General features: G+C 72.1%; 20 protein-coding genes. 12 read left to right on the forward strand and 8 right to left on the reverse strand.

Going from position 1 to position 48579, the window contains the following annotated elements:
* Positions 1 to 143: 143 nt before the first annotated feature.
* From ACIRF8_RS09450 to ACIRF8_RS09460, 3 genes are read right to left on the reverse strand one after another with little or no spacing between them, the layout of a single operon-like run.
* Entirely contained in the window at positions 144 to 2444 is a 2301-nt protein-coding gene (locus tag ACIRF8_RS09450; RefSeq protein ID WP_404212680.1) for a M20/M25/M40 family metallo-hydrolase, read from the reverse strand.
* Between the two features lie 43 nt (positions 2445 to 2487).
* Positions 2488 to 4839 (reverse strand): lantibiotic dehydratase, encoded by a 2352-nt coding sequence (locus ACIRF8_RS09455; protein WP_404212682.1) that lies wholly within the window; start codon positions 4837 to 4839, stop codon positions 2488 to 2490.
* A gap of 32 nt (positions 4840 to 4871) precedes the next feature.
* Positions 4872 to 6248, reverse strand: coding sequence for an MFS transporter (locus ACIRF8_RS09460; protein ID WP_404212683.1), 1377 nt, complete (start codon positions 6246 to 6248; stop codon positions 4872 to 4874).
* A 405-nt stretch (positions 6249 to 6653) separates the two neighbouring features.
* On the opposite strand from ACIRF8_RS09460, the gene ACIRF8_RS09465 reads away from it, so the two are divergent.
* The gene (locus tag ACIRF8_RS09465) at positions 6654 to 8573 is read left to right on the forward strand and encodes an AMP-binding protein (RefSeq protein WP_404212685.1); all 1920 of its coding nucleotides are present in this window, start codon (positions 6654 to 6656) and stop codon (positions 8571 to 8573) included.
* Positions 8573 to 17608, forward strand: coding sequence for an amino acid adenylation domain-containing protein (locus ACIRF8_RS09470; RefSeq protein WP_404212687.1), 9036 nt, complete (start codon positions 8573 to 8575; stop codon positions 17606 to 17608). The genes ACIRF8_RS09465 and ACIRF8_RS09470 overlap by 1 nt, the downstream gene beginning before the upstream one ends.
* Here ACIRF8_RS09470 and ACIRF8_RS09475 read toward each other — a convergent pair.
* Together ACIRF8_RS09475 and ACIRF8_RS09480 are read right to left on the reverse strand one after the other, a co-directional pair.
* Positions 17592 to 18578: a fatty acid desaturase family protein gene (locus ACIRF8_RS09475; RefSeq protein WP_404212689.1), complete on the reverse strand. Its 987-nt coding sequence runs from the start codon at positions 18576 to 18578 to the stop codon at positions 17592 to 17594. The genes ACIRF8_RS09470 and ACIRF8_RS09475 overlap by 17 nt on opposite strands.
* Before the next feature lie 245 nt (positions 18579 to 18823).
* Entirely contained in the window at positions 18824 to 19501 is a 678-nt protein-coding gene (locus tag ACIRF8_RS09480) for a VOC family protein (protein ID WP_404212691.1), read from the reverse strand.
* Positions 19502 to 19699: 198 nt separating this feature from the next.
* On the opposite strand from ACIRF8_RS09480, the gene ACIRF8_RS09485 reads away from it, so the two are divergent.
* The 9 genes from ACIRF8_RS09485 to ACIRF8_RS09525 all read left to right on the forward strand — a co-directional run bounded on the left by ACIRF8_RS09485 (position 19700) and on the right by ACIRF8_RS09525 (position 40698).
* Positions 19700 to 20404, forward strand: a complete 705-nt coding sequence (locus ACIRF8_RS09485; RefSeq protein WP_404212693.1) for a B3/4 domain-containing protein — start codon at positions 19700 to 19702, stop codon at positions 20402 to 20404.
* Positions 20405 to 20518: 114 nt separating this feature from the next.
* Positions 20519 to 21097, forward strand: a complete 579-nt coding sequence (locus ACIRF8_RS09490; RefSeq protein ID WP_404212695.1) for a dienelactone hydrolase family protein — start codon at positions 20519 to 20521, stop codon at positions 21095 to 21097.
* Positions 21098 to 21492: 395 nt separating this feature from the next.
* Positions 21493 to 32769 (forward strand): amino acid adenylation domain-containing protein, encoded by an 11277-nt coding sequence (locus ACIRF8_RS09495; RefSeq protein ID WP_404212697.1) that lies wholly within the window; start codon positions 21493 to 21495, stop codon positions 32767 to 32769.
* Positions 32766 to 34097, forward strand: coding sequence for a hypothetical protein (locus ACIRF8_RS09500; protein ID WP_404212699.1), 1332 nt, complete (start codon positions 32766 to 32768; stop codon positions 34095 to 34097). Before ACIRF8_RS09495 ends, ACIRF8_RS09500 begins: the two co-directional genes overlap by 4 nt.
* A 48-nt stretch (positions 34098 to 34145) precedes the next feature.
* Positions 34146 to 35339, forward strand: a complete 1194-nt coding sequence (locus ACIRF8_RS09505) for a serine hydroxymethyltransferase (RefSeq protein ID WP_404212701.1) — start codon at positions 34146 to 34148, stop codon at positions 35337 to 35339.
* A 24-nt stretch (positions 35340 to 35363) separates the two neighbouring features.
* Positions 35364 to 36626 (forward strand): ATP-grasp domain-containing protein, encoded by a 1263-nt coding sequence (locus ACIRF8_RS09510; RefSeq protein ID WP_404212703.1) that lies wholly within the window; start codon positions 35364 to 35366, stop codon positions 36624 to 36626.
* Positions 36623 to 37876 carry an MFS transporter gene (locus ACIRF8_RS09515; protein WP_404212705.1) on the forward strand — a complete coding sequence of 418 codons (1254 nt, stop codon included), beginning with the start codon at positions 36623 to 36625 and terminating at the stop codon, positions 37874 to 37876. The genes ACIRF8_RS09510 and ACIRF8_RS09515 overlap by 4 nt, the downstream gene beginning before the upstream one ends.
* 72 nt (positions 37877 to 37948) lie before the next feature.
* A complete protein-coding gene (locus tag ACIRF8_RS09520) occupies positions 37949 to 39250 on the forward strand; it encodes an MFS transporter (protein WP_404212707.1) in 1302 nt (433 codons plus the stop codon).
* A gap of 101 nt (positions 39251 to 39351) precedes the next feature.
* Positions 39352 to 40698, forward strand: coding sequence for a cation:proton antiporter (locus ACIRF8_RS09525; RefSeq protein WP_404212709.1), 1347 nt, complete (start codon positions 39352 to 39354; stop codon positions 40696 to 40698).
* Positions 40699 to 40735: 37 nt separating this feature from the next.
* Here the strand turns inward: ACIRF8_RS09525 and ACIRF8_RS09530 are convergent, their stop codons facing one another.
* The 3 genes from ACIRF8_RS09530 to ACIRF8_RS09540 all read right to left on the reverse strand — a co-directional run bounded on the left by ACIRF8_RS09530 (position 40736) and on the right by ACIRF8_RS09540 (position 43808).
* Positions 40736 to 41194: a TetR-like C-terminal domain-containing protein gene (locus ACIRF8_RS09530; protein WP_404212711.1), complete on the reverse strand. Its 459-nt coding sequence runs from the start codon at positions 41192 to 41194 to the stop codon at positions 40736 to 40738.
* Between the two features lie 6 nt (positions 41195 to 41200).
* On the reverse strand, positions 41201 to 41446 hold the full coding sequence (locus tag ACIRF8_RS09535; protein ID WP_404212713.1) for a CPCC family cysteine-rich protein: 246 nt from the start codon (positions 41444 to 41446) through the stop codon (positions 41201 to 41203).
* Positions 41447 to 41525: 79 nt separating this feature from the next.
* Complete coding sequence (locus ACIRF8_RS09540; protein WP_404212715.1) at positions 41526 to 43808, reverse strand: M4 family metallopeptidase; 2283 nt, start codon at positions 43806 to 43808, stop codon at positions 41526 to 41528.
* Between the two features lie 789 nt (positions 43809 to 44597).
* Here ACIRF8_RS09540 and ACIRF8_RS09545 point away from each other — a divergent pair.
* Positions 44598 to 48365, forward strand: a complete 3768-nt coding sequence (locus tag ACIRF8_RS09545) for a S8 family serine peptidase (RefSeq protein ID WP_404212717.1) — start codon at positions 44598 to 44600, stop codon at positions 48363 to 48365.
* The last annotated feature ends 214 nt before the right edge of the window (positions 48366 to 48579 follow it).

Below are 48579 nucleotides of genomic sequence, written 5' to 3' on the forward strand. Positions count from 1 at the left end.
CCCGGGCGCCCGCCGCCCCCCCCCCCCCGCCCCGCGCCGCGCCCCCCCCCCCGCCGGGGGGGGGGGCCCCTTACGGGCCCCCCCGCCCCCGGGCGGGGGGGGGGGGGGGCCGGCCGCCCCCCCCCCCCCTCTCGTACGGGCCCTCAGTGCTTGAAGGTCCGTACGACGAACGTCTGGCCCGCGACCGACGGCCAGCCCGCCCAGCTCCGGTCGGCGCCCGGCACGGGTGCGCCGACGCCGTCGGGGAGGCCGACCTCGCTGGTCACGACGCGCAGTGGCAGGGGGCCCTCGCCGCGCGCGCGGACGACGATGTCGAGGCCGTCCGCCGGCGGCGCCGCGTAGGTGACGCCCCACCCCCAGGTGCCCTGCGTGTGGTTGCGGCCCCCGGGGATCTGCTTGCCCTCGACGGTGGCGCCGAGGATCTCGTGGTCGCTGGTGTCGGCGTACACGGCGAGGCTGTAGCTGTCCGCGGGCGCCTTGATACGCATCCGTACCGTGCGCACGCCGCCGTCCTCGGTCACCGAGGCGTCCTCCGCGCGCGGGAGGTCCAGCCGGGCCTTTTTCGCCACGCCGTTCGGCAGCGCGACGCCGGACAGCGGCGGAACCCTGTCGTCGTACCGGACGGGGTCCCCGTCGAGGTAGGTGCCGACCGTGGGCTCCGCGGTGTCGCCGAGGCCGACCCACGTCGCCTTGCCCGTGTCGGACTCCAGCACGTAGCCGAGGCTGACCGCCTTGGGTTCGTCGGCGCTGTAGCCGTCCAGGGCGGCGCCCACGCCGAGCGTGGCCGTGCCCGCCACCGCCGCCGCCGCCAGCATGACCGCGGTGGCCACCCGGCGTCGCGGCAGCGGTTCCACCACGCACAGGAGCGCGCCCCCCACGAACGCCGCCAGGACCAGCGGGGCCGCCACGGCCGACAGGCCCAGTGTGGGCAGCAGCATGAGGACCACCGGCAGTACGAGGACCACGGCCGGTACCGCGACCGTCGCCCCGGCCACGGTCCGCCAGGGAGAGCTCTCGTCCGCGTACCGCAGGATCGCGGCGACGGCGGCGAGGCCGATCAGGGCCGGCCAGGTGAAGAGGTAGGCGGCCCCGGGCAGCAGGACGGCGCAGACCACCGCGAGGAGCGTGAACCAGCAGAGCACGGCCACCGTGACATCGAGCGGTGACGCCTTGCGGCGGGCCCACCGGTACCAGACGGCGAGCAGCACCAGGAGCAGCAGCGTCTCCCCCACGGCGTAGCGGCTCAGGTGGTAGACGCTGCCGGCGGTGAGCACGAAGTCCGGGCGGAACTGTGCCAGTACCCACCAGGCGGCCGTGCCGAGCACCGCCGCGCCGATCAGCGTCAGCGGGAACGCCGCGGCGGCCCGTCCGACGCGGCGCGGGGCCAGGCCCGCGCGGCGGCCGAGGCGCAGGAGCAGCAGTACAGCCGCCAGCGCCACCAGGGCCAGCGGCAGGACGAGCCATGCCGGGTAGGACACGACCGTGCCGAACAGCGAGAAGTACGTGGCGGCCGTACTGCTCCCGGCGAGGTCGTCGTCGCCCAGTCGGCGGACCGCGCCGAGCGCGCTGTCCCCCATGTCCTGCACGGACGCGGGGTCGAGCCGGGCGATGTCGTCGTGGTCGGTGTGGTAGTGCGGGGAGCCTCCCATGAAGGCGAAGTTGAGACCTCGCATGCCGGCCTCGTCGAAGACCGTCAGGTCCGTGTCGTGCGGCAGCAGCCGGTAGACCTCGTCGGCGAGCGATGTGGTGAACGCCCCCGAGGCCCGCACGGCGGAGGTGAGTCCCGCGCCCGCCATCTGGAACATCACGGCGGGTCCGGAGACGCCCCGCGCCTCCATGTTGACCACGACGGTCCGCTGGGGGGCGGCGGCCTGCCGCGTCCCGGCCTCCGCGTCGACGAACGCCTGCGCGCCGAGCAGTCCGTTCTCCTCGCCCTCCGTGAAGAGGACGTCGACGTCGTTGCGGAGCCGCGGTCCGGCCTTGAGCGCGCCGGCGATCTCCAGGATCGCGGCGACGTTGGCGCCGTCGTCGGCGGCGCCGGGGCCCGTCGGCACCGAGTCGTAGTGGGCGACGAGGAGGATACGGCCGGTGGACCGCTCGCCGGGGATCGTGGCGTGGATGTCGGTGACCGTGCCGGCGTTGGCAGGAGCGTCGTCGACGTCCCGGGCCGCGACCCGGGTCAGCGCCTCGGGGGTGAGCCCCAGCGCCCGCAACTCGTCCTGGAGATAGGTGCGTACGTCGTCCTGCGCGGCCGAGCCGGTAGGGTGCGGCACCTTCGCGATGTGGTCGAGCCTGCCGACGGCGCGGGTCGCCGAGAAGTCCTGCTCGGCGGTGGAGACCGGCCGGGGGTCGGGGGTGAGAAGCGGCAGCGTGGCCGCGACGGAGGTGAGGATCAGGAGCAGGAACGCGGCAAGGGCCGGTGTCCGTCTCCGAAGAACGATCATGGCCTGCACGGTTGTACCTCGTGACGGGGTGGGAGGGGCCGGGTCACCGGCGGGCGGCATCGACGGCGACGACGCGCAGTTCGGCGGTGTACCGCTGTCCGGCGTGGTCCGTCAGCCAGAGCCGGTCGGCGTCGGGGAGCATCTCGGAGAGCGTGAATCCGCCGGCGCCGGCCTCGGCGGTCCTGCGGACGGACTTGGCGAGCAGGTTGACCAGCGCGAGGCTGCGGAAGTCGACGGCCATCGGCTTGCGTTCGACCGGCACCCGGTAGAAGCCGCGCTCGGGCAGGTGGTGCCGGGCCCGCCAGGCGCGGGCGGCCGCGTACCGCCGTCGCTCGTCCTTGAGGAACGCCCAGTCGCAGTCGGCCGCCTGGAAGGTCCATGCCTCGCGTTCGACGACGAGCCGGTCGATGCTGATTCGGGGGCGGTGGCTCGCCCCGCCGAAGGGGCTGAACGCGTTGGCGACGAGGAGCGACAGCGGTTCGCCGATGAGTTCCAGGAACGGGAACTCCCGGCCGTCGCTCCGGTGCCGCACGAGCAGTCCCTCGTCGCCCTTACGTTCCACCATCAGGCCCGCGACGGAGAGCGTGACCGCTCCCCGGGGCGCGTCGAAGGAGTCGGAGCCGATCGACAGATAGGTGTACGCCGGCAGCCTCAGCTCGGTCGCCCGTGCCATCCGCGACGTGGTCAGGGCGGCGTCCATCCGCGGGATGATGACCACCCGGCTGTCCATGCCCGAGGCGGCGGCACTGTCCCGCAGGCGCCCGGGATCGGGGTGTTGGGAGACGAAGAGCTGGCTCTCCAGGGTGTTGATGGAGCAGTGCATCTCGCCGAGGACGAAGTCCACGTCCCCGCGTTCGGCGGCTTCCTGGCTCTCCGTCAGGAACATGATGTCGGGCGAGTTCCAGCGGGCGCAGCTCCACATCGGCGCCCCGGTCGCGAACTCCCGGGCCACCCGGTCGGCGATCTCGGCGGCGCCGACCGTGTGCCGACGGGTGTCGGCGTAGGACTCCGGGGGCAGGCCGACGACTCGGCTCCAGCGCTCGCGGAACTCCGCGACCACGTCGTCGACCAGTTCCGAGCGGAGGTTGTCCGTGGAGAGCCGGGCGACCTCCGGAAGGAGCGCCGTCAGCATCTGGAGCAGCGGCATCGCGTCGGCGCCGCTGCGCTCCAGCTCGCGGTCGAGCACCCGGCGGGCCCGCGTGAGATAGCGCTCCGCGATGCTGTTGGCCAGCCAGAGCGCGCTGTCGAGCAGCAGTCCGAGGGGCGCGGCCAGTCGGTCGGTCACGTCGCGGCCGATCCGCAGGTCCAGGTCGCGGACGGTGTCCTCATAGACCAGGGTCCGGCCGGCGTAGGTGCCGCCGGCGCGGCGGGTGGAGGAGGCCGCGGTGAGGCGTTCGAACTCGGCGGCGAGGTGCCCGGTGGCCCGCAGCAGCCGGTCCGGGTCCCCGGCGGAGGCGGCCACCTCGGCGCGGGCGGCGCGGAGTTCGTCGAGCGGCTGTTCGGCGCGGCGGCGCACGGCCGGGTCGCCGAGCAGGGCGATACGGTCCGCGAGGTCCCGCTCGGGTTCGGGGACGAGTCCGCCCGCGAGATCGATGCGTATGACCTCGAGATCGCGCAGCCGCAGCAGAGCGGTCACGGTGTCCAGGTCGAACGGGGTGCCCGCGATGTCGCCGACGGTGTGCCGGCCGTCGCACCGGCCGAGCACCCGCGCTTCCTGCGCGGTCAGGGTGACGGGCTTGCGGAAGGGCAGGTGGACCGTCCAGCCGGTGAGCGAGGCGGAAGGGACGACCCGCGGGGTCAGCCACGGCAGCACCTCGCGGCGGGCGCCGACCGTGCGGGCCACGGCCTCGACGGCCCAGCCCTCGAAGTAGGTGGTGCGGCGGCTCAGGAGCGCGGGTCCCGGCGTGGCCGACAGGCCGGTCGCCTCCGGGCTGATCCCGGCCCAGCCGACCGGGCCGAAGAAGCCGACCGTGTCGTTCTTCAGGCAGTAGCGCTGGAGGTAGGTGACGATCGTCTGCTCGTGGTAGCGGCCGCGCACGTTGCGGGGTTCACCGGCGGCCGCCTTGTCGAGGCAGTTGTGGATGAGCGCCGGGTTCTGCCAGGTGACGGCCTCGCGGAAGGCCGGGTCCGCGGCGGTCCTGCGGACGACCGCGCTGAGCCGTTCGGCGGCGGCCTCGAACACCTTCGCGTAGCGCTCGCGGGACCCCTCCTCCCGCTCGTCGAACTGGTCGGCGGCGGCGGCGAGTTCGGTGTCGCACAACTCGGTGATCCGCTCGGCGGGGAACCCGGCGCTGCGCAGCGCGGCGTCCCCCCACAGGTCCCAGCCCGTCGCGCCGAGCGGTGTCCGCAGCGGGGGTCCGTCGGCGGTGGCGCCCGTGGGGTTCGTGGTCTGCATGTGCGGTGCCCCTTGTTCCTTCCGGCCGTCGGTCATCGGTCGGAGACCGGCTGGGGTACCGGGTCGCCCGCCGCTTCCCGGCCCTGGGCGGCGTCGGGGCTCAGCTCCGTCTCCTCGGCGGAGTCCTCGGCGGCGGGCTTCGTCGCCTTGTCCGACAGTCCCCGCAGGCCCGGGGTCAGATAGCCCGCGGCGGCCGTGGCCAGGACCAGAAGGCCGAGCAGCCCGAACAGGAAGGCCATGCCGCGTCCCTGCCCGGTGCCCAGGAGGTCGCCGACGCTGCCCGCGAGCGTGCCGTCCTTGGCGAGCAGGGGTTCGAAGATGTGGTCGGCGATCGGCCCCGCGAGGAGGTAGCTGCTGCACAGGACGGTGTTGGTCACCATGTTGAACGTGGCGAAGGCCCGGCCTTGCAGGTCGGGTTCGACCTCGGTGCCGATGATGCTCCGGGACGTGCCGTCGATGATCATGGAGCAGAACATGAAGCCGAACGCGGCGACCGCCACGAGGGTGACGCTGGGGCGCAGCGAACCGAGGCACAGGAAGAGGCCGAGCGGGATCGCGAAGCCCGCGGTGCCGTGGATGCGGCGCCGGGGCCCGCCCCAGGACGCCATGGTGACGCTGCCGAGGACCAGGCCGATACCGCCGACCGTGAGGACCACGCCGAGAGCGGAGACCGACGCGAAGCCGATCACCATCGGTGTGATGAGGATGTCGACGAAGCCGACGCTGAGGTCGAGCGCCGCGTAGAACAGGGCGAGGGTGATCAGCGCGCGGTTGCTCGTCAGGACCCGCCAGCCCTGACCGATCTCGCTGCGCAGCGACCCCTGGCCCTCCGTACCGGCCTTCGACGGCGGCGGGGTGGGGATGCGCGTGAGGAAGAGGACGACGACGTTGAGGAAGAACGTCGCGCAGTCGATGAACAGCACACCGTTCAGCCCGATGCCCAGCATGAGCGCGCCGCCCACCGCGGGTGCCACGGTCTGGCTGACGGCGTTGGCGACCCCCATCAGGCCGTTGGCCCGGCCGATCTGCTCCTTGGGCGCAAGGAGCACGACGATCGAGTTGAGCGCCGGGACCTGCATCGCCCGCAGCGACGACCGGATCACGGTGGTGACGAAGATGTGCCACGGCTCCAGATGACCGGCCGTGTAGAGCAGGCCCAGGGTCAGGGTGGTGCCGATGCCGACCGCGTCGGAGACGAGCAGGATCAGTCGGCGGTCCCAGCGGTCCACGAGTGCGCCGGCCAGTGGTGAGAAAAGGATGCCGGGCAGGAAGGCCAGTACGAAGGTGAGGGCGAGCTGGGTCGTCGAATCGGTTTCGAGGTAGACCCACACCCCGAGAGCGAATCCGGTCAGTGCTGTACCGACCATCGTCACCAGGCTGCTCGCCCAAATTACGGTGAACTTGCGCATGCGCGACTGCCCCATCCACGGTTTGTGTTGAGTCGGGAATGGAATCGCGCCGCTCAGGGCGCAATGCCTTTCCATTTCGAAGGCGTACGGCGCCCGATGGACCGTGCTGACAGCCATGTTCACGGATCGAGCCGCACGGAGTGCATCCCCCCTTTATGGGACGCCCGCCCCCTCTCAGCGGCGATTACCTTCCTGGGCATGGTGTGGGCTGCCGCCCATGTCGAACCTCGTCGGACCACGGGCGGGGCAGCGCACCGGCCCCGGCGCGGGCCACGAACCACTCGATCCCAGGCCCCCGGCGAAGACCGCTGTGCAAGGCGTGTGCCCGCTGTACGGGGGCCGTGTCAGGTCTGCCCGAATTCCCCGGTCAGGCCGTCGGAATCACATGCTCGGGAGGGCCACCTGATGATCGACCGCTCGAACCTTCTGGTCGACATACTCCACTCCCGGGCCGACCGGGAGCCGGACGCCATCGCCTATGAACTCGTCGGCCGGGACGGGCGGACCACGGTGCTGAGCCATGGCGCGCTCGCCGGCCGGGCCGCCGCCCTGGCCGGGCGACTGGCCCGCTGCGGTGACGGCCCGGTGTTGCTCCTCTACCCCGCCGGCCTGGACTACGTCGTCGCTGTCTTCGCCGCGATGCTGGCCGGCCGGCCGGTGATCCCCGCCTACCCGCCGAACCAGTCGTCCCTCCCGGACCGCAAGCGCCTGTCGGGCATCGTCGAGGACGCCCGCCCCTCGGTCGTCCTCGCCCCCGAACACCACCCCGAGATCCCGGGGGCGACCTTCCTGACCGTCCCCGGCCAGGAGGCCGACGGCACGCCCTGGTTCCGTCCGGCGGGCGCCGAGCACCAGCAGGTGGCCATCGTCCAGTACACCTCGGGCAGCACCGGGCGCCCGCGCGGTGTGCTGGTCCGCCACGACAGCGTCGCGGCGAACACGGCGGCCATCGCGGAGGCGTTCGGCCTCGACTCCTCCTCGCGCGGCATGACATGGCTGCCGCCGTACCACGACATGGGTCTCATCGGCGGGCTGCTCGCGCCGATGTCCGCGGGCATCCCGGTGCGGGTCATGCCCCCGGAGGACTTCCTCAAGTCGCCGTTGTCCTGGCTGCGGCAGATCACCGATCACGGCGTCACGGTCAGCGGCGGGCCGGACTTCGCGTACCAGTTGTGTGTGCGCCGCGCGCACAACGACGCCGCCCTGGAAGGGCTCGACCTGTCCGGCTGGAGCGTGGCCTTCAGCGGCGGGGAGACCGTCAAGCAGCAGACCATGGACGCGTTCGCCAAGCGGTTCGCGCCGGTCGGCTTCGACCCGGCGGCGTTCGTGCCCTGCTACGGGCTGGCGGAGGCGACGCTGATCGTCAGCGCGGGCCACTGGTCGGGGCCGACGGAGGACTCCACCGTCAGTTGCGGCTCCCCCGTCACCGGCCAGCGCGTCGCCGTCGTCGACCCGGACACGGCCGCGCCGCGCCAGGAGGGTCAGGAGGGCGAAATCTGGATCGCCGGGCCGCATGTCACCCCCGGCTACCTCGGCGCCGACTCCTCGGCCCTCTTCGGGGAGTTGGACGGCGAGACGTTCCTGCGCACCGGTGACCTCGGCCGGCTGCGTGCGGGGGAACTGACCGTCACCGGACGGGCCAAGGACGTGATCGTGTTCCGGGGCGCCAACCACCACGCGTCGGACGTCGAGGCGCCCGCCCTGGAACTGCTCGGCCGCAGGGCCGGCACAGCGGCGGCGTTCCTGGTCGACGGGGCCTCCCCCTGCCCGGTCCTGGTCGTGGAGGTGCGCGGTGAGCGGACCGCGGAGCTCGCCTCGCGGGTGCGCGCGGCCGTACTCGCGGGCACCGGGCTGCCCCTCGGGATGGTGGTCCTCGTGCCGCCGCGTGCCGTGCCCCGCACGTCGAGCGGGAAGGTCAGGCGGTCGCAGTGCCGGGTGGAGTTCCTGTCGGGGGCGTTCGGCGACGTGGTCGTCGACGATCCGGGCGTGCTCGCCGCCCTCTCCGCCGACCGGCCGACGTCGGCCGCGGTGACCGAGCTGACCACGCTGATCTGCGGGATCGTCGCCGCGGTGCGCGGTCTTGCGCAGTGCCGGCCGACGGACGGCCTGCTCGATCTCGGCCTCGACTCGGTGCTGGCCGCCGAGTCCGCGGCGATTCTGGAGGACGCGCTGCGACTGCCGGTGCCCCTGGGGACGGTGCTCTCGGCGGCGACGCCGCAGGACGTGGCGAACGAGCTGGTGAAGGAATGGCTCGCCGAGGGGCGGGCGGAGGACGCGGTACTCGACCGCGTCCTTTCGGTGATCAAGGGCGAGGCGGCGGCGTGATGGACCTGACGACTGGACGAAACCTGGTGGCCCGCTGGCGCGAGGCCCGGACCATGAGCGGACCCGCCTCGCTCAGCCGCGCCCAGCAGGGCATCTGGCTGTTCGAGGAACTGCATCCGCGGACCCCCGTCTTCAACCTCGTCCTCGCGGCCCGGCACAGAGGGCCGCTCGACCACGACCGTCTGGACGAGGCGGTCGCGGCGCTGACCGCCCGTCACCCGGCGCTGCGCAGCTCCTTCCACGCGGGGCCGCAGGGCCCTGTCCGTACCGTGCACGCGGAGCCGCCCGTGCCGGTCACCGTCTGGACCGACCTGCGCGACGACCCCGGTGCCGCGGAGCAGCTCGCCGCCGAGACCGCCGCCGCCCCCTTCGACCTCGGCCGGGCCCCTCTCGTACGCGTGCACGGCATCCGGCTCACCGACGACGAGCACCTTCTCGTCTTCGTCACGCATCACCTGGTGTGCGACGGCGGCTCGCTCGGCGTCCTCTTCAAAGAGCTCGAACACCTCTACGACGGTGGCGCGCTGCCGCTCCCGCCGGCCGACGTCCCCGCCACCGTGGCCGACCCCGCCCACCTCGCGTACTGGAAGGAGCAGTTGGCCGGACTGCCCGTCCTGGACCTGCCCACCGACCGGCCGCGCACGGCGAACACCGGCCTGCGGGCCGGTTCGGCGCCGGTGGACCTGCCGGCCGAACTGGTGGCCGCGGCCGAACGGCTCGCGAAGGAGGAGGGCACCACCCTCTTCACGGTGCTCCTCGCCGCCTACCAACTGCTCCTCGGCCGCCACACCGGGCAGAGCGACTTCGGCGTGGGCACGGCCGAGGGTGGGCGCGCCCGCCCCGGTACGCACGGCGTCGTCGGCCTGCTCGCCAACCCGCTGGTGCTGCGCGCCGACCTGTCGGGCCGCCCCACCTTCCGCGAGCTGGTGCGCCGCGCCAAGGAGACCGGCCTCGCCGCCCTCGCGCACCGCGACGCCCCGTTCGAGGACGTCGTCACCGCGCTCGCGACCGGACGCAGCACGGACCGCTCGCCGCTGTTCCGCACCCACTTCGTCTTCCACGGCGAGCTCGGCACCGCCCGGCTCGGCGACTTGCCGCTGCGCCCGGTGAGGCTGCCGCGCCAGGCCACCCAGCACGACATCGAGCTGCACCTGTGGCGCGACGGCGAGCGGCTGTGGGGCACATGGGACTACAACGCCGACCTCTTCGACGCGCCCGGCGCGGCCCGGATGGCCGAGCGGCTGCCCGTGCTGCTCGCCGAGGCGCTCGCTGCCCCGGACCGGCCGGCCGCGCACCTGGACCCGCACACCGCGGACGACCGCGCGTTCCTCGCCCGGTGGGGCGCCGGACCCCGGCCCGAGACCGCACCGGCCCGCCTCACCGACCTCTTCGCCGAGCAGGTCGCCCGCGTACCCGACGAGCCCGCGATCACCGACGCCAGTCGGCGGCTCACCTACCGGCAGTTGGACGAGCGCTCCAACCAGCTCGCCCATCTCCTGCGGGCCGGCGGCACGAAGGTCGGGGACATCGTCGGCATCCAGTTGCCGCGCACCGTCGACCTCGCCGTGGCGATGCTCGGCATCCTCAAGGCCGGGGCCGCCTATCTGCCGCTCGACCCGGCCTACCCGGCCGAGCGCATCGCGTTCATGCGCGAGGACAGCGGCGCCCGCACGATCCTCACCTCGCTGGACGCCGAGGCCCTGGACCGCCGGCCGGTGACACCGGTCGCCGACCCCGGCACACGACCTGACGCGCTCGCCTATGTCCTGTACACCTCGGGTTCGAGCGGCAGCCCGAAGGCCGTCATGCTCACCCACGCGAGCACCGTCGAGATGGTGCGCTGGGGGGTGCGCGAGTACAGCGCCCACCAGTTGTCGCGGGTGCTCGCGTCCACGTCGATCTGTTTCGACGTGTCGGTCTTCGAGTTCTTCGGCCCGCTCAGCGCGGGCGGCACGGTCGTCGTCGTGGACGACCCGCTCGCCCTCCTCGCCCCGGACGCCCCCGACGCGACGCTGATCTGCACGGTGCCGTCCGCCGCGCGGGAACTGGTCGCCGGCGGCGGTCTGCGCGGCACCCCCAAGGTGATCGGCCTCGGCGGCGAGGCCGTGCCCGGCACCCTCGTGGAGGACCTGTACGCCACCGGTCACGTCGAGGCGGTGTACAACCTCTACGGGCCGAGCGAGGACAGCACCTATTCGACGTTCTCCCGTATCGCCCGCGGCGAGCGGCACCCGGCGATCGGGCTGCCGCTCCCCCACGAACAGGTCCACGTGCTGGACGCCGAGCTGCGCCCGGTGCCGGTGGGTGCCGTCGGCGAGCTGTACCTCAGCGGGTCGGGTCTGGCCCGCGGCTATCTCGACCGTCCGGCCCTGACCGCCGCACGGTTCGTCGCCGACCCGTTCGTCCCGGGTCGGCGCATGTACCGCACCGGTGACCTGGTCCGGTACCGCCCGGACGGCGAACTGGCCTATCTGGGGCGCCAGGACTTCCAGGTCAAGGTGCGCGGGCAGCGCGTGGAGTTGGGCGAGATCGAGGCGGCCCTGCGCCGCCGCCCCGAGGTGGACGACGCCGTGGCCGCGATGCACGGTGACCGGCTGGTCGGCTACGTGACGGCCGCCGCGCCCGACGCCGTCGACCACGGCGAGCTGCGCGAGCACCTGCGCCGGACCCTGACCGACGCGATGGTGCCGTCCGTCTTCGTGGTGCTCGACGCCATTCCGCTCACCCCCAACGGCAAGGTCGACCGGCGTGCCCTGCCCGCCCCGGTGCGGGCGGGCGGCCGGGGCGAGCCGCCCCGCACCGCGGCCGAGGAACTCGTCGCCGACGTGTGGCGCGAGGTGCTCGGCGTGGAGACCGTCGCCCGTGACGACGACTTCTTCGATCTGGGCGGCCACTCCCTGCTCGCCGGGCAGGTGCTCAGCCGCCTGCGCGAGCGTGCCGGGGTGGACGCGTCCGTACGCCTGATCTTCGAGCGGTCGGTCCTGTCCGAGCAGGCCGCCGCGCTGCGGGAGTCCGGCACGCGGCCGGTGCCGGTGGCCGTACCCCGTCGCCCCGGTCCCGACGGCACCCGGTCGGCCCCCGTGACCGACGGACAGCGGCGGCTGTGGTTCCTGTGCGGGATGGACCCCGCCGCCCACCGGGCCTGGTTGATGCAGGGGTCCTTGCGCATCGACGGCGCGATCCGCCCGGACCTCCTGGACGAGGCGCTGCGCACCGTCGTCCGACGCCACGAGGCGCTGCGTACGACGTTCCGCGAGACGGACGGAGAGCTGGAGCAGGTCATCCACCCGGAACCCCTCGCGGGGCTCGAACGGGCGCAGCCGAACGATGCGTCGGAGCTGGCCGGCCTCGCCGAGGAGGCGGCGGCCGGGCTCGACCTGGGCGCGGGCCCGTTGCTCCGTGTCCACCTGGCCGAGCTGGGCGCGGACCAGCACGTCCTGCTGCTCACCGTCCACCACCTCGTCGCCGACGGCTGGTCCCTCGCCGTCCTGGGCGAGGAGCTCGGCCGGGCGTACACGGCGCTGGCGGAGGGCCGCGCGCCCGAACTGCCTGAGCTGGCACTCCAGTTCGCGGACTACGCGGCCTGGCAGGGGGAAGCGGGGGACAGCGGCGCGTTCGCCCCCCACGTCGACTACTGGGGCCGGCAGTTGGCCGACGTGTCCCCGCTGGAACTGCGCACCGACCGGTTGCGGCCGGCCCGTCCCAGCTACCGCGGCGCCCTCGCCCGCCACCGCGTCCCCGCCGACGTCGCGCGGCGGTTGCACGCGCACGGGACGGAGCACTCGGCCAGTCCGTACATGGTGCTGCTCGCGGCCTTCGTGGTGCTTCTTCGCCGGCACAGCGAGCAGACGGACATCGCGGTCGGTTCGCCCGTCGCGGGCCGCGGCCACAGCGACTTCGAACGGCTCGTCGGGTTCTTCCTGCACACCGTCGTCCTGCGGGCCGAGGTCGACGACGACGCCTCCTTCACCGGGCTGCTCCAGCAGGTCCGCAGGACCGTGCTCGACGCCCTCGACCACCAGGACGCGCCGTTCGAGGCGATCCTGGCGGAGCTCGACCTGCCCGCACGGGGCCCGAGCCGCACTCCGCTGTTCGACGTGATGTTCAACTACCTCAACCAGCCCGCCTCCGGATTCGCGGCGCCGGACCTGACCGCCCGACAGCTCCCGCCCGAGCGGCTGCCCGCCAAGTACGACCTGGAGCTGTACGTCGAGGACCTGCCCGACGGCACCGTCGATCTGCTGCTCACCTACAGCCAGGACCTGTTCGAGGCCGACACCGCCGAGGCCATGCTCGGCCAGTACGTCACCCTGCTCACCCAGGTCGCGGCCGACCCTCGCTCCCCCGTCAAGGAGCTGCGTCTCACCCAGGGCTCCGGCATCCCCCTCACGCCGTCCGTCGCACCGGAGGGCGGCACGGTGGCCGCGGGATTCCTGCGACGGGTGGCCCTCCACCCCGACCGGGCCGCGCTGTGGACCCCGGACGCCACGCTCAGCTACGCCGAACTCGACCGTCGCGCGCGCGTGCTGGGCGGCGCCCTGCGCGCACGGGTGGCGGCCGACCGCGGACGGGTCGGCATCCTCTGCGGGCAGGGGCTCGAAGTGCCCGTGGCGATGCTCGGCATCATGGCGGGCGGCCACGCCTACATGCCGCTCGACACCAATGCGCCCGAGGGGCGTCTGACGCAGCTCGTCGAACTCACCGACGCGGACGCCATCGTCACCGACCGCGCCAACCGGGCCCTCGCCGAGCAGATCGCGGCCGGGCGGCCCGTGCTCGACGTGAACGACACCTCCGCGCCCGCCCTGGACGCCTGGACCCCGCTCGACCCGGACGCGGTCGCGTACGTCCTGTTCACCTCCGGCTCCACCGGGCAGCCCAAGGCGGTCGTGCAGAGCCATCACAACGTGGCCCGGCACGTGTACGCCTACGCCGACGTGCTCGGCGTGCGGGAGAGCGACCGGCTCACCATGGTCTGCTCCTACACCGCCGACGGCGCCGGCCAGGACCTCTACTCGGCGCTCGTCCACGGGGCCACCGCCTGCCCGATGGACCTGCGCCGGGACGGAGCGGAAGCGGTCCGTGAGACGCTGGCCCGTTCCGGGGCGACCATCTACCACTCCACCCCGACCGCGTTCCGCGAACTCGCCACCGCCCCCGGCGCCGCCGACTGGCCCGACACCCTGCACACGGCCGCGTACGGCGGGGAGAAGCTCACCCGCGACGACGTCACCTTCGTGCAGCGCAAGCTCCCCGCCTGCAAGATCGTCAACGTCTACGGGCTCACCGAGTGCAGCGTCGCCCTGATGCACGTCATCCGGCCCGGCGAGGCACTCCCCCGCGCGTCGGTCTCCATCGGCCGCCCGATCCCCGGCGTCGACGTCCACCTGCGGGGCGCGGACGGCCGCCCCGCCGAACTCTTCGGTGAGATCATCTGCTCGGGTCCCTCCCTGGCCCTCGGCTACCTCGACCCGGCGCAGACGGCGGCCGTCTTCCACGACGGCCCCGAGGGGCGCAGCTACCACACCGGTGACCTCGCCTGGCTGCTGCCCGACGGCACCCTGGAGCTCGTCGGCCGCCGCGACGGCCAGGTCAAACTCTGGGGCCACCGCGTCGAGACGGGCGAGGTCGAGGCCCGGCTGCGGGCGCTGCCCGGCGTCACCGGCGCCGCCGTCGTCCCGGTCACCGACCCGGCCGGCCGGCTCCAGCTCGCCGGATACTTCACCGGCACGGCCGAACAGGCGGACCTGCGCGCCCAGTTGTACGCCATCCTGCCGCACTACATGGTGCCCAGGGTCCTCGTCCCGATGGCGAGCCTGCCGTACACCAGGACCGCGAAGATCAGCCGCACCGAGCTGCCCGCGCCCGACTGGTACGCGCCCGCTCCGTCCGCCCCGCCCCGCACCCCCACCGAGCAGGCCATCGCCGACGTCATGGGCGAGGTCCTCGAGGTCTCCACCGTCGGCCGGCAGGACAACTTCTTCGACCTGGGCGGCCAGTCGCTCCAGGCCTCGAAGGTCGTCGGCCGACTGCGCGAGACCCTCGGCGTCGAGGTGTCCGTCCGGCAGGTCTTCGAACTCGGCACCGTCGAGCGCATCGCCGCCGCCCTCGTGCCCAGCCGCCCCGGGATCCAGCCGCGCGAGGCGGGCACCGAGGCCGTGCTCTCCTACGACCAGCGGCGGCTGTGGCTGGAGGACCAGCTTCGCTCCTCCGTCGCGTACAACGTGCACGGACGGCAGCGGCTGCTCGGCAGCCTCGACGTGCCGGCCCTCGAACGCAGCATCCGGGCCATCATCGCCCGGCACGAGACGCTGCGCACCACCTTCCCCGTGGTGGACGGGCGCACCGTCCAGTCGGTGGCGGACCCCGACGACGGCTGGAGCCTGACCACCGAGGACCTGAGCGGCTTCGCCGGCGACCGCGAGAGCGCGGCGCTCAAGCTCGCGGACGAACAGGCCTCCACCGCCTTCGACCTGGCGAACGGCCCCCTCTTCCGCTGCCTGCTCGTCAAGCTCGCCGAGGACGAGCACCTGCTGAGCATCACCATCCACCACATCGTCTCGGACGCCTGGTCGATCCGGCTCTTCCTCGCGGAACTGTCGCGCCTGTACGAGGCGGGCGGCGATGTCGAGGCGGCCGGGCTCACCCCGCTCACCGTCCAGTACCGGGACTACGCGGCATGGCAGCGGGAGTGGCTGACCCCGGAGAAACTGGAGGCCCAGGTCGGCTACTGGCGCCGCCACCTCGAAGGAGCCCCCGCCGCTCTCGACCTGCCGGTCGCACGGCGGCGCTCGCCCGCCCAGGGCGCCGAGGGCGGCCGGGTGTGGGCGGAGCTGGGCGCCGAGGAGACGGCCGCGCTGCACGAGCTGTGCCGGTCCCAGGGCGTCACCCCGTTCATGCTGCTCCTGACCCTGCTGACCACGGTATTGCGCCGCTGGTCCGGCCAGGAGGACCTGGTCATCGGGGCGCCGGTCACCACCCGCAGCGACGCGGCGACGACGGACCTCATCGGCTTCTTCGTCAACACGCTGCCCCTGCGCGTCGACCTCTCCGGCGACCCGGCCTTCGACACGCTCCTGGGCCGGGTCCGCAAGGTCGCCCTCGACGGGTACGCGCACAACGAGGACACCCCGTTCGACGTGCTCGTGAACGAACTCCAGGTCCCGCGCGACCCCAACCACACCCCGCTGTTCCAGGTCGTCCTGAACATGGTGGAGAGCACGTCGCAGGACTGGGAGCTGGCCGGTGTCTCCGTGCGGAACGTGGAGCCGCCCGCCCTGCCCAGCAAGTTCGACCTCACCCTGACCGCCCACATGTCCGACAGCGCGGTCAAGCTCGAACTCGTCCACCACCGGGACCGGTACGACGCCGCGCTGATGCGCGCCCTGCTCGAACAGGTGCGGACCCTCCTGGCCGGCGCCGCGGCCGACCCGGCACGCGGCATCCTCGACTACCCGCTCCGGACGCCCGAGGCGGACACCCCGGTCGTCCCGGCCCCGGCACCTGGCCCGCGGCTCCCCGAACCGGACGCGATCGCGCTGACGGACAGCGCCGGTTCGTGGACGTACGCGCAGTTGTACGCGGCGTCCGGGCGGGTCGCCGAGCGCCTTGCGGCGCGCGAGGACGGGGACGTGGCCGTGATCAGGCGGCGTACGGCGGGTTTCGCCGTGGCCGCGCTCGGCTGTGCCTTGGCGGGCGTCCCCTTCTCGGCCGTGACCGCCGACCCGGGTCTGGCCGGCCACCCGTTCATCACCACGGTCCTCGACCCGGCTCCGGGCGAGGACACCCCCGAGGGGGCGATCGACGTACGCGCCCTGCTCGAAGCAGCCGGGGAGGGGGTGGTGCCGGTCGAGGAGGACTGGACGATCGGGCGGTACGACCTCGGCCGCCAGGACCGGTTCGCCGTGCTCTCCGGCAGTTCCGGCGCCATGATGTCCGCGTTCAACGCGTCCCGGGCGGCCGGTGCCACCCTGGTCGTGCCGGACGAGGCGATCGCCGGGGACCCGGCGGCCCTGTCCGCGTGGCTGCGGGAGAACCGGGTCAACGTCCTGCACCTGACACCGCCGCAGTTGCGTGAGCTGGCGGCGTACGAGGCGCGGTTGCCCGCACTGCGCTACGTGTTCGTCGGCAACGACGCCAGGCTGACCTCCCACGACGTGGAGCTCGCACGGCGTGTGTCGGCGTCCTGCAAGGTCGTCGCTCTGTACCGGGTGGCGGCCACGGGCCGTCCACTGGCCGTCTTCGACGTGCCGGACACGTGGTCGCCGCAGACCGCGCCCCTGCGTGTTCCCCTCGGCGCGCACGTCGACGGCTCCCGTGTCGAGGTGCTGAGCGCGGCGGGACATCCCGTCGCGCCCGGCGAGATCGGCGAGATCCGGTCCGAGACCCGCCACACCGGTGACCTGGGGCGCCGACTCCCCGACGGAACAGTGGAGTTCGCCGTCGCGGCCGGTACCCGGACGGACCTGGTGGAGGTGGTCGCGGCGCTGCGGGACCTGCCCGCCGTCCGGGACGCCCTGGTGACCGAAGTCGTCGGCCAGGACGGCCGGGTCCGGCTCGTCGCCTTCGTCGCCGCCGAGGAGGGCGCGGTCAGCGCCTCGGAGCTGCGCCGGCAGCTCACCACCCGGGTGTCGGAACTCCTGATGCCGCAGGAGCTGGTGATGCTCGAACGGCTGCCGCTCACCGCCGACGGCGACTACGACCTGATCAGCCTGCCCGACCCCACCGGGGACGACGCCGCCGACCTGTACGTAGCGCCCCGCACCCCGGTGGAGCGCCAACTCGTCGAGGTGTTCGAGGAGTTGCTCGGCATCGAGGGTGTGGGGGTCCACAACACCTTCTTCGAGCTCAACGGCTTCTCGCTGCTGGCGACCCAGTTGGTCTCCCGGATCAGGGAGACCTTCCGGATCGAACTGGCGCTGCGCGAGGTCTTCGAGTCGCCGACGGTCGAGAGCCTGGCCCAGTTGATCGTCCGTTCCCAGGCCGAGCAGGCGGACGAGGCCGCCCTGGAGGCACTGCTCAGCGAACTGGAGTAGCCCCCGCGGCCCGAGGGGTCTGGAGTACGCCCCGGCGAATTCGTATCCGCCGGGCGTACTCGGGGTCCCGCTCCATCAGCATGGTGTGGGTACGGCGCAGGCTGTGGTGGGGGATGCCGGGCCACAGGTGGTGGACGGTGTGGTAGCCGTCGGCGTGCGGGTGGACGAGTACCCGCTGCACCAGCCCGACGTTGGAGATGGTGGCGTCGAAGACGGTGTCGGAGTCGGAGTAGACATGCTCGTCGGCCTCGGCGACGAGCCGCAGCACCGGAAGCACGCCGAAGACCGAGACGAGCCAGAGCCCTTCGGCGGCGACCGCGCCGGTGAGGCCCGCGCACAGCCCCGCGGGCAGGGCGACGAAGGCCGCGCTCCACAGCAGCATGGCGGCCGTCACCGACAGGTCGGAGCCGACTTCCCGCACCCAGCCGAGCTGGTACCGCACGGCGCGGGTGAGCACGGACGCGCAGAACGACGCGGCCGACGAGCGGCGCATCCCCTCCAGGTCGAGTTCGGCGTAGCGCCGGCGGTCGGGGTCGTCGGTGGTGCCGAATCTGCCGTGGTGGCGCAGGTGGCTCTCACGGTAGGCGGCCAGTCGCCCGCCGGTCGGCAGGCCGACGAGCAGAAACCCCAGGACGTCGTTCCAACGGCGGTGGTGGCGCGCCCAGTTGTAGTGCGACGCCTCGTGCGTGAGATTCTCCAGGGCCCTGAGCTGCCGGGCGACGACGAGAGCGCCGATGAGGGCCGAGGGCAGAGCCGTCCACAGGTTCGTCGAGACCAGGGCCCATGCGCACACCACGGCCACCGCGACCGCGATCAGTACGTCCAGGGCGGCACAGGAGGCGGTGAGGACGGGGCGGGTCCGATGCGCGGCGGCGATCTCGACGCGCAGCGCCGCGGGCAGCCGATATCCCTTCCGGTACGGCTTCTCTTCCTCCGGTCGGGCGGCGGGGCGTGTCAGGTACGACGTCATCGATTTTCCCCCGGCAACAATGGAACAAAGTCCGTCTATTGCTGGGGGAGCGCACAGGTGCGTCGCAATGCCGTCGGCACAGGTGCCGTAAATGCGGAGCAGCCAACTTGCCGACTCAGCCAGTCCCTTGCGCAGTCGCGACGACAATGGCCACGAATACCCCGCAGCGCTTCCTTATCGCAAGCGATGCTATTGACTCGGGCCATCCACTTCCTGTCCCCTTTACCGGGGACCGCCCGGCGGACTCAGACGCGGGTGAGGGCCGTGCAGACACAGACCCGGTTGCCGTCGGGGTCGGCCAGGACCGTGTACGACGGGGCGTGGCTGTCGTCGAACACCGTGCCCCCGCGGGCGAGCGCGGCGGCGATGCGGCCCTGTGCCGCTTCCGGCGCAAGCCAGAGGTCGATGTGCCAGCGCTGCCGGGGAGCCGGATGGGCGTCGGTGTGCTGGAACCAGGTACTGGGGACGCGGTTCGTCGGGTCGAAGACCGTGTCGAGGACGGGCGTGTTGGCGGCGTCCCCGGTGAGCAGCGCGGCCCAGAACGGCCCCGACACCGCCACCGAGGGCGCGTCGAGGACCAACTCGATCTGGGTGACCTCCTCGGGAACGGCGCGCAGACCGAGCTGCGCCGCGAGCGCGCTGATGGCGTGCGCCCGCTCCAGTTCCTTCTCGGTCACCTGCCGCCGCCCGCTGCCGGGGTGCACGGTGTACAGCGTCACGTTCACATGGCCGGGCTCCAGCCGGATGTCGGGGACGGTGTAGCCGGCGGCGGTCGCGTCGCGTGCCACCGCCGCCACGAACTCGGCGCCGCGCACGGCGTCGGGGCAGGCGAAGCGAGCCGCGAGGGGCTGGGCGAGCTTGCGCCAGTCGGGCAGCCGGTCGTCGATGGCCGCGAGAACGTCCTGAACTCCGAGTGCAGTCACGCCTGTCATGATGACAGCCGGACGCGGAGCGGAACCGGCCATCGGATCATCGTCCGGGCCCTTTCCGGTCGCGCGACCGCACTACCATCCCTCCCACCGCGCGTGGCCCGGCCCACCCGAAGCCTGCCGCACGTCAGCCGGGCGACCGACGCAACCGCCCCGGGAAACCACCGGATCCCCGACAAGGAACGCACCTTCATGGCCGTCTTCCACATCGCCCCCGCCGTCGCCGACGCCTTCCCCGGCACGTCCATCGCCCTCGTCACCGCCACAGGCCTGCGCGGCCATGAGCCCTGGCCCGGCACCGCCGAGGCGCTGGAGGACCTGGAGCGCCGACTCGCCGACGGTTCCTGGACGCCGGCGGACGAGAGCGATCCCCGCATCGAGGCATGGCACACCGCCTACCGTTCCTTCGGCACCAACCCCCGTCGGCTGCGCCCGAGCGTCGACGCGCTGGGGCGCCGCATGGCGAAGAAGGGCACGCTGCCGCGCATCAACCCGGCCGTCGACACGTACAACAGCGTCTCCGTCCGTCACGGGCTGCCCGCAGGCGCCTTCGACCTGGCGCAGGTCAAGGGCGACATCGAGATCCGGTACGCGGACGGCGGCGAGGAGTTCACCCCGCTCGGCGAGCCGGACACCGTGGAGAACCCCAAGCCCGGCGAGGTGATCTACGCCGACGCCGCGGGCGTCCTGACCCGCTGCTGGAACCACCGCGACGCCCACCGCACACGCGTCACCGAGGATTCGACCGACGTGGTCTTCGTCCTCGAAACCCTCCAGGAGTCACTGCACGGCCTTCTCGACACGGCGGCGCGGGAACTGCGGGATCGGCTCGCCCCGCACGCGCAAGGGACCGCCGTGCATCGCCTCGCCCCGGCCACGCCCCGGGTCGACGTATAGAACGTCCGTCCACACCCGGCGCGCGCACCCCTTCGAACACCTTTTGCCCCAACACTTGTGCTCATACTTGTGCTTCGGTGCCACCCGGGCACCGGAGCACGAGGAGAGAGTGACATGGCTGAGGTACTGGTCTTCCACCACGGACACGGACTGACCGCCGGTGTCCGGGAGTTCGCCGAAACGCTGCGAAAGGCCGGACACACCGTCCACGTCCCGGACCTGTTCGAGGGGAGGGAGTTCGCCACGCTCGAGGAGGGCATGGAGTACGCCGAGGACATCGGCATCGACACCGTGACCGAGCGCGGGACCGCCGCCGCCCAGGAGCTGCCGGCCGACCTCGTCTACGTCGGTTTCTCGCTCGGCGTCCTGCCGGCGCAGAAGCTGGCGCAGACCCGCCCCGGTGCGAAGGGCGTGTTGTTGCTCGAGGCGTGTCTCCCGGTGTCGGAGTTCGGTGAGACGTGGCCCGAGGGCGTCCCCGTCCAGGTCCACGGCATGGACGCGGACCCCTTCTTCGCGGAGGAGGGCGACGTGGAGGCGGCCCGCGAACTCGTCGAATCGGCGACGGACGCCGAACTGTTCGTCTACCCCGGTGACAGGCACCTGTTCACCGACAGCAGCCTGCCCACGCACGACGAGCACGCCGCGGCTCAGGCCACGAAGCGGGTCCTCGACTTCCTCGACCGCGTCGGCTGATTCCGGACGGACGTCAGCGTCCCTCTTGGTCGAGCGTCCTCGCCGGGCCGGTCCGGTCGGTGAGGACGTGCCCATGAGGTGTTTCCGGCTCGGCGCCGGTAAAGCCCCCGAGTAATTTCCCGTCTTTTCCCCGTCGTTCGCGACTCTTTCGGCAGGCACGTCGATGCCGAGCCTCCGCCAGCCTCCTTCACGGGCTCCCCGCCCGCATGTCGTCGATTCATGTGACAGCGCCACCTCGCCCTGCCGCCGGTACTTTCGGTTCCGCACCCAGGACTGTTCCGTCCCCCAGGCAGCAGGAAAGCAGGCAGTCAGCCGCTGGGCGGTTCTCGCCACATCTGGATTCAGCCGCACATTCACCGCAACGACCGCATGGTTCATCACGGGGAGGCACGGCAATGACTTTTCTGAGTTCTGTCCTGATCGGTGGCGGGAGTGTCCTCGCTCGCTGCGGCGCCGCACTTGTCGCGCGGGGTCACCGCGTCACCGCCGTGGTGACCGACGACGCCGCCGCCCGGTCGTGGGCGGTGAAGGCGGGCATTCCCCATCACACACTCGCCGAGGCCGTGGCCCTCGCGCCGCCCCTGTCCTGCGACCTCCTGCTGAGCGTCGGCAACTACGCGGTGGTGCCCGACGCGCTGCTGGCCTGTGCGCGGCGGGCCGCGGTGAACTACCACTACGGCCCGCTCCCCGAGTACGCGGGTCTGCACACGCCGTCCTGGGCCGTCGCGGAAGGGGCGACGGAGTACGGCATCACCTGGCACCGCATGGACCAGGTGGTCGACGGCGGTGACGTGCTCATGCGCCGGCCGGTGGCGATCGGGCCCGAGGACACCGCGCTCTCGCTGGGCCTCAAGTGCGACGAGGCGGCCGTCGCCGGCCTGCCCGCCCTGGTCGACGAGATCGCGGAGGGCCGCGAGACCCCGACCCCGCAGGACACCGCGGCCCGCCGCTACTTCTCGCGCCACACCCAGTTCACCGGCGAGGGGCTGATCGACTGGAACCGTCCGGCCGAGCGCATCGCCGCCCTGGTCCGGGCGACCGACCACGGCCCGTTCGCGAGCCCGCTGGTGTGGCCCAAGGTCGAGCTCGACGGGCACTTCTACGCCGTCCGGGCAGCCCGCCACGAGACCGCCGCCGCCGATGAGGCCGTCGTGCCCGGTACCGTCCTCGGCTGCGACAACGCGTCGGGCCTGCGGGTGGCCACCGGTGCCGGAACCGTCGCTCTGACGCGGCTGAGCACCCTGGAGGGCGAGGAACGCCCCGTCGGTGCCGTCGCCGCGGCCCACAGGGTCCGGCCCGGCACGGTCCTGACCAGCCCCGGCGAGGAAGCACGCGCCCGCCTGACGGAGGCGGGCACCCGGGCCTCCAAGTCCGCTCGCCACTGGCGTGAGCGTCTGATCCGAGGCAGCGAGAATCCTTGCCGCCTGCCCTGTCCGCGGCCCCGCGCGGAGACGACGGCGCGCGCCGAGGGCGAACAGCGGCCGGGCCCCGCGCCGGTCGACTGTCGCGTCCCGCTCCCGGAGGAAGCCCACGCCGACCGGCAAGCGCCTGCCTCGGCCGCCGCCCACGTCGCCGGGGCGCTGAGCGTCTTCCTGGGGCGGGCAAGCGGCCTGCGGGAGGTCGGCCTCGCCATGACCGCCCCTCGCGAGGGCGTCGACGCCGCGCACAAGGGCCTGTTCGCCGCGTGGCTGCCGCTGCCGTGCCGCGTCGACGCCGATGCGACGATCGCGGACAACCTGCGGTCCGTGGGGCAGGAGTTCGCACGCGGCCAGGAGCGGGGGTGGATACGGCGGGACGCCATCGGCCGTGACGAAGAACTCCGCAAGCGCCGGGACGGCGGCGCGTGGGCCCCGGACGTCCTGATCTCCTGGGGTGCCCGCGACACCGACTGGTACGACGGCGAGCGTCCCGCGCTGGAACTGCATGTCCAGGTGGACGGCGCGGCGGAGGGTGCGCTCGTCACCTTCCACCACGACGCCGCGCGTCTGTCGGCCGAGGACGTCGCCCGGCTGGCCGAGCAGTTCACGGCGTGGTGCGGCCGTCTCCCCGCCGCCATGGAGCGGCCCACCGCCGACGCCGACCTCCTCACCGCGGACGAACGCGCCTACCTGATCGAGGAGTTCAACGACACGGCTCCCGGCGTCGCGGGCCATGCCGAGCGGGGCCTGCACCGCCTGTTCGAGGAGGCGGCGCGCGGTCACGCCGAGGACACCGCGCTGGTCTGCGCCGACACCAGCCTGACCTACGCCGAGCTCAACGCCCGCGCCAACCGGCTCGCCCACGCGCTGACCGACCGGGGCGTGGGCCGGGGCGACCTGGTCGGTGTGGCTTTGAACCGCTCGACCGATCTGGTCGTGGCCCTCCTGGCCGTGCTGAAGACGGGCGCCGCCTACGTGCCCGTCGACCCGGGTTTCCCGGCGGAACGCGTCCACCGGATGATCGAGGACGCGGACCCCGTCCTCGTCATCACGCCCGGCGACGTCCCCGCCGTGCTCGCCGCCTGGGACACCCGCTGTGTGAGCGTGCACCTGGGGGCCGACCTGAGCGCCGACGACGACCTCGCGGTCGAGGTGGGCGCCGACGACCTGGCCTACGTCCTGTACACGTCGGGCTCGACCGGCCTCCCCAAGGGGGTCGAGATCACCCATGGGGCAGTGAGCAACTTCCTGACCGCCATGCGCCGGCGCCCTGGGTGCACGTCGGCCGACCGGCTGCTGGCGATCACCACCGTGTCGTTCGACATCTCCGTGCTGGAGCTGTTCCTGCCCCTGCTCTGCGGCGCGACCACGGTCGTCGCCCGGGCCGAGGAGACCGCGGACGCCGGGGCCCTGGCCGGGCTGATGGAACGGCACGCGATCACCATGATGCAGGGCACCCCCTCCACCTGGCAGTTGCTGCTGGACGCGGGCTGGCGGGGCGCCCCCACGCTGCGGAGGATCCTCTGCGGCGGTGAGGCGCTGTCCCGGGACCTGGCCGACCGGCTGCTCGCGGCCGTGGCCGGTGGCTCGGTGTGGAACATGTACGGCCCCACCGAGACCACCGTGTGGTCGACGGCGTGGCAGGTGGCGGCCGGGGAGGAGGAGGCCGGGGTCCTCATCGGCCGGCCCATCGACCGCACCCAGGTCTACGTCCTGGACGAGAACCTCGCGCCGGTGCCGCCCGGCTTCCCCGGAGAGCTGTGCATCGGCGGCGCCGGAGTGGCCCGCGGCTACCGCGGCGACCCCGGGCAGACGCGGCTCCGCTTCCCGGACAACCCGTTCCACCCGGGTGCCCTCTACCGCACCGGGGACCTCGCCCGCTTCGCCGGGCCCGGCAGGCTGACGCTGCTCGGCCGCAACGACCGCCAGATCAAACTGCGCGGCCACCGCATCGAGCTGGGCGACGTCGAGGCGGCCCTCGTCCGCCATGAGGCGGTGCGCCGCGCCGTCGTGGTCGGCCGCGACGATCAGTTGGCCGCCTACCTCGTCCGCGACGCGGCCCCGACCGGCGAGGCCCCCGCGGCGGCGGACCTGAGCACCGTCCTGGCGGAGTGGGCCGCGGCCTGGGACCGCGCCTACGAAGCCGGTGCCGACACCGCCGACGACTCCTCGGAACCGGCCGGCGCGCCGTTCAACCTCGCGGGCTGGCGCAACAGCTACGACGGTCTTCCCTTCACGGACGAGGAGATGCGCGACTGGCAGCGAAGCTCCGTCCAGCGCATCCTCTCCCACGCGCCGCAGGACATCTTCGAGATCGGTTCCGGCAGCGGCCTCATGCTGTTCGGCCTGGCACCGCACTGCCGCAGCTACCACGCCGTCGACGCCTCCGCCGCTGCCGTCGAGACGACCCGGCGCCATCTGGCCTCCCTGCCGCACGTGCGGTGCGAGCAACGCGCCGCCCACGACCTTCCCGAGGTCGCCGAAGGCTCCTTCGACACGGTGGTCGTCAACTCGGTGGCCCAGTACTTCCCCGGCGTCGACTATCTGACCTCGGTCTTGGAGTGGGCGACCAAGGCGGTCACCCGCGGGCGGGTGTTCCTCGGCGACATACGCGACCTGTCGCTCCTCGACGTCTTCCACGCCGACCTGGCGCACTTCCGCGCGGAGGGCGAGGCCGGCGCGCCCTCCCCCGAGGAGCTGGCCCACCGCACCGGCCTCGGGATGCGCGCGGAGCGCGAACTGGTCCTGGACCGCGCCTACTTCGCGGGCCTGCGGCAGTTGTTCCCGCAGATCAGCCGCGTCGACATCACCCTGCGCGACGGCCACCACGTCAACGAGATGACGCGCTACCGCTACGACGTCACCCTGCACATAGGCGAGGAGACCCCGCCGGTCACCCCGGCGGTGGAGAAGGACTGGCAGGCCGACGGCCTCGACCTGGCCGCGCTCCGCGCCGAGCTGGCGTCCGTCGCCGAGCGACCCCTGCGCCTGAACGGCATCCCCAACGGTCGCCTGGCCGAGGTGTGCGGCCGGGTCGCCGCGACCCTGGCGGCCAGGCGCACGAGCGTCTCGGCGGCGCCCACGTCCTGGATCGACCCGGCCGATCTCTACGGCGCCGCCGCCGAGGCGGGGCTCGACGTCGCGCTGCTGCCCAGCCGGTCCGACGACACCTGGCGGTGCGACGCGGTGTTCTGGCGGCCGGGCCAGAGCCCCGACCTCAGCCCGCGCCCCGCCGCGGCGGTGACCCGTGAGACCCTTCGTGCTCACGCCAACACGCCCGCGGCCGGTGAACCGTCCGCTTCCCCGCTGCACCGCGTACTGCGCCCCTGGCTGGCCGAGCGACTGCCGGCGTACATGGTCCCGACCTTCTTCGTGGAGCTGGACGAGCTTCCGCTGACCCCGAACGGCAAGATCGACGAGAACGCCCTGCCGGATCCCGTGGCACAGGTCGACGTCACCGCCAAGGCCGCCACCGAGCTGGAGCGGGACATCCTCGCCATCTGGTCGGACGTGCTCGGACACGACCGGATCGGCGTCGACCAGAACTTCTTCGAGATCGGCGGCACTTCGCTGCGGGTCGTCCGGGTCCAGACGCGGCTGGAGGAACTGCTCGGCCGGCCCCTCGTCCAGGCCAAGCTCTTCGAGCACTTCACCGTCAGGAGCCTGGCCGCCTACCTGGCCGACGGCACGACGCCGCGCCAGGAGAGCGTGCCCGTCCGCGGCCGCGCCGAAGACGACGAACCCATCGCCGTCATCGGCATGGCCTGCCGCCTTCCCGGCGACGTCAACTCCCCTGATCAGTATTGGGAGTTGCTGGAGCGCGGCGGAGACGGGATCGTCGACGTACCGAAGGACCGCTGGGACGCCGAGGCGCTGTACGACCCCGACCCGGAGACGGCGGGCACCTCGTACTGCGCCCAGGGCGGGTTCGTCCGTGACATCGACCTCTTCGACGCCTCGTTCTTCGGCATGGCGCCCCGCGAGGCCCGCGCCCTCGACCCCATGCAGCGCCTGGTCCTGGAGACCGCGTGGGAGGCGTTCGAACGCGCCGGTTACACCCTGGACCGGCTGCGCGGCAGTCAGACCGGCACGTTCGTCGGCATCGGCAAGAGCTCGGCGTGGCGCGAGTACGGGCTCACGACAGCCGGTGGACTGAGCGACCTCGACGGCTATGTGGGCTCGGGTTCCATGGGCGGCACCATGTCCGGCCGGGTGTCGTACGTCTTCGGTCTCCAGGGCCCCGCCCTCACCGTGGACACGGCGTGCTCCTCCTCCCTGGTCACCACCCACCTGGCCTGCAACGCGCTCCGCAACGGCGAGTGCGACCTCGCGGTGTCCTCCGGGGTGAGCCTGATGCTCACCCCCGAACTGCACGTCGAGTTCAGCCGCCTGCGCGGCATGTCCAAGGACGGCCGCTGCCGGTCGTTCTCCTCGGACACCGACGGCACGGGCTGGAGCGAGGGCGCCGCCACGGTCGTCCTCAAGCGGTTGTCCGACGCCCGGCGCGACGGTGACCAGGTCCTCGCCGTGCTGCGCGGCACCGCCGTCAACCACGACGGGCAGAGCGCCAGCCTGACCACGCCGAGCGGCCCCGCCCAGCAGCGGGTCATCCGCGCCGCGCTGGCCGCGTCCGGCCTGCGCCCCGGCGACATCGACTACCTGGAGGCGCACGGCACCGGCACCAAGCTGGGCGACCCGATCGAGGGCACCGCCCTCGCGGAGGTCTTCGGCAGCAGCCACTCCGCCGACGCCCCGCTGTGGGTCGGCTCGGCCAAGTCCAACCTCGGCCACACACAGGCCGCCGCGGGTCTGGCCGGTCTGATGAAGGTCGTCCTGGCCATGGCCCACGACACCCTTCCCCGCACCCTGCACGTCGCCGAACCCACCCCTGCCGTGGACTGGAAGGGCGCCGGTATGGCGCTGGTCCAGGAGCAGCGGCCGTGGCCCGCCGGACAGGCGCCGCGCCGGGCCGGGGTCAGCTCGTTCGGCATCGGCGGCACCAACGCCCACGTCATCGTGGAGGAACCGCCGCGACCGGCCGCGGAACCCGTGGAGGCGGGCGCGCCCGCGCCGCTGCCGTCCACCGTGCCGATCGTGGTGTCCGGCCACACGGATGCCGCCCTGCGGCGGCAGGTCGAGAACCTGCGCCTGCACCTGAGCACGCGCCCGGCGGACGACCTCGCCGACGTGGCCAGGTCCCTGGCGACCACCCGCAGCCACCACCGGCGCCGACTGGTGCTCCAGGTCGGCGAGAAGGCCGAACTCCTCGACAGGCTCGCCTCCTTCGCCCGCACCGGTGACCTGCCCCCCGAGTCGGTGCGCACCGCTCCCCACCCCGAGGACCCCCGGCTCGCCCTGCTGTTCACGGGCCAGGGCAGCCAGTTCCCGGGCATGGGCAGGGACGTCCACGACGCCCATCCTGTCTTCCGCGAGGCGCTCGCCGAGGTCGCCGCCCGCTTCACCGACCTGGAGAGGCCCCTGCTCCAGGTGATGTGGGCCGAGCCGGACAGTGCGGACGCGGCCCTGCTGCACCGCACCGACTTCACCCAGCCCGCCCTGTTCGCCCTGGAGGTCGCGCTGTGGCGGCTCTGGGAGAGCTGGGGGGTGCGCCCGGAGCTGCTGCTCGGCCACAGCATCGGCGAACTCGCCGCCGCCCATGTCGCGGGGATCCTCGACCTGGACGACGCCTGCCGGCTGGTCGCGGCCCGCGGGCGCCTGATGCAGGCGCTGCCCGTCCGCGGCGCCATGACGTCGCTGGAAGCAGGCGGCACGGAGGTGGAGACGGCCATCGACGCCCTCGGGCTGCGCGGCGCGCTGGACATCGCCGGACTCAACACGCCCACGCAGACCGTGGTGTCCGGTGACGCCGACGCCGTCGAGGCGATCTCCGCGCACTTCACCGAGCAGGGCCGCAAGGCCACGCGCCTCACGGTGTCCCACGCCTTCCACTCGCATCACATGGACGGCATGCTCGCGCAGTTCCGGGCCGTGGCGGAGTCCGTCCGCTACCGCCCCGCGAGGATCACCCTCGTCAGCAGCCTCACCGGCGAACCGGCCGCGCCGGGCGCACTGGAACACGCCGACTACTGGGTCCGCCAGGTGCGTCACACGGTCCGCTGCGCCGACGGCATGCTCGCCCTGCGCCGCGCGGGGGCCAACACCTTCCTGGAGCTGGGGCCGCAACCCGTCCTGTCGGGCCTCGGGGCGTTCTGCCTGGCCGACGAGGGCCCGCTGCTGTGGGTGCCGTCCTGCGCCCCGGGCGGCAACGGCGCCGCGGTCGTCCGGCGCAGCCTCGCCGAACTGCACGTGCGGGGTGTCCCGGTCGACTGGGACGGCTACTTCGCGCCCTTCGGCGGCGCCCGGGTGCCCCTGCCCACGTACGCCTTCCAGCGGGAGCGGTTCTGGTTCGAGCCGCCGCTCGCCCGCGAGGTGGGCGCCGGTCTGCGCCCCACCGGGCATCCACTCCTCGGCGGCGGTGTGGAGGTCGCGGGAACCGAACTGTCCCTGTTCACCCACGTGGTGGCGGCGGAGCGGCCCGCGTGGGTGCAGGAGCACCGGGTGATGGAGACCGTCCTCTTCCCGGGCACGGCGTTCTTCGAGGTGATACGGGCGGCCGGTGACGCGCTCCTCGAAGGCGGCTGGGACGTGTCGGACGTGGTGTTCGCCTGGCCCCTCGCGATCACCCCCGGCACACCGGTGCGGCTTCAGGTCACCGTGGGCGCGGCGAGCGGGGACACGCGTCCCGTCAAGATCTACAGCTCGCCCGACGACGCGGACGGCGCATGGCAGTTGCATGTCGAGGGCTCGCTCACGCCCGCGACGACGACCGGCGCCGTGACCTCCACCGCGCAGGAGCTGCCGCCGCGAGGCGCCGAACCCCTCGACGTCCCCGCGCTGTACCGGGAGCTGGCAGCCGCCGGTTACGGCTTCGGCCCGAACTTCCAGGGCATAAGGGAGGCCTGGCAGGCGGACGGCACGGTGTGGGCCAGGGTCGCGTTGTCGGACAGCGAGCAGCGGAACGCCAAGGGTTACACGCTGCATCCGGCGCTGCTGGACTCCGCGATGCAGTCGTTCCTCATGACTCAGCGACTGCGGAACCCGGGCAGCGAGGACGCCTTCGTGCCCTACGAGGCCGAACGTCTCTCGGTACGGGTCGCGGGCCTGGCGGAGGTCTGGGTCCGGGTCGCCGAGTTCGAGCTGGGCGAGGGCGAGTTCCAGGGCTCGCTCGACCTCTACGACAGCGAGGGCGGCCACGTCGGCCATCTGCACCGCCTCCACGCGCGGCGGATCGACCGGGCGGTGCTGCGCCGCCTGTCCGCGGCGGGAGTGGACCGCTTCCGGTTCGACCTCGACTGGCGCCCTGTCGACACCGGGGATGTCGAGCTGGGCGGTTCCTGGGGCCTGTTGACCCCCGCTGGGGACGTGCCGTGGGCGCGGGAGACCAAGACCGCCCTTGCCCGGGCCGGCATTCAGTTGATCAAGGTGCAGGACCTGGAGGACGCCGAGGACCTGGACGGCCTGGTGTGCCTGTGGGACTCCGACGCGCCCGTGCCGGACCAGGCGCACCACTTCGCCGCCAGGGCGCTGGAGCAGGTGCAGGAAGCGATCGCCTCGGACTTCCGTGCCCCGCTGGTCTGGGTCACGCGCCGCGCGGTCGGCACCGGCGCCGACGACCCGGTCTCGGGGCCTGGCGCGGGTCCGCTGTGGGGCCTGATGCGTACCGCCCTCAACGAGCACCCGGAACTGCGTCTGCGGTTGATCGACGTCGGCGACGAGGAGACGGACCGCGAGGCGCTCGCCGCCGCCTTGATGCTGGAGACCGAACCCGAGTGCGCCGTTCGCGACGGCGAGGTGCTGGTGCCGCGGCTGGTACGGGCGGGCGAGGAGGCGCCGGCCTCGCCGGAGCGGTTGGTGCGGCCGGACGGCGCGGTGCTCGTATCGGGCGGCGTCGGCGATCTCGGCCGACGCGTGGCCCGCAGGCTGGCCGACACCCACGGCGTACGCGATCTGGTGCTGACCTCGCGCCGCGGGATGCGGACGCCCGGGGCGCAGGAGCTGGTGGACGAGTTGTCCGAGCTGGGCGCCGAGGCCACCGTGGTGGCCTGTGACGCGGCGGACCGCGACGATGTCGCCGCGGTGCTGGCGCTGTTCGGTGCGGAGCGCCCGCTGCGCGGTGTGGTCCACGCGGCGGGTGTGCTGGACGACGGCCTCCTGACCGATCTGACGCCGGAGCGACTCGACGCGGTCCTCCGTCCCAAGGTGGACGGTCTGTGGCATCTCCACGAGCTGACCCAGGGCCTTGACCTGGACTTCTTCGTGATGTTCTCCTCGATCTCCAGCGTCATGGGGACACCTGGCCAGGGCAACTACGCCGCCGCCAACTCCTTCATGGACGCGCTCGCTCACCTGCGGCGTGCCGAGGGTCTGCCGGCCACCTCGGTGGCGTTCGGCCCCTGGGAGGGCGGGGGCATGGCGGCGGGGCTCAGCGAGTTCGACCGGGCCCGCTTCGCCCGGCTCGGCCTCGACCGGCTGGCACCGGACGAGGGCCTGGAACTTCTCGAACTCGCCGCCAGGACCGGCCCCCCGCTGGCGGTGGCCGCCGCGCTCGACCTGCGTCGCGTCCAGCGCTACTTCGAGGACCGGGGCGGCATACCTCCTCTGTTCCGCGCGCTGCTCGACAGCGACGCGGGCGGTCGTTCCCCGGCGGACGGCGCGGCGGACCTGCGCAAGCTGCTGGGTGAGGCGTCGCCGCAGGAGTACCAGGACGTCGTGCTGCACACGGTCCGGGCGGAGGTGGCCAAGACCCTGGGCTTCGCCTCACCGGAGGCGGTGGGGGTCGATCTGCCGCTGCGGGACATCGGCTTCGACTCGCTGAGCGCGGTCCTGATGCGCAACCAACTGGCGAACCTGACGGGGCTCGCCCTGCCCGCGCGGATCGCCTTCGACCACCCCAACCTCGTCGCGCTGAGCGAGTTCCTTCTGGAGAAGCTTCTCGAATCGGGGCTCGACGCGGCCTCCGGGCCCGGTATCGCCGTCGGCACCGCTCCCCGCACCCGGGCCACCGAGGCTGCCGAGGCCGCCGACGCCGAGGGTCCCGACCTGACCGCGGCCCGGCAGGGCTGCCTGGATTCCGACCTCCGCTTCGACAACGCCGTCGCCTCGCCCGGACGCCCGGAGGCGGTCTTCGTCACCGGCGCCACCGGCTTCGTCGGTGCCCATCTGCTGCACGAGCTGCTTGCCTCCGAGGTGGTCGCGCACTGCCTGGTGCGGGCGGACGACACCGACCGGGCGACACAGCGCCTGATCGGCGCACTGGACGACTACGGCCTGTGGAGGGAGGAGTTCGCGCCGCTCCTGAAGCCGGTGGTGGGCGACGTCAGCCGACCGCTGTTCGGCCTCGACGAGAGGCGCTTCGACGAACTGGCCGACCAGGTCGACGCCATCTGCCACTCCGCCGCCCTGCTGGACTGGATGCGGCCGATGTCGGAGTACGTCGGCCCGAACATGGTCGGGACGCACGAGGCGCTGCGGCTGGCCTCGCGCGGTCGCGGCAAGGCCTTCCACTTCATCTCCACCTTCGCGACCCTGCCCAGGTACCTGGGGCACCACGTCCCCGAGGACGCTCCGGAGTACGGCTACCAGACCTCCAAGTGGCAGGCGGAGCTGATGGTGGCCGCCGCCCGTCGGCGCGGCGCGAAGGCGTCGACGTACCGGCTGCCGTACGTGGGCGCCTCGACCCGCACCGGGCGGTTCCGGCTCGACCGCGGGGACTTCCTGCACAACCTGATCTCCGGCTGCCTCGCGATGGGGAGCTTCCCTTCGCTGACCGCCGACCTCACGGCGGTGCTGCCGGTCGACTACCTGTGCCGGACGGTCGCCGCCGCGGTCACCAGCGATCTGACGCGCATCGGCAGGGACTACGACTTCGTCAACTCAGGCGCCCCGGACTTCGACCGCTTCTTCGAGATGGTCGGGGCCGCGGGAGGCGGGGCGGAGATCGTGCCCTTCGACGCGTGGCGGCAGCGGGCGCTGGAGTTCGCCGCGGCGCACCGGGAGAGCCCCCTCGCCCGGATCGCCGCCCTGGTGGACGGCCTGACGACGCAAGGCATGGTGGACATGTTCGCCGCGCTTCCCGTGGGCAGCGACGTCCTCGGCGCGGAGGACTACCCGTCCCCGCCCCTCGACGAGGCATTCGTCCGCACCTATGTGCACCGCATCAACACTTCGGACCGAGCGGAGGACACCACGTCATGAGCGAAGCGAACCAGGCGTCGGCCACCACGGTGGACGACGACGCCACCGTCACCGGCACCTACCAGAAGACCGGCACCTTCCTGCACTCCTCGGCGGCGGTACACGCCGAGCAGTTGTCCCCGGTGCTGGACAAGTACGAGGTGGACAAGGCGGAGGTGGAGGCGACTCTGCCGCCTCACCGGAAGCTGAACACAAGCCGCTTCCTGCCCGAGTCGCACCCCACCCATGTCGTCCCGATGAACCTGGACGACGATCTGGCGGACAACCTGGCACGCCAGTTGCGCTGCCAGGCGGTGATCCAGGAGAGCTTCGCCGCCGCATCGATCGGCAGCTACTTCCCGGTCTCCACCATGTTCGAGAACTGCGTCCTGTTCGTGCCCTCCGCGAAGCGTTTCTACGACCTCAACCAGGACATCGTCCGGGAGCACTTCCCCGAGGTCGAGACCGCCGTGGTCAACGCCTTCATCGTGCCGGCCGAGAAGCGGCCGTACGGCACCCACGCGGCCAGCTCGATCGCCCTGCAGATCCCGTCGCTGGTGCGCAAGCAGCTCGGTTTCCCCACCGAGTACCGCAGCTTCCACACCGCGCTGACGCCCACTCCGCTGAGCCGGCAGCCGTTCGTGATCTTCGAGGAGGCTGAGCTCGAAGCCCCGAACCTCCCGTACGTCTACGAGAAGATGCTGGAGCACGGCCTGGCGGGCGAGGAGAAGACGGCCGTCGACAAGGCGCTGTACCTGTTCCAGGAAGGGCGGTTGTCCGAGCTGGACCTGCCGTCGGTGCGGGACTACCTGATGGCCATGTACTGGGCGAAGACGTACGCCGACACGCCCTCCCCCGGCTACTACTGCGACAGCCGGGTCGGGGACGCGCTGGTCTTCGACAACTACCGGGCCCACGCCGACAGCACCCTGCCCCGCACCACCAAGGACCGTCTCACCATCGACCTGCGCTGCTTCAACAAGGTGCTCTACCCGAAGGGCATGACCAGCGGCCTGGACTTCATCGTCGATCCCGACGAGCGCGCCCACCAGGTCAGGCGCAAGTGGGCGTCGATCGAGTTCCTCCTCGCCACGCTCGGCTACGAGAGTGTCGACGAGTTCCTGCGCCTGGTGTTCGGCGGCGCCCGGAGCGCCGCGGACATCGATCCGTTCGGCCTGATGACCGACCTCCAGTTCGGCATCTACAACAAGTCCGAGTACCACCTGCTGGACCAGAACCTGGACGCCCACTACGAGCGGGTCGAGGCCCTGTACGAGCGCATCGAGAAGGAGGGGGAGTACGTCCTGCCGGAACGGGCCCGGCAGTGCCTCAAGGCACTGAGCGAATAGCCCGGCATCCGACGCACCCCCGATCCCACGATCAACGAGAGGCCTGCCGTGACCCCTGAAGAGATCATTGACCGCTTCGGCCGCGTGAGCCCCACCCTCAACCTCTATCCGATCGAGAATCGTCTGAGCGACGGGGCGCGCTCGCTGCTGGGCTCTGACCTGGTGTCGCGCTACCCGAGGATGAGCGGCCCCGGCTACCTGTACGGCGACCCCGCCAACGTGGGTGACCTGTACGAGGAGTGCGCCGACCTGGCCCGCGAGTACTTCCGGGTCGACCACGCCCTGGTGCACTTCCTCTCCGGTCTGCACGCCATGCAGAGCATGATCTCCACACTGAGCGAGCCGGGCGAGCGCATCGTGTCCCTGGGGCCGGACGCCGGCGGCCACTACGCCACCGAGCAGATCTGCCGGGACTTCGGACACGACATCGGTCTGCTGCCGTTCGACGGCGTGAACCTGCGCCTGGACATGGACCGGCTGGCGGAACTCCACCGCGCCTCTCCGTCCCGCTTCTACTACGTGGACCTCTCCACGGCGCTGCGGGTACCGGACATGGAGCAGATGAGGAACGCCGTCGGGGACGACGCCCTCATCTGTTTCGACGCCTCGCACGTCCTCGGCCTGCTTCCGGTGGTCTACGACCTCCCCGACCTGTGGCGTCACATCAGCCTGTGCACGGCCAGCACCCACAAGACCTTCCCCGGCCCGCAGAAGGCGGTCATGCTGACGAGCGACGAGAAGGTCGCCGCGGACATGTCCGAGCACCTCAAGTTCCGGGTGTCGAGCGCGCACACCAACAGCGTCGGGGCGCTCGCGGTCACCTTCAGCGAGCTGATGGACAGCCGTCAGGCCTACGCCCGTGCCGTGATCGCCCATGCGCGGAGGCTGGCGGAGTCGCTGAGCGAGCGCGGACTGCGCGTGGTGGGCGAGCACTTCGGGTTCACCGAGACCCACCAGATCTGGGTCCTGCCGCCCGACGACACACAGGACCCGGTCGAGTGGGGTGCGCGGTTGCAGAGCTGCGGGGTGCGCGCCTCCGTCGTCCATCTGCCCGCCCAGGGAACGTCCGGGTTGCGCCTGGGGACCCAGGAGATCACCCGCATGGGAATGGACCTGGACGCGATGGACGAGGTGGCCGACCTGACCGTCCGAGCGCTGGGCGGAGAGGATCCGGAGATCGTCCGCAAGGAGGTCGAGGCCCTCACAGCCCGGTACGCGACCGTCCAGACCGACTTCGCGTGACCATTCCCAGGAAGGACTCAGCAGGTGATCACTCGGGACGCGCGCGACCAGGTCTTCCTCGTCGTCGGGATCGGAAGTCATAAGGGCCGCGACGACAGGCCGTACCGGGAGTATCTGCTCCGGGCGGCGGCGGACCGCCATGCGGTCTGGCTGTTCGAGAACGACGAGCCCACCTGGCAGAGCGACTACGCCGCCGGATCGACCGTGCTGAACCTCTTCGACACCGACGAGATGCTCCGGGCGGCGAAGAACCTCGCCGCGCACCACGAGGTCGTCGGGGTGCTCTGCCCCGACGAAGCGGTACTGCGCCACTGTGCGGCGGTCGTGGACTTCCTCGGCCTTCCGGGGCTCTCGTCCGCCGCGGCAGCCAACTGCCGGGACAAGAAGACCTCGCGCCGGCTCCTGACGGAGGCGGGGGTGACGCAGCCGGGGTTCACCACGGCCCGCTCCGCCGAGGAGGCGCGGGCGGCGGCGACGGAGCTGGGTTTCCCGGTCGTCGTCAAACCCCGTACGCTCGGGGCGAGTTACGGCGTCGTCGCCGTGCACCGCCCCGAGGAGATGGCCGAGGCGTTCTCCGTGTCCACCCGGGCCGGTTATCCGGGCGTCGAGGTGCCGGAGGACTACCTCGTCGAGCAGTTCCTCACCGGTGAGGAGATCAGCATTGACGGCGTCGTCTTCGACGGCCGGTACCGGGCGATGTTCGTGGCCCACAAGAAGGTGGCGGACGCGCCGTACTTCGTCGAGGTCGGGCACACGGTCTTCGGCGACGACCCGCTCGTGGAGGACTCTGCTCTCACCGAGATGCTGCACGAGGCGCACCGGGCCCTCGGCATCACCCACGGGGTGACCCACACCGAGGTCAAACTCACCCCGCGGGGGCCGGTGATCGTGGAGATCAACGGGCGTCCGGGCGGCGACCTCGTACCGCGCCTCGGCGAGATGGCCACCGGCATCGACGTGGGCGCGGTCTGCGTCGACGCGGTCACGGGCAACGAGCCGCTGATCACCCGGACCCGGTCCAAGACGGTGAGCATCCGGTTCCTGCGGCCGGAGAGGGACCTCGTGCTCCGCTCGGTCGACCTCTCCGAGACCGTCGCCCTGCCCGGCGTCGTGGAGGCGGGGACCGCGGCCGCTCCTGGATCCGTTCTGCGCCGTCCTCCCCACGACTATGTGGCGCGCTACGCCTACATCATCGTCGAGGGCGAGAACGAGGAGGAGTGCGCGGAGCTGCTGGACCGGGCGGAACGCACGGTGCGGCTCGACGCCGATCCGCTGGAGAGCGAATGAGCGCAGCGCCGAGGGCCGGTGAGACACCGTACGGCACGGTCAAGGGGATACCCACCCCCGTTCTGATCGTCGCGGCCAGCGCCTTCCTCAACCGTGTCGGCGGCTTCTTCACCATCTTCCTGGCGCTGATCCTCGCGTCCCGGGGCTTCGGCCCCGGGCAGATCACGACGGCCCTGGCCGTGGTCGCCGGGGCCGGCATGGTGGGCGCGGGTCTGTCGGGCTGGACCGCCGACCGCATCGGCCCGCGCCGGACCCTGGCGCTCTGCACGCTGTCCACGGCGGTGCTGTCGCTGGTGCTGACGGCGTGGACGGGCTTCACCGCATCGGTGATCCTCGCCGCGCTGCTGTCCATGGCGGTCCAGGGCTTCACCCCGGTGGCACAGGCGGTCATCAGTGTCACGGCCCCCGCGGACCGGCGGCTCACCATGTTCGCCGGCTTCCGGACGACCTTCAATGTGGGAGCGGCCCTCGGCGGACTGCTCGGAGGGCTCTGGGCCGAATCCCACATGGACACCCTTCTCCTCGGCAACGCGGTCGCGGCCTTCGCCTCCACCCTGATGCTGCTGGCTCTCCCCTCGACGCTTCAGGAGCGGGCGGCCGACTCCGGGAGCGGCAGGGCCGGGCGGCGGGAGAAGAAGGCTGTGTCGGGCGATCCGGTCTTCATGGCGTTCTGCGTCCTGTCCGGGCTCACGGCGGTGGTCTATTCGATGCACCTGGGTCCGCTGCCGCTGGCGATCTCCGACACCGGTTTCGGCGCGAGGACGTACGGCGTCATGCTCACCGCCAACGCCGTCATCGTGATGTGCTGCGAAGTCCCGGTGTCGCTGGTGATGAGGCGGATCCCCTCCCATGTCGTGGCGGCGCTCGGGGCGACCTGCGTGGTGAGCGGCATGGCGGTCCTGGCCCTCGGCCCGAACTGGACGGTCATCGTCGTCTCCGTCGTGCTCTGGACGACCGGGGAGATGCTGGTGGCACCCACCGCCTCCGACATCTCGGCGAAGGCCGCTCCCCCGGGGGCGGTCGGGAGGTACCAGTCCCTCCTGGGTTTCTGCCAGACGACGGGGATGTCGGTGGGACCGGCGCTGGGGGTCTTCCTCTACGGCGTCCACGCCGACCTTCCCTGGTGGTCCGCCGGCGCTGCGGGAGTCGGCATCGTGGCCGGAATCTTCTTCCTCGTCCGTTCACTCCTGTCACACTCGGGCACGCCGACGGCCGACCCGGAAACGACGGACGGGGCGCGCGTCGCGTGAGGGGCGACGAGGCGACCGCGGCGACGGCGAGGCCCTCGGGTGGCTCGCGGCACACACGGAAAGGGATGCCCCATGCCTGCTGACTCCCCGACGGGGGACCGCGTGAGTCCCGTGCGCCAACTCCCGCGCCTCTCGCGGACGTTCGCCTTCTGGCTGATCGCCACGGTACAAATGCTGCTGCTCTTCGCCTCAAGCGCACCCTCTCCGCTGTACCCGGTGTACCAGGCCGACTGGGGCTTCTCCGCCACCATGCTGACCGCGGTCTTCGCGGTGTACGCGCTCGCGCTGCTCGCGGCGCTGCTCGTGGTGGGCGGCATCTCCGACCACGTCGGCCGCCGCACGGTCTTCGGCGCGTCCCTGGCCGTCGAAGCGGTGAGCATGGTGCTGTTCCTCACCGCCGACGGCGTCGGCCCGCTCCTCGCCGCACGCGTCGTGCAAGGGCTCGCCACCGGCGCCGCGACCGGGGCCGCCAGCTCCGCCCTGCTCGATCTGCAACCGCGGACCCGCCTCGGCGCGCTGGTCAACAGCCTCGTACCGCTCATCGGCCTGGCCCTCGGCGCGCTCGGCTCCGGGCTTCTCGTCCAGTACGCGCCCGCGCCGAAAACCCTTGTGTACGCGCTGCTCCTGACCGTGTTCGTGGCGGCGGCGCTCGTCGTGCCGCTGCTGCCGGAGACCTCGCCGCGCAGGCCGGGCGCGGTGGCCTCGCTGGTGCCGCACCTGGGGGTACCGCGCCGGGTGCGGCCCCTGTTCCTGACCGTGGCGCCCTGCCTGTTCGCGGTCTGGGCGGTCGGCGGCCTGTACATGTCGCTCGGCCCGTCCATCGCGGTCCGCACGCTGCACATGAGCGGCCACCTCGTCGGCGGCCTGGTCATCTTCGCCCTGACCGGGGCCGGGGCCGTCGGCTCCCTGCTGCGCCGCGACCGGCCGCCGCGCCGCACCATGACCCTCGGCTTCCTGGCCTTCCTCGTCGGCATCGGCACCACCCTCGGCGCCCTCGCCGTCCCGTCCCCCGCGCTCTTCTTCGTCGGCATCGTCATCGCCGGTTACGGCTTCGGCACCGGCTTCCTCGGGGCCTTCCAGACCATCGCACCGCTGGCCGGCCCCGAGGAACGGGCCGGAGTGGTCGCCAGCATCTACGTCGTGGGCTACCTGGGCTTCAGCGTGCCCGCGGTGATCGCGGGTCTCGCAGTCCAGAGGTTCGGGCTCGACGCCACCACCACGGTGTACAGCATCGCGGTCATGGTCCTCGCCGTAGCGGCCTGCACCGGGCTCCTCGTACAAGAACGCACGGAGAGGTCCGCGGTCGCCGCTCCACCCCACCACCGTCCGCCCGGCGCACAGCTTCCCGGGCACAGCACGACCTCGGCGGACTGACCGCCCGCCACCGGACCGCACGCCATCGCTGCTCCCACATCCACGGCTCTGCGCGCGGCGCTGCCCGCCGCGCCCGGGCATTCCGTCAGGAGACCGCACCCGTGCGCCTAGCAGCCTCGCCGATCCCGCCGCTGCCGTCCCATCAACTGTTCGTGTTCCTGCTCCAGGCCGGGCTGCTGGTCCTCCTCGCCGTCCTGTGCGGCCGCCTCGCCACCCGGTTCGGCATGCCGGCCGTCGCCGGTGAACTGTGCGTCGGCATCCTCCTCGGGCCGACCGTCCTGGGCAACGTCTCCCCCGCCGCCGCGCACTGGCTGCTGCCCCAGGACACCGGGCAGTTCCACCTCCTCGACGCGGTCGGCCAGATCGGGGTCCTGCTGCTGGTCGGCATCACGGGCATCGAGATGGACACCGCCTTGGTACGACGCCGTGGTCTCACCGCTCTCGGCGTCGGCGTCGGAGGTCTGGTCCTGCCCTTCGGTCTCGGCCTCGCCGCGGGCTGGGCGGCCCCCGCGAGCCTTCTCCCCGACGGCTCCGGCCGTCCCGTCTTCGCGCTCTTCATCGCCGTCGCGCTGTCCGTCAGCGCCCTGCCGGTCATCGCCAAGATCCTCACCGACATGCACCTCATCCATCGCGACGTCGGCCAACTCACCCTGGCCGCGGGCATGGTCGACGACGTCGTCGGGTGGGTCCTGTTGTCCGTGGTGTCGGCCATGGCGGTCGGCGGAGCGGGCGGCGGCCACCTCGTCATGCCCCTGCTCGCCACGGCCCTGGTGCTGACCGTCGCCTTCTGCGTACTCAGGCCCTTGGCCAACCGGGTCATGAAGGCGGCCGAGCACACCTCCGACACCACGTTCGTCCTGGGCACCACGGTCGCCTTCGTCATCCTGTGCTCCGCCGCCACGCACGCACTGGGCCTGGAAGCCATGTTCGGCGCCTTCCTGGCGGGCATGCTCATCAGCTCGGGCCCCCGGAGCCTGCGCGCGCGTCTCGCACCGTTGCGCACGGTCGTCCTCGCGGTGTTCGCGCCCCTCTTCTTCGCCACGGCCGGCCTGCGCCTGGAGCCGAGCGCGCTCACCGATCCGCTGACACTCGCGGCAGGCGCCGCCCTGCTGCTGGTCGCCGTCGTCGGCAAAGTGGTCGGTGTCTTCGTGGGCGCCAAGGCCGTCGGCGTCGGCACCTGGGAATCCGTCGCCCTGGGCGGTGCGCTCAACGCCCGCGGTGTCATCCAGCTCGTCGTCGCCGCGGCGGGGCTGCGCATCGGCGTGTTGAACGCCGCTTCCTACACGCTCATCGTCCTGGTCGCCGTCATCACCTCCTTGATGGCGCCGCCCATCCTGCGCTGGAGCATGCGCCACATAGAGCACACGGCCGAGGAGAAGCTGCGGCTGCACGACCGCTCGGTGCTCGACTGGAAACCGGCCGACCCGACCCCGGACGCGCATGTCTGAGGGGGGCAGGCACCGGCCGCGGTGACGGCCTGCGCGGTCAGCCCCCGGTTCCCCGGTCCTTCGGCAGCCTCGGCATCGCTCCGGCGAGGGTGAGGGCGACGAGCCGCGTGGCGAGGTCCTCGTCGAGGGGGGCGCCGCTGATGAGCGCGCGAGTGAACAGGGCGCCGCTGATCGCCTCGATGACGAGGCCGGGATCGGTGTCGGGCAGCAGTTCGCCGCGGGCGATGTCCCGGCGGACCATGACGGCGCCGCGTTCCAGGCGCTCGCTCCAATAGGGCAGCCGGTGGTCGTCCGGCAGGGTGTCGTCGCGTTCGGCACTCAGCCGGAGCAGGGCCGCACCCTGCGCCGTGGCCAGCAACCGCGCCGGCGTGCCGAAGTAGACGGCGAGGTCGTCGTGGACGCGTCCGGTGTCCGGCACGGACATGGCCGCGTCGAGTTGCTCGGTGAGCGCTTCGAGGATCAGGTTCTCGCGCGTTCTCAGCGCCGCCCAGGCCATCGATCGTCACGCGCGGGGAGAAGGCTCATCGTCCGCCGGCGGACGCGCGACCAGCCTGCCTCGCTGATCGCAGGCGCCGAACTCCTGGAAATGTCGCTGCGCCTCGACCAGCGGTACTCGGTCGGCGCCGCCCGGCATGAACGGCCGGCGGAACTGCGTCGGGTCGTCCTCCCAGCAGCAGATCGGGCAGATGGCGTGCGAACCGGGCCCCCGTCCCGGGCGTCGGGGACGAGACGACCACAGCAGGGGCACGGCCGACGAGTTTCCACCGAGGCAGTCTCGCCGGGTGCCCCGGCCATGGGCGATTCGGTATCTGTAGAGGTCGCCTCGCCTAGAAGGTCATGCTCCACCGGTCGAGATAGCCGGGATCGACGAGGAAGATGCCCGGGGTGTTGTCGGTGACCCGCAGTTTCCAGGTGCCGTCGGCCGGTACCGCCGAGGCGTCCACGGTGAACGTCGCGTGGAGTTCGGTGCCGGTGTCCCAGACGAAGTCCTTGACCGGCAACACGGTGCCGTTCTCATGGACGAGGTCGATGATCTGCCCGCCGATGAAGTCGTGCACCAGGTCGACGCTCACCTTGAGGTCAGAGGGGCCGTCACCCGGGCGCCCCGTGACGGTGATCGGGGACTCGATGGTCTGCCAGTTGGGGATGTCGTGGCGATCGGGATTGACGAAGTGATCGCCGCCGGAGGCCAGCACCGCCCAGGTGAAGGGAAGCTCCAGGGTCTCGGCGGCGGAGTTCTTGATGCGCACCGTCACATCGAACGCGCCGGCACGGGTCGGGGTGCCTGATATCAGGCCGCTCACAGCGTTGATGGTGAGGCCGTCCGGAAGACCGGTCGCGGTGTAGGAGAGCGCGCCGGGGCGGGTGGAGGTGGCGGTGATGTGTCGGTTCACCGGCTGGCCCGTGGCCGCGTCCCGGGTGGAGGGCGCGTCGGCGGCGATGTGATGGACGTAGCGGGGACCGACGTTGACGGCGGCCCAGGCGTTGCCGACGGCCTCGTAGGCATCGCTGGTGGTGCCGAACAGGTCGGCCGCGGCCCGCAAGGTGGCGGTGCGAGCACCCGCGTAGTCGGTGGTGCTGGTCATGTAGTGGGTCAGCGCCCGGTACCAGACATTGGTGGCGTTGTGCAGTCCGAGGCCCGCGACGGGCAGTCCGTCCGCGGTGGGGCTGTCGTAGGGGACGCCGTTGACGGTCTTGCTGCCGCTGCCTTCGGAGAGCAGGTAGAAGAAGTGGTTGGCGACGCCCGAGCTGAAGTGCGGGTCGAGCTTCTTCGTCTGCGGCGTCCAGTAGTCCTGCGAGGTGCCCTTGGCGGAGGCGTCCTTGGACGGCTGGTCCATGTAGCGCAGCGGCTTGCCGGTGCCGCGGACGTTCGCCAGTTCGCCGATCAGGTAGTCCGGCCGGTCCGCGGGGCTGTCGGCGAAGAACTCGACGGCGGTGCCGAAGATGTCACTGGTGGCTTCGTTGAGGCCCCCTGACTCGCCGGTGTAGACGAGACCGGCGGTCGCGGAGGTGACTCCGTGGGTCATCTCGTGCGCGGCGATGTCGAGTTCGGTCAGCGGCCGGTTCCCGTCGAGGCCGTCGCCGTAGGTCATGCAGAAGCACAGGTCGTCCCAGAACGCGTTCGCGAACCCGGTCCCGTAGTGCACGTTCGAGACGGCGCCGACACCGTCGTCCGCTATGCCGTCGCGCCCGAAGCGGTCGTGGTAGAAGTCCCAGGTCCGCTGCGCCCCGTAGGCCGCGTCCACGGCGGCGGTCTGCGGGTCGGCGCTCGTGCCGTCGCCCCACACGTCGTCGGTGTCCGTCAGCAAGGTGCGCAGGCCGCCGCGCACGTCGTAGGTCCGGTGACCGCCGCGCTGCCGGTCCGTGAGTTCGTAGGCGTCCGTGCCGCGCAGCGAGCCGACCGACACCGTGCCGCTGTACTGGCTGTGCCCCTCACCGGCCTGGATGTCGTCGTAGGAAGCGAGCAGATCTCCGTTCGTCGCGTCGGTGATGACGTGCATACGGCTGGGGGTCTGGTCGTCGCGCACTCCGAGGACAACGTTGTCCCACGCCAGGCGCGGAGTGGTTCCGCGCGCCCAGACGACCCGTCGTGCCGTGGCCGTGGGCTCCCCGGCCCGCGCCGCCCGTTGCTGCTTCTGCTCCTTCTTCGCGACGGTGAGCGCCTTCTGCCGGGCGACGTCCGCGGACAGGGGCGCCTTGGTCGTGGGCACGGACAGCGTGGCGCGCGACGACTTGGTGACGCTGAGATCGCCCGCACGATCATGGACGACCAGGTCGCCGCCGATGACGGGAAGCCCGCCGTAGGTCCGTTCGTAGCGCGTGTGCACCGTACCGTCCGCGTCCTTGACGACGTCCTTCACGACCAGCTTTTCCTGGGCGCCCAGCCCGATCGCGTGCGCGGTCGTGTCGCGGTCCTCGGACGCGCGACTGAGCAGGCGTCCACGCTGTGCCGCGGTGAGACGGACGGGTTGCGCGCCGGGTCTGGACCGTGCGTCGATCAACCGGGGCGCCGGCGTGCGGGTGTCCGACTCCGCCCGGGTGGACTGAGCCGCCGCTGCGGGTACCGCGCTGACGATCAGAGCGGCGACCAGTGTCGTCAGGGATGTCACGCGGCGCCGCGTGGCACGGGCTCCGGGGAGGTGTGGGCGCGGCGGTCGGCCACGCGAGAGGGAGTTCAGCACGAGTGCAGCTCCTTTCGCCGGATGTCGACCGACAGCCGGCGGGAACAGGGAACGCCGCGGGCCACGCCGCCCGCGGGGATCAGGAAAGAACCGCAGGCCGCGCTGCCTGCGGGAAGAGGGGGAACGGCGGGCCACACTGCCCGCGACACCGGGCGAGGGCTGCGGGCCGCGTACGGCCCGCGCACGCCGGAGGAGAACGCGAAGGAGAAAGGGAGGAGGGGAGGAAGCCACCGCCGAAGCGGCGCGGTCAGATCGTCGCAGGACTGCCGAGCGTTGTCATCGCTGCGGTGATCAATGTCCGAAAGCCGGGCAACTTCCGTGGCTGCGGAGCGCGTTGGCAGTCGCGTGCGACGTGTGCCTTTACGTAGCGGCAACACGGCGACAACCAGCGGGCTTGGCCGATTTCCGCTGACGCCTCAGGGGCTTGTGGGTGCGCCCGTCGAGTCAGCCGCACCTCTACCAAGGCCGCACGCGAGCCACACGCAGCCACTCCCAGGCGCCGAGGCACACAGCACACGGATGGCGATTGCATACAGTGCGCGTTCGCCGACGCGCACCCCAAAGCACGCACACCCCCTGCTCCCCCACCGGCCCCAACAACCCTCTGTTTCAGCGCTGTTGCCACGGCGCTGCCATCACCCCGCCCTCTTCCCAAGATCTCCTACGGCGGCTTAGATTCCCGGCGGCCTGAACAACCTTTCAAGGCGAGGGAATCCCTTGACACTCCATGCGTCCGGACGGAGGCGCCGCCTGCTCGTCCTCGCGGCGGCCCTCCTGGTCACTGCGGCGACCCCGCAGGTGACCGCATCCGCACACCTCCCGCAGACCGGCGGCGCCAAGAGCACGATCCAGGGCTCTGACAACGTTGCCACGTCGACGGTCACCCTGATCACCGGCGACACGGTCACCGTCACCCCCACCGCGGGCGACGGTCCCGGCACCCTCACCGTGCAAGGACCCGACGGTGAACCGGCGGCGGCCCGCGTCCAGACGGTGGGGGACGACACCTACGTCTATCCCGACTCCGCCCGCGCCTACCTGGCCTCCGGAGCGCTGGACGACCAGCTCTTCAACGTCACCGCGCTCCTGGCCGACGGCTACGACGACGCCTCGCTCGACCGTCTGCCCCTCATCGTCACCTACGGCGGCCAGCATGCCTCCCCGGCCACACTGCGAGGACGCGCGGCCGCGATACCCGGTGAAATCACCGGCGTCAGACCCCTGACCAGCGTCAACGGCGTGGCTCTCGCCGCGGACCGCGACGACACCGACGCCCTGTGGAGGGAACTCACCGGGGCGACCCCGGGCACCGGAGCGGCCCTGAAGAGCGACGGTGGCTTCGAAGGCGGCGTCGCCAAGGTATGGCTCGACGGCAAGGCGGAGGCCACCCTCAGCGACTCGGTCGCCCAGATCGGCGCACCCGAGGTCTGGAAGGGCGGCAACACCGGCACGGGAGTCGACGTGGCCGTCCTGGACACGGGCTACGACCAGGATCACCCCGACCTGAAGGACACGGTCGCGGACAGCGACAGCTTCGTCCCCGGCGAGAACGTCAGCGACCACAACGGACACGGGACGCACGTCGCCTCCACCGTCGCGGGCAGCGGCGCGGCCTCCGGCGGCACGGAGAAGGGCGTCGCCCCAGGCGTGAACCTGCATGTGGGCAAGGTGTTGTCCGACGAGGGATACGGTTACGACTCCTGGATCCTGGAAGGCATGGAGTGGGCCGCCCGGGACGTCCACGCCCGCGTCATCAGCATGAGCCTGGGCAGCAGCGTGACCGCCGACGGCGAGACCGTCCTCGCCCAGGCCGTCGACGCGCTGAGCGCCGAGACCGGTGCCCTGTTCACCATCGCGGCGGGCAACGACGGGCCCGGCGCCCGGACCGTCAGATCGCCCGGGACCGCCGACGCGGCCCTGACCGTCGGCGCGGTCGACTCCTCGGACGCCATCGCCGACTTCTCCAGCCGCGGCCCCCGATACGGTGACGACGCGCTCAAGCCGGAGATCACCGCGCCCGGCGTCGGCATCCTGGCCGCGCGTTCGCAGTACTTCGGCGAGGGCTCCGGTTCCTACATCAGCCTCAGCGGTACGTCCATGGCGACCCCGCACGTGGCGGGCGTGGCGGCGCTCGTGGCCTCGGCCCACCCCGACTGGACCGGCAGCCGCATCAAGGATGCCCTGGTCAGCACCGTGAAGGCGACACCCGAAAACTCCGCGGACGACGGCGGGAACGGCCGGGTCGATGCCGCGCGGGCCGCGACGTCGCCTCTCACCGCGACCGGCGAGATCGACGCCGGTATCCACTCGCCCGGCGAGGAGCGTGCCACCGTCGAGAAGACCGCGACCTGGACCAACACCGGCGACCAGGCCGTCACCGTCGACCTCGCCGTGCGGGCCCCGGGTGTGCCGGAGGGCGTCTTCACCGTCTCCGAGGACCGCCTGGAGGTCCCCGCACACGGCACGGCGAGCGTCACCGTCACCACGGACCTGGCCAAGGCGGGCGAACTCCAGCGTCGTACCGGGCAGTTGACGGCGTCCGCCGACGGCACCGTCCTCACGCGGACCCTGCTCGGCGTCAGCACCCGGCAGCAGCTCTTCCATGTCCGCAGCACCATCACCGGCCGCTCCGGTGAACCCGCCTACGGCGCTCTCACCTTCTACCGCGAAGGCGACGAGTACGCCGGCAACTACCTCTTCGACGGGGGCGAGTCGGACGTCCTGCTGCCGCCCGGCCGCTACACCGTCTACGCCGACTTCCGGGTACAGGGCACCCACGGCGTGTCCTCGGCCGGATACGCCCGCACGGTCCTCCCGCAGGTGGACATCACCGGCACCACCGACCTGGCTTTCGACGGCACCGGATTGCGGGAGGTCTCCGCGGTGACTCCCCGCAGGACCGAGAACTTCTCCCGCCGCCTGGACTACTACCGCGCGTTCGACGACGGCACCTCCGTCCTGGACAGCACCCTGGTCGGTGACGGCTACGACAGCCTGTGGACGACCCCCACGAAGAAGCCGAGCGACGGCGAGCAGTACGTCACCGCCCGCTGGCGCGACCAGGAGCCCCTGCTGACGCTCACCTCGGGCGCACAGGACTTCGACGACCTCTGGATCATGCCCGGTTCCGCGAAACTCCCCGAGGACGACTACGACCTCGGCCTCATCCACCCCGGCGACGGCCTGGACGAGGACTACGAGGGCGTCGCCGCCGCCGGGAAGGCGGCAGTGGTGCCCTGGGACTCCGACGACGAGGACACCGCGGACGACCAGATCAGGGCCGCGCAGAAGGCCGGAGTGAAACTGCTGCTGTTCGTCAACGACCTCGACGGCCGTCTGCGCGAGGCCATCATCAAGTCGTCCATCGAGGTGGTCGGCCTGTCCCGCACCGAAGGCGAGAAACTCCTCTCCCGCGTCGACTCCAGCCCCACCGGAAGCGTCCCCCTGCGGGCCGTCTCACGCCCTGACACGGAGTACCTGTACGACCTCGTCCGCACCTGGAAGGGCCGCACCCCGACGCACCTCGTCTACGCTCCCAAGACCGGCGACCTGGCCCGCGTAGAGACATCGTTCGTCAATCCGACCGGCCGCGAGGTCTACGAGAACCGCTACGACGTCCACCCCTGGACCGCTTACCAGGTCGGCACCAACCGCCTGAGCACCGCCGGTGCCCACCGCACGGACTACGTCAGCACCGACACCTCCTTCTCGTGGGTGGAGGAGGGCGAACTCCAGTCGCTGGCCTACAGCACGTCCGAGCCGGTCACCTACCCGGCGGGCCGGACGACGGACGTGGAGTGGTTCGGACCTGTCGTACGGCCTCGTATCAACGGCACGGTCGCGGCGCCCGTACGCAAGGGCAACCAGGTCGAGGTCACCCTGCCCTCGTGGGGCGACTCCGGCGGCGACCACGTCAACTGGACACCGTTCGGCAGCGGCGACACGACCCAGGAGACCACGCTGTACCGGGACGGAACGTTGCTCGCCGAGGGCGACGCCGGACTGTCGGCGACCGTTCCGGCGAAGAAGAGCGCCTACCGGCTGGTGCACAAGGCGACCCGGACGGCCACGGCCGCCTTCCCCTACTCGACCGACACCAACACCACCTGGACCTTTACCTCGGCGCAGCCTCGCGCCAAGGAGGGCAGCGAGCAACTGCCGCTCATCCAGGTCGACTACGCCCTGCCTACATCCACCGACGGCAAGGCGGCCCCGAACGCTTCACTGCTCATCACGCCGACACACCTGCGCGGCGCCCCGAGGTCGGCGCCGCGTACCACCAAGGTCCAACTGTCCTACGACGACGGCGCCTCCTGGACCACGGCCCGGCTCGGCGGCCGGGGCGACGGCAAGGTGAGCGTCCCCCTGCACGCCCCCGCCTCGGCCCGCTACCTCACGCTGCGCGTGCAGGCCGCGGACAGCCGCGGCAACACGGTGACCCAGACCGTCGTACGCGCCGCGGGCATCACGGGCATCAAGCGATGACCCTGGCATGACGTCCACCGCCGATGGTTGCTCGCTGCCGTCGGCGATGGACGTGACACTTCGTCAAGGACCGCCTTGAACTGACGGGAGATCTGGCGGCGGGGGGGGCGCCCCGCCCCCGGGGGGGGGCCCCCCCCCCCCCGCCCCCACGGGGGGGTGACGTGGGGGGGCTCGGAAAACCACCTGGGCGGCACGGAGCTCCGAGGGAGCTTGA

The organism is Streptomyces sp. NPDC102406, assembly GCF_044765725.1.
Classification (GTDB): domain Bacteria; phylum Actinomycetota; class Actinomycetes; order Streptomycetales; family Streptomycetaceae; genus Streptomyces.

What these genes read in the sequence shown, in the direction of transcription:
- ACIRF8_RS09450 (WP_404212680.1), bottom strand. Translation starts at nt 2,444, where the DNA reads ATGATCGTTCTTCGGAGACGGACACCGGCCCTTGCCGCGTTCCTGCTC.
- ACIRF8_RS09455 (WP_404212682.1), bottom strand. Translation starts at nt 4,839, where the DNA reads ATGCAGACCACGAACCCCACGGGCGCCACCGCCGACGGACCCCCGCTG.
- ACIRF8_RS09460 (WP_404212683.1), bottom strand. Translation starts at nt 6,248, where the DNA reads ATGCGCAAGTTCACCGTAATTTGGGCGAGCAGCCTGGTGACGATGGTC.
- ACIRF8_RS09465 (WP_404212685.1), top strand. Translation starts at nt 6,654, where the DNA reads ATGATCGACCGCTCGAACCTTCTGGTCGACATACTCCACTCCCGGGCC.
- ACIRF8_RS09470 (WP_404212687.1), top strand. Translation starts at nt 8,573, where the DNA reads ATGGACCTGACGACTGGACGAAACCTGGTGGCCCGCTGGCGCGAGGCC.
- ACIRF8_RS09475 (WP_404212689.1), bottom strand. Translation starts at nt 18,578, where the DNA reads ATGACGTCGTACCTGACACGCCCCGCCGCCCGACCGGAGGAAGAGAAG.
- ACIRF8_RS09485 (WP_404212693.1), top strand. Translation starts at nt 19,700, where the DNA reads ATGGCCGTCTTCCACATCGCCCCCGCCGTCGCCGACGCCTTCCCCGGC.
- ACIRF8_RS09490 (WP_404212695.1), top strand. Translation starts at nt 20,519, where the DNA reads ATGGCTGAGGTACTGGTCTTCCACCACGGACACGGACTGACCGCCGGT.
- ACIRF8_RS09495 (WP_404212697.1), top strand. Translation starts at nt 21,493, where the DNA reads ATGACTTTTCTGAGTTCTGTCCTGATCGGTGGCGGGAGTGTCCTCGCT.
- ACIRF8_RS09500 (WP_404212699.1), top strand. Translation starts at nt 32,766, where the DNA reads ATGAGCGAAGCGAACCAGGCGTCGGCCACCACGGTGGACGACGACGCC.
- ACIRF8_RS09515 (WP_404212705.1), top strand. Translation starts at nt 36,623, where the DNA reads ATGAGCGCAGCGCCGAGGGCCGGTGAGACACCGTACGGCACGGTCAAG.
- ACIRF8_RS09520 (WP_404212707.1), top strand. Translation starts at nt 37,949, where the DNA reads ATGCCTGCTGACTCCCCGACGGGGGACCGCGTGAGTCCCGTGCGCCAA.
- ACIRF8_RS09530 (WP_404212711.1), bottom strand. Translation starts at nt 41,194, where the DNA reads ATGGCCTGGGCGGCGCTGAGAACGCGCGAGAACCTGATCCTCGAAGCG.